The sequence below is a fragment of the Deltaproteobacteria bacterium genome (genome assembly GCA_016208165.1).
In the GTDB taxonomy this organism is placed as follows: Bacteria; Desulfobacterota; Desulfarculia; order JACQYL01; family JACQYL01; genus JACQYL01.
Window position 1 is genome coordinate 1 of sequence record JACQYL010000007.1, and the last position, 56,372, is coordinate 56,372.

The window sequence follows — 56,372 nt, forward strand, 5'->3', positions numbered from 1 at the left end:
TCGCGCAACGGATACGGGATAACATCAACGCCCTGGAAGGCACAAACGTCCCGGCCGGGAATGTCGATATCACCCTTTACAGGGACGACTGGACCCGGAAAAGCACGCATCCCATTGTTCAGACCACAGAAATCCTGTTTGATCTGGACGACAAACAGATAATCCTGACCGATGACGTACTGTATACCGGCCGGACCACCCGGGCCGCCATGGATGCGATCATCGATTTCGGCCGGCCCAAGAGGATCCGCGTGGCGGCTCTCGTGGACAGGGGCGGGCGAGAACTTCCCATTTTGGCCAATTTCGTGGGAATCCAACGCAAAGCGCGTCCGGGAGAAACGATCAACGTCTACTTGAAAGAGAGGGAAGGCGTGGACCGAGCCGTTGTAGAGAAAACGGACCCTCGATCGAACCCTCGGGTGAAATCTCAAACAACATAAGCACACCATGTACGCCGCGACGGGTCGCTTCTCGATGCTCGGGAATGCGTGATGATACCGGGAAGCCGGTTTGTTGAAAGAGGGCGGCGATTCCGTGGAACGGAGTCCATGCTCTCCAGCGCGTCAACGACTTTGTCCGTCCCGAAACCCGTTCTATTTTGCTGCCCAGGGTAAGCCCAAGCCATTTCTTGGCCAAGTTGGATGAGCCGATCACAAGATCCTTGATTTCGCCGGACGAATCGGCTAAGAGTAGACGTGAAAAAAAGCACGAACGCGTCCGATCGGCGTACGCAACCAAGAAACCGGCCCGTTTTCAGATTCGGCCCACGCAGTATCCGCGAGTAAGCGCCTTGATTTAAGGGCTTCCTCCTCGAGCGCCGTCGTCCGGGGATCGCTCGTGTGGTTCGGGCGTTGACGGCGGCCCTTACCGGACAAACGCCTTTGACGATCAGGCTGATGATTGCAGGACCGATGCCTCTGTCAGGAAAAGGCCGGGGTCCCCTTGCGGCGCGTTGTTCAGATCCCGAGCCGTTGCGTCTCGGGCCTCCGATACCGATCGGGCGAGGGACGAGTGGGAGATCTAATATAGAGGAGAATGTTAGATGACCGAAAGCGATTGGCAACCCAAAATCGTTGCATTTCTCTGCAACTGGTGCAGTTACGGCGCGGCCGATTTGGCCGGAATAGGGCGCCTGCAGTACCCTTCCGATATCAGGGTCATTCGGGTTCCCTGTTCCGGAAGGATGAGTCCCAAGTTTATCTTGACGGCTTTCCGGAAAGGCGCGGACGGGGTTTGGGTCTCCGGGTGACACCCGGGAGATTGCCACTATATTGAAGGCAACTACTACGCACGCAGAAAGTTCGCGCTGCTGAAGAATTTGCTGGAATATATCGGCATCGAGCCCGGGAGGCTTCATTTTTCTTGGATTTCCTCTGCAGAATCCACCAAGTTTCAGAGAGTGGCCAAAGAGGTCAGTGACGCGGTTCAAGCGGTCGGACCGGCGAATAAACTCATCAAGGAACTTGCTGAGGTAGCCTAAATGATTAGATATACAGAGAAAATTCGCCAGGCGGCCAGGCAGTTACTCGAATCCGGAAAAGTCGACGTGTTTATCGGATTTCGGAAAGGCACGGTTCCCATGATGAGCGAGCCCACCTTGATTCGAAACGCGCAAGCCGCGGAGACGCTCCATTGGGACAGCAACTGCGGAATCAACCTGGCTAACTATCTTCCAAAACGAAGCGAGCGCATAGGTATCGTCGCAAAAGGCTGCGATTCCAGAAATATCGTTACCCACATCGTCGAGAATCAGATCAGGCGGGAGCAGCTGATCATTGTGGGGGTTCCGTGTGAGGGGATGGTGGATCGCCGCAAAGTGACCCGAATGGCCGGCGGAGACATCCTCGATGTGGTCGAGGAAGAGAGCCGCATCATTGTGACGGGAAAAGCGGGCCAACAAACCTTCGACAAGAAGGACGTACTTCAGGAGAACTGCGCCATCTGCATTCACCGTAACCCCGTCGTCTACGACGAGTTGGTCGCCGATCTCGTGGAAGAACAAAAGGACGTGGATCGTTACGAGGATATTAGGGCGATCGAGGATAAGACTCCGGAAGAACGTTGGGAGTATTTTCAGAAACTCATCGAACCCTGTATCCGGTGCTACGCGTGTCGCAATGCCTGTCCGCTCTGCTATTGTCCTACGTGTTTTGTGGATGAGTCGAAACCCCAGTGGCTGGGGAAAAGTATCGATCGCACCGATACGATGACCTTTCATTTTCTTCGAGCATACCATTGCGCCGGCAGGTGCACGGACTGTGGCGCGTGCGAGCGTGCGTGCCCTGTGGGCATACGCGTCCGGAAATTCACGAAGAAACTAGAAAAAGATATCAAAGAATTGTACGACTGGGAGGCTGGTCTTGCTTTAGACGAGCGACCGCCGTTAGACCGTTATAGACCGGACGATCCGAACGGATTCATTTTGTAGAATAAGGACTTCCTGATGATATCCAAAGTGCTTTCCAAAGAACGTTTACCGTCGGTCCTCGAAAAGCTGAAGGCATCCTACCGATTGTACGTTCCTGTTGAGAAGGGTGACATCGTCGAATTCAAAATGTTGGAGGGGGACGAAAAGCCTGCTTTCGAATTTCAAAACAGCCGTCTTTCTCCTAAATTTCTTATGGAGCCCCAGTCGGAGAAGATGTTCGAGTTCTCCACGGACCCAAGTGAAGAGAACGCCGGAATCCTGAAAGAAGTCCCCCGGGAGTATCCGCCATGGTTGGTCGTGGGCATAAGGCCGTGTGACGCTAAGGCCATACAACTGGTAAGGAAGAATTTCGACAATCCGGAATACCGGGACCTCTATTGGGTGAAGCGCTTCGAAGCGGCGACCCTGGTCGGTTACGGATGCAACGATCCCTGTGCGGCCTGTTTCTGCACCAGCGTGGAATGCGGTCCGTTTCATGAAGAAGGTCTGGACGCATTGATGGCGGATCTGGGAGAAGCTTATCTTCTGAGAGCGCTGACGGAAAAGGGGGAATCGCTACTTTCAGGTGTGGAGGGAGAACCCGCCGACAAGGCACAGCTTAAGCAGGCGGAAACTCTACGCGAAACGGCCGAGCATAAAATAAAGAGTCGTGTCCCGACGGACAAGTTGGCGAAGCAGGATCTCATGAATCTGTTCGAGGCAAAGTTCTGGGACGACATAGCGTTCTCCTGCATCAACTGCGGGACGTGCACGTTTCTCTGCCCCACGTGTTGGTGCTTCGACATCCAGGACGAAGCGCGCGGCGGCCACGGCATCCGTCTCCGGAATTGGGACGCCTGCATGTTCCCGTTGTTCACGTTGCATGGTTCTGGGCACAACCCGCGTGACGCCAAAACGCAACGCGTGCGCCAGCGTTTCATGCACAAGCTGAAATACTACGTGGACAAGTATGGCAACGGCGTAGCCTGTGTGGGCTGTGGGCGATGTGTTCAGCATTGTCCGGTTAACATCGACATCCGCCGAGTATTCGAAATAATGAACAACTACGTTCCTGCAGCATGCGAAACGGCCTGAGAGGGGGGGACTGTCTTGAAGAATCCGTATCTCCCGTACCCGGTTCGAATCATCGATGTGATCACCGAAACCGAGGATAAAAACCTGAAGACATTCAAGCTGGAATTCATCAATCCTTCGGACGAAGATGAGTTTAAATACCATCCCGGTCAGTTCGCCGAGCTTTCCGTTGCGGGGAAGGGTGAAATTCCTATTGGAATAGCGTCTTCTCCCACGGAAAAAGGGTTTCTGATGTTTACGATTAACAAGGTGGGCCTGGTCACCAGCCACCTCCACAATATGAAACCCGGCGAAATCATGGGGGTCCGTGGTCCTTTGGGGAACTGGTACCCCTGGGAACGGATGGAAGGGAAAAACATCGTCATCGTGGGCGGGGGTTTTGCTTTCACCACGCTTCGTTCCAGCATCGTCTATATGCTGCATCCGGACAACCGCAAAAAGTTCGGTGACATTACGGTCGTATATGGAGCCCGAAGTCCGGGAATGCTGCTTTATCGGGAAGAGCTCGCGGAATGGGAACGACGAGACGACATCAAGATGCATATCACGGTGGACGCTACCAAGGATCCGGATTGGAAATACAATGTCGGTTTCGTGCCCGCCATTACGAAGGAGAAGGCTCCCGGAGCGGAAAACGCCCTGGCGCTGGTGTGTGGACCGCCCATCATGATCCGTTTCACGCAGCCGGTTCTCAGCGAACTCGGATTCACCCCGGAACAGATCATCATGAGTCTCGAAATGCGCATGAAATGCGGAATCGGAATCTGCGGAAGATGCAATATCGGCAAGGAACTCGTATGCAAGGACGGTCCCGTGTTTACCCTAGAACAGCTCAACCGAATGCCTAAAGAATATTAAGGATCGAGAGTTCTTGCGGTACACGGCGCATGGTCTACGCTTAGTTGAGCGCGGGTATGGGTGAAATCAAAAGCACGCTGGATCTCGTCCTCGAAAAAACGCGTCATCTGCGCCTCGGCGACGAGGAGAAACGCGAAATCCTCAGAGAAGACGCCAAGAAAAGGGCCCGCGGATATGCGCTGAAGTACGTCGAGGGGGTCTGGAGGCTCAGCCAATTGCTCAAAACGCTCGGAGAAGAGGACCCGGATCCGGATGTGCTGGAGGAGACAGTCCGAACCGTTGTGGAACAGCTACGGCCCGGCGACATGAATATCCGCCTTTTGGATGACCTGGGCGAATGGCGAGGGGACCGCGCCCAGGACGAGATCGATGGCATTCGCCGGGAACTGGAAGCCTTCGAGCGTCGGGAACGCTCCCTGAGCGACGAGATCCGGGAACGTGTTATAAAAGAGTTGGAGGGGAAAGGTATCTACGGTTCCGCCGTAGTGCCGAAAATCCAACACCATGCCGAATGGATCGAAAAGAACGAGCAAATGATACTCGAATCCAACCGGGTTCTTGAACCCCTCAGGAACGAACTCGTACGTCGCCTGCTGTCCGGCGTTTGAGTTTTTCGCGTTCGGCTGCTGAAATTCCTCCAGGAGCTGAAACGGGCCATCCTTCGTAACGGGCCGCTTATCTCTCCTCCAGATCGAGCAGCGCCTTTCGGAGGCATTCCGTACTGGCTTTCTCGAGCCGCGCGAGTTCCCTTATCTGTGCCGCTGCGGCAGCTTTGCCCGCCTCTTCGAGTTGTTCCGCAAAAAGCTCGTATTCCTCTATGTGATGCTCATTGTGAGAAATCCAATGGGAGATTCGAATCCTGGCCTTTTCCAACGTGTCCATTCGTGTTTTCCTCTATCGAGCGTTATTTGGGTCTTAGTGCATGGCCCCGCGCTGCGGTCGGTTTATATTACCGGAAAATAGATACTCTGAATGAATTCAAAATTATCGCGAACTTCCTTTTCCCCCTGAATGATCTCTCCATGCCCGGGCAGAACGGTTTCCAGGTCGAGCTCCGCCACCTTGACGATGCTTTCTTTCAGCCGGTCGGTTCTCCCGCCTGGAAAGTCCATGCGCCCCACCCCTTGTAGAAAAACCAGATCCCCGGTTATGAGGGTTTTGTATCGGGGCCAGTAAAGGCAAATCGAACCCGGCGAATGACCGGGGGCATGAATCACTTCAAGGTGATGATCGCCTAATTGCAGGGAGCCTTCCCGGAGGAGGAATTTCATCTCGAGCTTGGGCATTCGACCGCCCATGGCCTCGAAAAAAGCTTTCCCGTCACCCATCATGTAAGTTTCCTCCGCCTCATGCATGGTAACCAGGGTGGCGGCCGGAAAGAACCCGGCAGCGGCTTCCAAATGGTCCGGGTGACAATGCGTCAGAACGATCAGGTCGATACTCTCGGGTGAAAATCCGTCTTCTTTCATCTGCAGGGAAAGCGTATTGAAAAGATGGGCGTGGCCGGGGTCCACCAGCGTTCGTGGACGTCCGTCTAGGAGATAGCTGTTGCAGTTGTTTTCCGTCAAACGCCTCCAAGGGTAGGAAAACAATTGTCCAAAAAGCCTCATTTCTTCGTCCCCGTTACAGAATTCGCTTCCATGTCACATGCGGCTTGATGGCTTCCACGAGATCGAGGGAACACAAGGCGGTGGCGGGCGTAATAGAGGTGGCGGTGCCGGCCGCACACGCCAGGACGGTGCATTCCTCGAGGGTACTGCCACGGCTGTGGGCGAGAATGAAAGCTCCCAGCGCCGAATCACCGGCTCCTACGGTGGAGTCCACCTGCACGACCGGAGGTATTGCCTCAATCGCGGTTTCGGCCGTCACGACAATCAGTCCTTTGGGTCCCATGGAAACGATGACGTGGGATATGCCGGAGTCCACCAATCGTCTGGCTTCGATGACCACCTCTTCGGTCGATTTCAGCTCTTTGTTACTGAGCCGCTTCAACTCATGCAGGTTAGGCTTTATGAAATCCGGCTTCATCTCGATTCCGCGACGCAACGCCTTGCCGTCCGCATCCAGCGCAATTTTGGCGCCGCGTTTTCGAAAGGTGACGATAAACTGGCTGTAGATCCCCGGGTCGATCCCCTTGGGGACGCTGCCGGAAATGACGACGTACGTGGGGTCGGGCACGTTCTTAAGCTCTTCATACAACTGTCCCAACTCCAGCATCCGGATCTCGGGTCCCGGACTGCCAATGGAAAATTGGCGTCCGGTATCTTTTTCCTTGATGATCAAATTCACCCGGGTCGAACCGCCGATCCGTGTGAAATTCGTCAAAACGCCTTCATTGACCAACCGACCCTCGAGTTCCAGGCCTTCATACCCTCCGGCAAAGCCCGTCGCAACGCTGTTTCCCCCAAGAGCGCGGATCACGCGGGATACGTTGATGCCCTTGCCCGCAGCGTACCTTTCTTCAGCGATGGGGCGCAACGTATCGTCGGCCTCCAGGTGATCGAGCACGATGGTCCAGTCCAACGCAGGGTTCAGCGTAAGCGTGTAAATCATCTCAAAGCCTTTCAATAGGTCGAGTTTTCCGAACTTCTGCTAATAGTATCGATGGTTCATATTCGATGCATCGGCCACTGTCAATCCTAAAGCACGGACGACCGGCAATCGGACACGGGGCGCCGGAACACCGATGGGCCGCGCCGCTCATGGTCAATTGCTTCGTAAGTACGCCTCTGTAGCTGCGTTCGATTCCACGATCACTTCCGAGCCTTGCCGGATAACAAACTCGGAAAGCCCTACTTCCGTATCCACGGCGCCCCAATCGTAGGTGTAACCCAATCTCGTCCAGGGATACTGCATGGGAAAATAGGAATCGATAATGTTAGTATGAAACCACTCGATGTACCATTCCTCTGCGGATTCGGGTAATTCGAGCTGAACCGTCCGGTCTGTAATCTCGTTGTCCGGCGCGGGGCGGAAAAGGTCTCCGGGTCGAACCCAGAGTTCGACAAAATGCGTATACCCCGCGTCCTTCGGCAGCCCCAAAAGCTGCGCCGCCCGAAGGGTCATGTCCGTATTGCCCCGGTAATTCTCGCTGAACCAGTCCGTTATTTCGGGCGCCATGGTGACCCATGTGTCGCCCCACCAGGTCTGGACCGTTTCACCCACGGGATAGCTGTCCGGATACGGGGTCCATGTCACCGCTAAGACTCTTATTTCGCCGTTTATATCCGACCAATGAAGATAATGGTTTGCCTCCACCACGTCGGTCAAGCCGTCGTACAACTCCCCTTCTTCAGTGGTCATTGCGTCTTTGACGGCTTCCAAGTACTTTTCTTCGAGAACGGTATCATTGGAACTCACGGAGCCGTCGCCGCCCGATGAGCATGCCACAGGGAGAAGGATCAAGGCGAAAAGAAAAAGAACACGACACGTTTTGGTCATCATTGACTCTCTATTTCAAAAGGTGATGCGGAAAAAGTCCTTATCGGAAGGGCGACATGGCATGGGAATCGCGGTGAAGCGTCCAATTATGGGCAACGTCCCGGATCCGAGTAACGCCGGGATCCGTCCCGGCGCGACGGATAACACACGTGAAAACCTCTTCCGGTTGCGCTTCGGCTCGGCCCCAGGCGGCTTCGATGAGGAAAAGCTCGGAGGCTGTTACGCCCGACCAGCCGATCCCCACGGATACTCAGTCACGTATTCCAACGGGGCGTGCTGTTTGGCGGGCGCATAGTATAGAAACAGCCCTTCCATTTCAATCGGGAAGTGATCGTATTCATCGTCGCGTTCCGCCACGATCACGGGTTCTTCACCCAACCTTATGGCATGGCAGGGATTTTCGTTTTGAATGAGCACACTGACCTCCGTCACGATCTGCCATTTTTGCACCTGGCTGAAGTACTCTTCCATACAATTCATCCTTCTTGCAGTGGTTTCGGGTCTTTCATGAGCAAGATTTGTGCCTGCGAAATCCTTCGGATCTTTCTTAATCATGTTCATATGTTATCTCATGTATCGGCTCGTTCGGTCTCTGAATCTGTAACCGGAGTCCAAAAAGCGTCCAGACACTCATGTACACCGTATTTCTTGAAACTCTTGACGCTCCCTGGTATTCCATTTAGTGATCCTGTTTGCGCCCATCGAACGGACTTACCGACTGGAGCATGCTATGGAAACAGTGTTGATAACAGGCGGCTGTGGATTCATTGGCTCGCATCTTGCCGAGCGGATCGTTCAATCCGGATACAGGGTGAAAGTGTTCGATAATCTTTCCACGGGACACACTGAGAATATTGAACACCTTAAGCCGATGCCTGAACTGATCGAGGGCGATGTGAGGGATTTCGGGCAAGTGGAGCGGGTGACGCAGGGGGTGAATCGCGTCTTTCATCTGGCGGCGCTCGTTTCCGTTGCAGAGTCCGTTGAAAGACCCGTTCTCTGTCACGACGTGAATGTAACCGGAGCCCTCAATGTGCTGGAGGCTTGCCGCGTCCACCATGTTAAAAGGATGATACTGGCCAGCTCGGCCGCCGTGTATGGATCCGAGCCCACGCTTCCGAAGTCCGAGGAAATGCTTCCTGCACCCGAATCCCCATATGCGGCGAGCAAACTGACCGGAGAGATGTATGCCAGGCTGTACGCTCGGCTTTATGGGGTCGAGACCGTCAGTTTGCGATTTTTCAATGTTTACGGCCCTAGGCAGGATCCGTCTTCCATGTACTCCGGCGTGATCTCGCGCTTTACCCGTCAGATGCTCACAAATGAGACCTTGACTATTTTCGGCGACGGAAGGCAGACACGGGATTTCGTTTTTGTCAAAGATGTGGTTCAAGCGGCCGTGCTGGCGATGATTTCAACGGAGTTGGGCCGGGGAGAGGTAATGAATATTGCATCCGGCGCCTCCATATCGCTTCTGTCTCTGTTGGAAGCGCTGGAGTCCCTGACCGGCAGAAAGGTCGTTCCCTCGTTTGCCGAAGAACGGATTGGAGATGTGCGATATTCCGAAGCCAGTGTGGCCCGCATGCTCAATTTGTTAGGTTTCCGGGCCGTTCATTCGATCCGTTCAGGCCTCGAATCGTTGCTCTCATACGAAAGCTCGAGAATCAGCGGCGCATGAACTGTGACATTTTCGATTGCAACCTCTGAGCCTCTCGCCCTATACTCGCGATAAATCCAACTGTGCCGGCCGCGCTACGGTGCGACGGATTGGATTATATGGCCTTGGCGTAACTGATTTACCACTAGGAGGAACAAATCATGCGGCATAATTTACTGGCAGCGTCGGCGTTGGCCGTGGCTCTCATGATGGTGCTATCCTGCGCTTCGACTCCCGGCGTTCCGGATTACGAAAAACAATTCAACGCCCGGGTTTTTACGAACGTGGCCCGAGATAAGGTCACAGTGATTTCGGCCAAGCGATTCGGAGAAAACTGCCGAATCGTGATGGATCCGTCCTTTGACTCCAGACCCTTCGAAGTGGTCCTGTCCGGTGAATCGGAGAAGACCGTGGACCTGCTGGCAGATAGAGGGCTTGGGATGATGGTGCCCGTTATGATGCCCGCTTACTTCCAGGACGCTTCTGTCGTTGCCGAAGCGCCCGCCGACGGCGCTTCCTACGCCTTCAAGCTCGAAATCCAAAGTTTGAAGGCCGATGTGGTGGAAGCGGACAAAAGGGTCGTCCAGGTGGAAGTGGTGCTTTCAGCCGAGGTTTCCGACCCCGGGGGAACGCAAGTGGTCAAGACGGAAGGTGTTGGAACGGGGGAGAGGACATACGCCTATCGTCTGTATCCAACAGTTGAACTGGCCTGTGCCCATGCCCTTGGGAATGCGCTCAACGATCTTGGAAGAAAGCTGACCACGGACGCGCCCCAACTGGCGAGTTTACTTCAATAGGGAAGACGGCGCGGGCGGTCCGATTCAGGCCGAGAATTGGGCGATCATCTGGACGAGTTCAGCGAGAGCCTTCGGTGTCTGATGGAAGGATACGCCCGCGAGGAACCGGTCATCCTTGGAAGTCACGTTTCGAATGGCGCCTGTCAGATTGTGGATGTTATCCTGCGATGGACAGTGAATCATGATCACGATGACGCGACCGACTTCGAGACCTCCCGGTTCCTCCGCAGTCAGAAGGCATCCTTGGAGGGATAGATCCAGGATGGTCCCTTTGCCTTCGAATCCTTCACACTTGAAAGTGGCTTCCAGATTGGTTTTGTAGCGCGGCATCGCCCTGAGAGAGCGGTGCTCGGCGTCGGTTGGATACCGGATGATCGTGAAAGGGAAGGGCTTGAAAACGTTCTCGATCACCCAGGATCGGAACCCCCAATAGACCCCGTCTTCAATGTAGCGGAAGATGTACTCCTTTTTCTGGTGGAGGTATATCGGCTTTCCACCGGCCATCGGCAGATCCAGAATCACATATTTATCTTCCCTCCATCCCCGAATTCGAGAAAAACACGTCGCTTTTTCCGCTCCTGCTCCAAGATCAATGGTAACGAGGGTGTCTACTGAGAACATGCGGCCGCCTTAGCTCAGATTGCTTTTTTCCGATTTTCTTAGAACATACCAAAAAAACAGCCGTACATCCAGCCTATTGATAGGCATTCAATTCCGGACGAGCGGTTATACGGTTTCGTTTCCCCTGAGAGGTTCTACTCGATCCCCCGGCGATGCTCCGGAAATCAACTCTTCGAACAGATCCCCCAGCTCGACGGACTGCGACACGGCTTGATTCCAGCGACGAATACGCTCTTGAGGTTCATCCTTAAAGCGTATCCAATCGTCGCGATCCGGAAAGCGGCCATCCGGAAGCGTTTCAACATAACGGGGGCCTGGAGAAACGGTCACAACCTGGTTCAGTCCGGGAAGTCGCCCGTACAACGTCGGTGCTTTTTTGTCCAGCCACGAAGGATAGAGGGGGCCGCCGTGATGGACGATAAGCACGATTTCGTCCGGATTAAGATCCGGTTCGTGTTTCCAGACGTATTCGGCCAGACCGCCGTCACAATAGGCGCCCGCAGGCGCTCCGGAGATTCCACGCACTGGACCTACCCTGAACGGCACCGCCCCTGTGGCCGCCAGGATCAGGCGGAGATGATTCCGGACGAGTGGAAAACGTCGCCATACCCTCGAAGCACGCCCATTTTCTCGGGGTTCGGAGGTGGTCGTAAAAGAAACGTTCTCCCAGAACAAGCGCTCGAACCGCGGGGTCATGAAATGGAAACCCATGGCCAAAGCGAAACCCACGAACGAAAGGGGAGCAAGGTTCGAAGCCAGAAGATGCCGGAGGCGGGCGGTCTGGATGCTCAGATCATATGAAGGGTGGGAGGTTACGTACCCTGCGTCTTCTTCCGAAATGAACGCCCTAACTGCTTTCCTTACGGTCTCGAGCCGGTCCATAGTCGATTCGGCGCTTCCGAAGTGCATGTGGATATAGGCTTGCCTGAAGCGGGCCAATGCCTCAAGAGGGTCTTTGCACGCCAGCGCCGCCATTCTCCACGCCCCGGCCGAGGCGCCGCTCAAAAGCACGCGCGCCGGTCCCTGTTGCAGCGCGGCGGTTCGCGCAATTACCTCGTCGATGGCGGCAAACGAGCACCATCGCGGCCCTGTCGCCGGGCCGGCGAAGACGCGTATGCGTTCGGGTGCGATGCCCTCGTCGCGAATTTGAGTGATTAGGCCGCTGCCGGCACGGATTCGCAATTTAGAGGGAAATTGGTTATTCAAACTCATCATACTTCAAGCTCTCCTCCTCGGCTCGGACGCCTATGAACTCATCCCCATCCATGATGCCTTTCGTGAGATTGATACGCAAGGCAGTTTTCCTTTGACATTTTATAAAGGTAGTCTATATTCATGCCTCAGTCATGAAAAATGAACCTGAAATTATCTTCGGACAATTTGTATCTCGCGTATGGATCTGATCGTTCCTCCTCAACCAGAGCGCATGCATCAGCGAACGCAATTGCGCGTGTCGAGGAAACGGGGCTGCATCATGATCCTGTGTTTTGTCTTGTCCCTTATGTTCGCGTTCACCACATGGTTCGTCTTTGGTACCTTAGCCATCCCCCCCGATCCCGTTCAACAAGGTAACGAAGATCCTCCCGATTCGCCCCATCGATTTACACGAGCACAGGTAACGCAACTGGTCTCCCGCATAGAGAAGCGGCTGGATGAGGAAACCGTTTTCGTGATTGCCGGGCAAAACGCACGACCTCTGTATTTGCAGACGACCATTGACCTGGAAGTTCAGAAAAAAATCAAAAACTTGTTGGAGCAGAGCGGCGCCGAAGCCGGCGCCGTGGTGGTGGTAAACCCACAGAACGGACGCGTTACGGCATTGGCCGATTTCGGGAGAGCCGACGGCATGCCGGTGTGGTCCGCGAGGTTCCCCGCCGCCAGCATCTTTAAAATCATAACTGCGGCGGCGGCCCTGGAAGAAGGAGCTGTGACTCCCGAAAGCAAGATTCCTTTCAGTGGTGGGAAATACACCCTGTATAAGAAGAACCTGAAATTAGAAGCAAACCGTTACAGCCAGTACGTACGTTTTGATGGTGCGTTCGCTCAATCCATCAATTCGATCTTCGGAAAGGTCGGCCTGCATTTGACCGGACCGAAAATCCTGGCCAAATACGCTAGGCTCTTCGGTTTTGAAGAAAAAATCCAGTGCGACGTGCCCATCGAGACCAGTTGCCTTCTGGTCCCTGAATCGGATTTTCAAGTAGCGGAACTGGCATCCGGGTACAACCGAGTCACGCAGATTTCTCCCATCCACGCCGCATCTCTGCCCGTGGCTGTTCTGAACGATGGGATTCAACCCGTGGTCTCCGTTGTGGACAAGATCAGAGACGCCGACGACCACAACTACTACTTGGGTCCGGTCATAGGTTCGGAGCGGATCATTTCCGCGGATTCGGCCAGGCAGTTACGCACACTCATGCAGGCTACGATCGAAAAGGGCACGTGTTCGAGGGCGTTTCGCAACATACGGCGATACACCCAACATGATCTTGCAGAAGTAGGGGGCAAGACCGGCAACATCGGTAACGAAGAACATACATTGAGATACGAATGGTTTGTTGGATACGTGCTGGATAAGAAGGAGAACCGGTCGATGGCTTTGGCCGTCTTGATGATCCACGGCGACAGACTTGGATTTCGGGCGCATAGGATAGGGGCTACCCTGGTGAAAGATTTCCTGTGCTCTGAAGTCCCTTGGGGATCGGCCGGAGGAACACGCGAGCAGGCTTCCGCGCGTCCGTTATAGACCGCCTCAACTCGAATCGGGATTCTCGCAGCAAGGAAGGCGAAAGCCCGGAGCGGGCTAGACCCTGAGATACAACGGCTTCGAGAAATCCGGGGGCAATTTTAGTGCACACTCGGAGACGATCCCCGCCACCTCCAACTCGTCTCTGTGGCTAGTGTCTATTTGTAGTACTCCCGAACCGAACCGTTTCCGCACGATGGAAAGAGCCTCTTCGATCTTCTGTGAGATATGGTGCAACACCGGCGGATTTTCATGGAGGTGCAGCCAGTAGTCCCTCGTTACCAGCGTCGGCGAATATATCCGAAGGTACTTACGAATCCGCCCGTTGCTCGCGATGATGTTTGGTCTGCCCGGTTTTGCCACCAGGAGGCTCCGGCTAACCTGCTGGATGGCCCTCAGGGTAGTGGTGCTTTTTCCGGAACCGTCGATTCCGACCACCGCTAACCGCAACATAACCGGTTACTTCTTCACCAGACTGATGACCTTTCCGCTTTTGGCTCCGTTCTTTTCCGGTTTCGGCTTGGAGGGAACACGGGAAGCATAAGGCTCGACCCTTTGGATGCGCATGGGGACCGACTGCATCGTGAACTCTTCACCTCGTATTTGCTGGTCATCGAGAATCCAGACGATGCTCTGAAATTCCGAATTGTCGAGACTGAGCGGAAGGATTCGCACTTGCCACCATCCGGGTTTTCGATCCGCGACGATCTCCTCGACGCGGGCGAAAAAACCGGGATTGTGTTGCACATGTATCAGAATAAGATCGTTTTCTACAATCGCCCGAGGGTTTTCCATGATGAGGTCTCTCCGGTTTCTTGGACTTCGTCGTTTTTCTGCTCTTGAGTCTAAAACATGAAAACGGTTAATATCAAAATAATTTGCAGAAGACAAAATGCTCTTTGCGAGATACGCTTAATAATTTAAACGAAAAGGACACCATCCAGATCGGGACTTGGAAACCGGATGGAGTCATTCAGCAACCAAGGAGGAATGGACATGAAGAATAAGGTTACCGTTGTCGGAGCCGGCAACGTGGGAGCGACCACGGCCCAGCGTTTGGCGGAGAAGGGGCTGGCTGATGTAGTATTGATCGACATCCTCGAAGGAGTTCCGAATGGGAAGGCATTGGACCTCGAGGAAGCGTCGCCTGTGGAAAAACATGATTGCCGGCTTGTCGGAAGCAACGACTACAAAGACAGCGAGGGATCCGACATTGCCGTGATAACTGCCGGAATTCCGAGAAAACCGGGCATGAGCCGCGACGATTTGATACAGACCAACGCGGGAATTGTAAAGAAGGTGGTCGAGCAGCTCGCCAAGTATTCTCCGAATGCCGTCTTGATCGTTGTGAGCAATCCCCTAGATGCCATGTGCCATGTGGCTTATAATGTGAGTGGATTTCCAAAGGAACACGTTATCGGGATGGCGGGAGTGCTGGACTCGGCCCGATTCCGTCTGTTTATCGCCCGAGAGCTGGATGTGAGCGTGGAGAATACGCATGCGTTCGTGCTGGGTGGTCATGGTGACACGATGGTGCCTCTGCCACGCTACTCGACCGTGGCCGGCATTCCGATTACCGAACTTTTATCCCAAGAACGAATCGATGCCATGGTTCAGCGTACTCGTCAGGGTGGCGCCGAAATCGTCCAGTTACTCAAAACAGGAAGCGCTTATTACGCACCTGCGTCTTCCGCTGTGGAGATGGTGGAGTCCATACTGAAGGACCGGAAGAAGATCCTTCCGTGTGCAGCGTATCTCGAGGGCGAGTATGGAATCGACGGTTTGTTTATCGGAGTGCCGGTGAAGCTCGGTACGGGAGGAATCGAACAGATCATCGAGATTCGGTTGACGGAAAAAGAAGCAGCCGAGTTGAAGCATTCGGCCGACGCTGTCCAGGGTCTCAAGGATCTGCTGAAACAGATGGGGTATTGATTCGTTGGAGCCGTTTTTCAGCCTTGTTGCGCGGTCCGCTCCGAAAGACTCGGGCGGACCGCCGGGTTGATAACTTTAGTTTACATAATACTTCTTATCAGACGTAACGCGGAACCCATAAGAACACCCCAATGCTCTACCAGGAGGTCCTCCTTTCACGTGTCTCTCGAACACATCACCATCGTCCTGCATAAACCGCACTATCCGGAAAACATCGGCGCAGCGGCGCGAGCCGCCATGAACATGGGCATTCATTGTCTGCGCGTCGTGGCGCCCGAAAATTGGGACCTCGGACGGGCCCTCAAACTCTCCACTCACGTCGCCGCCGATCTGATCAAGAATCTGGAGACCTACGATACGCTGTCCGAAGCGCTCCGGCCTTTCACCTACATCGTGGGCACCACCTCCCGCATCGGACGAAAACGTCCCGTTACCTCGACTCCCCGCGCCACGGCCGCCAGATTGGTCGAAATCGCACCCGAAAACCGGATCGCTTTACTTTTCGGACCCGAAGATCGCGGTCTCAGTAACGATGATTTGAAGTTCTGCCATGAAGTGGTCCTCGTGCCCACGGCCGACTTCCACTCGTTGAACGTGGCGCAGGCCGTGCTGATTCTGGCTTACGAATGCTTTCTTGCATTTAACGAGAAATCGCCGAAACCCGAGCCCAAACGAAAGCCCCTGGCCACCGCCGCAGACCTGGAACGCATGTACGCGCGTCTCGAGCATACGCTCGCCCGAATCGACTTCATCGACCCCCGGAATCCGGAATACTGGATGCAAAAACTAAGGCGGAGCCTTGGCCGTTTTCCATTGACGCGTCAGGATGCGGATCTGATACTGGGGCTCTGCAGGCAAATCGATTGGGCCCAGGAAGCTAAACAAAATATAAGCAATAATAATGAACTGTTATGATAATAAATTAGAGTCATTAATCATATAATACGCGAAAGCTGCAATGCCTACGAAATGAACCGATCGCCTCGAATAACATTCTTAGGTACCGGAGGAGCCTGGGGAGTTCCCGAGTTCGGATGCACGTGCAGGATCTGCATGGGTATGCTTGAGAAAAGCGAGCGTAGAATGAGAACTGCCCTCTTTTGGGAAGGCAACGAACGGATCCTGATCGACTGCGGCCCCGATATCCATCAGCAGATGAGGGAATACCGCCTTAGAAGGCCCGACGCCGTTCTGATCACCCACGAGCACAGCGACCACTATATCGGTCTGGACGAGTTGGTATCGTTCCGGCGTTGTCTCCCAAAAGACGACTATCAACCAATCCCGCTATACGCCACGGAGAAAGCGTTCGAAACGATTGAACTCCGCTTCGGATACCTCATGCCGAGCGTGTTCGAAAAGCGCGTCGCGATTCCCGGAGAGCCCTTGAACGGTCTGAACACACTGGTGATCCCGTTCAAAACGTACCACGGTGACGTGGCCGGAGGTTCCGTGGGATACGCCTTGGAAGATTTCGGGTCCAGGCTATGTTATACATCGGATTTCAGCGCCTTGCCGGAGGAGCCGTCCGTATTGTTCCGACCGGACGTGTTGGTCATACAGGCCTACTGGCTGAACGAGCCCGCGTTCAATCGCCCGAACCATATGAGTTTCCAGAACGCCTTGGCCTATATCAGGCGATGGGCGCCGAAAAGCGCCTACCTGACGCACATTGGAGATCAGGACCAGGTACCTGGCGACCCGGCAAACCGATTCCTCAAGAAGACCCCTCCAAAGGAGCCGCTTCGCCACCCGACGTCGGGCCGGATCTATCCGATACCGCTGTGCCAGGAAGAATGGGAGAGGATTGTTTCTGAAATCTGCAGGGACCGCCAAATTCAAACCGAGATTCACGTTGCCTACGATGGACTCACCGTAGAAGTGGCGAAGCCATCGTAAAGCAAAACAGGAGTCAGCCATGCGCATGGATATTCCCGGCGCCGGAAATCTCGTCCTGGACTATCTGGTCCTCGATTTCACGGGTACCTTATCCATCAGTGGGTATCTTATCCCGGGCGTTGCGGAACGGCTCAAAGACCTGTCGAACCAGTTGAAGATCAACGTACTGACCGCGGATACCTTCGGAAAAGTCCGACAGGCCCTGGACGGCTTGCCGGTGAAACTCACCATCATGGACCGGGCGCCTGAAGACAGGTTCAAAGAAGCCTTTGTCGAGAGTTTGGGCGCGGACAGAGTGGCGGCCATGGGAAACGGCAACAACGACCGGCTCATGTTGAAAAAAGCGGCTCTCGGCGTGGCGGTGATCGAAGGTGAAGGGTGTTCCGTACAGACCCTTGTGAACGCGGATCTCGTGGTAAACAGCATTCTGGATGGCCTCGACTTGCTCCGCGAACCGCTGCGCATCAGAGCCGGGCTGCGGTTCTGAAGGCGGGTCGGGTATCCCGGGCTCACCCGGAAGACGACGCATAAACGACTTCAGCGCGTTTTCATCGTGCGCCTGTGGTCGGATGACCGGCCCGGTCTATTCGGAAATGGCTTTTTTCCGGGGAGTATCCCGAATGAAGGTAACGTCGTCGTCTTTCGATGCCCTGCCCTCCTGATCCAAACGGCGTTCGAGTCCCTCGACCTTTTGTTCCAGCCGGTTCAGTCGTTCCGTCAATTGGCTGCGGGACTCGGGCTTGTTTTTCTCTCCGGAGGATCCGGATGCGGCTTCTTCCAGGTTAAGACGGTCCGAGATCTCAGTCATTCTCTGTTCCAGTTGAGACACCGCGACTGAAAGGCGACTGTCCGCGACCATATCCGGAGCCGCCACTGCCCGAATCATGAAGGCAAGGCCAATGACAATGACCATCAACAGCAAGAGCTCGAGGGCGGAAAGCCTGAATTTACGGTCGGGAACATGGTTGCTCTCTTTAGGCACGCTCAGCTTCCTCTAACTTTAATGTTTGCAAACGGTTACAGATGGAAAAAAATGTGCGGCGCCCGTCACGAAATTTTTGGGGTTCGATACGCCTCAGGCATTCCTTCTTCCCATTACCGTCGAAGGAATCAGGTCTCGATATAGGATCGAGCGTATTTGCGCACGTGATGCCCGTCCAGTACGTGAAACGTCCGCATCCGTTTGAGTGTTTGGGGTGAAAACATACCGATGGGCAAGTAGACAATCTTCCGTCCCAATCGTTCCGCCATGGTGCGCAGGCGGGAAACCGGAGGAGCAGCGGCCACGTACACCACGTTTCGTTCCAGGCTGTAGTCCAATGCGGCCATCAGCAGACGTTCCGATTTCGTGCGGCACCATTCGAAGAAGGGGTCCTGCCAGATGTCATATACCCTCATGGGCGGGTACGTCAGCATGAACCCCCCGTGTACGCACTTGGAAATTCCGGGGCCCACCAGCTGTTCCCCGACATGGGTTGCGTAGAAAGCCATGTCGGATTCCTGATCGTGCTCCCCCAGCCAGGTTAGCTTCCACGGGAAGGCCTCCTGCTCGGCATCCGCGTCCTCGTCGAAAATGATGACGACCGAGCCGATTTTGCCCTTCATCGGCAGTTGCTCACTTACGTAAATGGAACCGTCCGAGACCCAATTTCGGATTGTTTCGCGGACGTCTATTCCATCCAGTAAAGAGGCGCAAAACGGCGCCACCCTCTTCTGTTCTTCAGAAAGTACGTATACGGCCCGCTTTTTGACGTAGTCCCCAAATCCCTCGACGGCAATATCTTCGGGAGGATATGAACAGATATGCTTTCCTGTCCATTCGTCCTTCCACTTCTTCGCGTTAAGTCCTCGATCCTGACGACGTCCCGGGACAGGAAGCAGCCGTCTTCTGAATGCACGTATCCGCCTGTGGAAGCGAACCAGCTTCCGATCGACGAAGAGATCCTCGCCGGAAACCCGAATCACCGGAATGGATGGGCTCTCCTCACGGTACGGGTAATCGGCTCCGATTTCCCATAATTCAAAGGCGAAGTTGTCGTTGACGGCGCCTCTTGCCCCTATGATCAACTGGTAAAAGTCCGGGACGAGGCGGCCCTGCACCCAGGCATAGTTGCGCGCGAATTGGAACAATACGCGTTTCTGGTACGCCGTGATCTCTTCCTTGTCGTTCTTGAAATACGCGTCCGACGCGGCATCGACCAGTTCGCGGTAGAGACGCAAGCGGTCGGGGCTCCCTGCAGTCACCAAGCCGCCTTTTTGACGTTCCTCCTCATATCGCCCCGCCAGAAACGGCATTTCGCTTAGGACCTCCCGGCTGGACTGTGGATCGAGGGCTCCCAGGGAAGCCTGCCGGGTTTGAATGCGCTCCAGCGGACGCGCCTGGGCGCGGTCGAGGCCCCGAAGCAAGGCGGCATAGTGGCTCAAACCAAACACACAGGCTACTCGTTTATGCCTCTCTGCGAGATGCTGCAAGTGGAAGCACATGCCTGCTTCCCTGCGCGCATCCGTCATCGAGGATTCGGCCTCCGGCCATCCCCGAAGAACCCTCTCGATGTAGGCGTCGTATCCGACGCGGGCGAGAGCGTAGCTGTCGGGCATGGGTTCGCGCATCCTCGGATATCCTTCAACGTCCACGTCTATGCAATAGATCGGCAGGGAGTGCTCTATACCGAAACGAACCGCTTCAAAAAGCGGATCTTGAGGCTCCGCCAACAGATACACGAACGCCCCGTTCTTCTCCTGGTAGTGAATTACGGAAAGAAGAGGCAAACGAGCCGCTGCGCGCAGGATCGGTTCCCTGATGGTGCCGGGAAATTCCACGGCGATGGCGTCTGGATTCATCGAACACAAACGACGATGGACTTCGGCTCCGAACTCAAGACGACCGTGGAGAACTGGAAGCAGGGTGAGAGCTTCCAATTGGGAGTTCGAGTTCTTCATAGGAGAATCGCCGCTCCATGAAGGTAATCCAGGGCGTCGTCGCCCAGAATCATCCGAACCGCCAGATCGAGAACCTTGAGGATTTCCTTATGCGACGGATTCTTGTGTTCCCCCAACAGCTTCAGCGCATAGCGACCCAGGTTGATCCCGTCCCTCACGGTATAGCGCTCGCCGGCTGCATGAGCCAACTTCAGAAATTCGACTATGTATTCGAGAATCGCCTCGTTGGAGAACGGCAGATTTCGCCGCAAAATGACACGCTCTTCGTCCGGTTCCGGAAAGTCAATAAAGATTTGCGGTTGTATCCGGGAATGGATATATTCGGGCAACTCGAACGTGCTGGCGTCGTCATTCATGGTGGCACAGAAACGAAAATCCGGATGAGCCTGGATTTTTATCGCAGCCACGACGGATTCCACATAGCGACGATTATCCAGGAGGGGCGCAAGCGAGGCCCAGCTCTTTTCACTCATTCGATTGCCTTCGTCCAAAATACAGATGCCTCCCCGAATCATGGCAGTGACCAGGGGGGACGCCATGTAGCGAATGTGACCGAGTTCTCCGATGACCGGAGTGATGATGAGGTCCTCGGGTCTGGTGTCCATGGTGGCCTGGAACATGTAAACGGGGCGTCCAAGCCGCTTCGCCGCGGCATATGCAAGGGTCGTCTTCCCTACTCCGGGTTTGCCTGTGAGGCGGGGATTCAGTGGAAGGTCTTCTTTGTCGAGCACCAGCCACGCCGCCAGTACCTGGTCCAGCAGTTCCGTCTGTCCCACCCAATCGTATTTCAATTCATCGGGGTGGGATAAGAAAAGGTTTACACCGTCAATGGTTATCGTTTCCATAGATCAATCAAACTCACCTGTTTTAGTGTGTGTTTTGGGCTGTTATTGTCTTTCCCTGTTTGACCCGTCCGTTCGAGATTCGGGCGCCCGTTTCCGGAAAGACTCTGAGTCATGATAGAGCAGGAAAAGCGCTTTTTCAACCGTCCGCGGAATGCGAATGCATCCTCTCGCCTTGACACCCGATTCTTTTTGCTGATATCTACACGAAATTTCGTAAAAGAGGTGCCTCATGAATGACAACCGTTCCCGAATCGTATTAACCGATACACTGAAGACCTATACGTTTGATCAGGATAAGATGCTGGATCCGTTGGAAACCGTGCAACGAGTTAGAGCGCGCTTCGACAGGGTAAACCTGGACGTGTTGAAAGAGACCGTGCGCATCGATCGCGGCCGGCTGGATATTCCAGTGTTTATCAGTGTTTGCGGTGGAGCAGCGTTACGCACCATCGGCACCAAAAAGCAAATGGGAAAAGGGGCCACTCCGGCCCAAGCCGAAGCCAGCGCGCTGATGGAGCTGGTGGAACGTTACAGCTTTTTCCATTTTCTAAAAGACCATCCCTTTATCGCAGCCGAATATCGGTCCGTTGCCCACGATGCCATGCCTTTCCATCACATTGCCGAGGCCGTACACCACGATCCGAACGACCTGGAGCGCGCCCTCAAAGCACTGGACGGACTGCCTTTGAAATGGGCCTGGGGACGTAACCTCACCCAGGGCCGGGATATGCTCATACCCATAGACTGGTTTTACGAAATTAACCAGTTTAACGGACCTTCCGCGGGAAACAGCCTTGAAGAAGCCATTCTTCAAGGAACTTGCGAAGTGGTGGAACGACACGTGTCCGCTCTGATATGCCGTGGCAGGCTGGAACTTCCAAGCATTGAACCCGGAAGCGTGAAAAGTGAAGCGGCCCTCGAGTTGATCCGAAAATACAGGGCAAATGGGATTGAGCTGTTTATGAAGGATTTCACCCTCGGAATGGGCATACCGTCCATAGGCGCCCTCGCCTGGGACCCATCTACTTTTCCCAAACGTAGCGAAATCGTTTTCACGGCCGGCACGGCAACCGATCCGGAAAAGGCATTGATTCGGGCGCTTACGGAGATCGCCCAGTTGGCCGGCGATTTTGACACCGACGGCGAATATGTTGCCAGCGGCCTTCCCAAGCCGCGGCGCCTGGACGAAGTACTCTACGTGACGCAAGACCATGGCCCGGCGGTGAGTATCGATCAGCTTCCGAACATTGCCGAGCAAAACATGCGTCACGAGGTGGAACGGTGCGTTCAAACCCTGTCCGGAAAGGGCTTCGAACTGTACGTAGTAAACACCACCCATCCGAATATAGACGTGCCGGCCGTCTATACGATCGTACCCGGCTGTCATTTCCGTGAGCGCTCCAAGGGAACTAGTGTGCCGTTCTTTGCAGCAAAGCTCATCCATCAAAATCTCGATGTGTGGGAAGCGCTGGAGCGTTTGCAGAACCTCAACCGTTTGTACCCGGACAAATACTACCTGCAGTATTACGAAGGCGTTTGCTACGCAGGTATGGGCGATCAGGATTCCGCCATCGCCAAATTCCTGCGAGCGTTGGATCTCGAGCCCGGCCCTGAAGACGCTCCCACGATCCAATGTTACCTGGGCATATGTCACAAAGACATGGGTGACTATTCTCGGGCGATACAAGAATTGGAGAAAGCGACCGTTCTGGATCCGGAATGCAAGGAGGCCCACAATGCCATGGGCTTTTGTTTCTTCAAGCTGAAGGAACATGAAAAAGCCATTGAATGTTTTGAAAACGTACTGCGCATCGACCCGGGTTCCGCCATCGATTATGCCAATATAGCCTCCAACTTGAGAGAACTAGGCCGCATTGACGAGGCCATACGGCTGTATGGAATGGCCTTGGAATTGGATGCCGGCATTGACTTCGCTCGTCACAATCTCGAGCTGCTGACGCAACGGAAAGAGCAAATGGAACCGGGCGCGAATTCCTGAACCCGTCAGGTCGCGCCATCCTCACATTTCGGATCGACTGGGCGCTTGACCGGGTGTTGGGATTTATCTATGGTTGAATGCGTCCAAAATTCTATCTATCCGGGGGTGTCATGAATCGCTCAATCTGGTTCGCCATAGGTACCGTATGCCTGTTCGCTTCGTCCCTGTTCACCGCCTGCGACAGCCGTTCGGTGGACAGTCCGACCGTCGCTTCCGTGGAGCCCTCGGCGGCGCAGGTCAAGTCCGTGATCACCATTAACGGTTCCCACTTTGTCGACTCCTACAGCCAGACGGTCGTTCAGTTCACGGGAGGAAACGCCGTAGTCAAAGACTTCATATCCGTCACCAACTCCGAGATCGTAATTCGCGTTCCCAATGTAGGCCAAACGGGCCCCCTCTCGGTGAAGGTGCAGGATGAAATCAGTAACGGAGTGTCTTTTTCGGTGTTCGGCCCGTGGGCGTATGTTGGCCATGGGAATGCCAATCCGCTACTGACCGTTATCGACAGTCATGTCAATGAGAGCGCCGAGAGCGTGGAAATCCGGGCCGAAATAGGGCTGGAAGGCGCTCCGGAGGCCTTGGCGCCCACGCCGGAAGGCGACAAGACGTATGTCTCCCTGCCGTCCATAAATACCATTGTTGTGCTTGATGCCCCCAACAACACGATTGCCGGCGTACTGCAGGATGGAGTTGGTCCGGCTCCGTCCGCCATGGCGGCCACCAAACAGGACAAACACAAGCTGTTTGTAGCCAACCGCGGCGACCGTTCCGTTACGGTCGTCGATACGCTTACCAACACGGTCATCGCCACGCTGACCGTCTCCGGAGATCCGGATGACGGGCGAACGGATTGGGGTACGGCCTCCGTAGCGCTGGATCCTTCTTTCCAGACTTGCTACGTGATTTTTAAGGATGAAGGCATCTTGAGGGCCTACTGGGTGGATTCTCTCCAGGTGCGATCTGAAAACGAGTTCGGTCCTCAGCCGATAAGGCTGCTCGTGCTTCCGAACAACAGCAAGGTCTACAGTCTGAATCAGGCCAGTATCGAGGAAGGAAACGAGACCAGCGGATCACTCACTACATTGCTGATCAGCGAGCAACGCAGATTTACGGACGTCACCGTGGGATCGAATCCAACAGACATGGTTGCCGCGGCCAGTGTTCAGGTGATTGTTGCCAACCGGAGCAGCAACTCCGTCTCCGTCGTGAACGCAGACGGGGACGTGGTCGTAAGAACGTTTGCCGATGGGGAAGTGGGCGTCGAGCCGGCCGGCGTCACGTTGTCGGGCGATAACCAGTTCATTTACGTAGCCAGCGCAGGCAACGGGTCCGTGTACGTCATCAATCGCGAACAGCTGACCGTCAACAAAGAGATACCGGTCTCTTCCGGCATAACGGATATCCAATATCGCGACACTGGCGAAGGGGAAAGGCTGTTCGTGCTGAACCCGGTTGAAAACACGGTGACCGCCATTACTGTCGAAGATGACAAGGACGAAGTCATCTCCTCCGCCACGATCGCGGAAGGAGCCCTCTTCATGTTGGTGGAGGAACTCACCACTTACCCGCCGTCTGAATAGACCTGTCCGGACGGCGAAAGTCCCTGCCTATCCCGCACGGACTCTTTTCGGACTCACCTACCCGCTTTCGAGTTCGTTGAGAGCGCCGTGCGCTTGATCTTTCTCCGGGTTCGGCCCGATCATCACGAAATAGAAGCCGTGTTTGATCGGCTCAGCCTCGTGGATACGAATGGACACCCTGCGATAGTTCCGTCAGAGCATCCTTTTCAGCTCGCTCAACGAATCGATATGTGCTTCCGCTTCGAGTTCCGGATTTCGGAAAGCGATGAGAGAAACGGACGCCTGCACCGAGGCTTGTTCGTCAATCACGCTGTCGCCGATGTATACCGCCTGACGGTTCGTCAGACGGAACGCTTCCAGGGCCTTGTTCAAAGCTTCAGGATCAGGTTTGGGGCGTGAAACATCCAGGGCGCTAACCACCACATCGAACAGCTCATTCAAACCATGGAGCTTCAGCAGTCCTGCCAAGGTCGTGCTCCGGTTGGAAACCACTGCGGTCTTGTAGCGTTCCCTAAGGTACCCGAGCACTTCTTTCAGGTCCGGCTCCATGGTCATATACTGTATGAAAGGGGCATAATCCACCGTCTTGAGGTATTTCATCGCGGCGGGCAACGACTCGGGATGGTGGCGCATAATGTATTTCACCGAATCCCACGCCGTCAGCATATGGACCGGACCTACGTCCTCGTCCGGCATGTCGGGAAACCCCAAGTGATTTAAAATACTGTTGTAATAATGCCGGTTGGCTTCACGCGAGTCGAACATTACCCCGTCGCAGTCGAACAGAATCGCTTGAACGTCATTCCACATGGTTGCTTTCCGTAGTTCTCTCGTGCCGCCGCCACCGGAATGTGGCAGGGCGTACCTGAAACGTTGATTCTTCTGTGAGTATCATCTTTAACGAATTTTGTGAGGGATGAATATAGGGCAAAACGGAGTCAAATACAAGGATGAAACTCGAAGATGACAAAACTAACTTATTGATATTTTTGTAGCTTTCCAGAAAAAAAAGTTTGCATAGGGACGAAATCTCTGATATAGGAGAGCCATTCAAACGCGGGATCATGGTGAGTGTAGCTCAGTTGGCAGAGCACCGGGTTGTGGCCCCGGTTGTCGTGGGTTCAAGTCCCATCACTCACCCCAAATAAATCAAGGACTTAGGCCGGTGGTCCAAGTCCTTTTTTGTTTACCACATGTAGCTACGCGGCTACGTGCTCATGAGCGGGCCTCAGGCATCGCCCCGGGCCGAATCACGGCGAAACCGGTTCGCTATCCTGCACCAGCGGCCGGAGCGCCCGTCTTTTCAGCGCCGTTACAGCAGCAGAAGTTCCTATGCGGGAAAAACGTTAATCAACTTCGATCCGATCTATCTGCGCTTCAGCTACTTTTCGGCTTTCGATCTGGATTTCATCCACCAATTCGCTGATCTGGCGAGAGGCGTCACTGGACCTTTTCGCGAGAACGCGGATTTCTTCCGAGACCACGGCAAACCCTGCCCCGAGTTCGCCCGCTCGCGCCGCCTCCACCGCGGCGTTGATCGCCAGCAGATTGGTCTGGCGAGCGATAAGCTCGATGCTCTTTACGATATCGTCTATTTTCTCTAGTTTCTTGGCAAGGTTCTTGGCGGTCTCGATCTGTTCATGAATGGCCTTGTCTTTCTTCACTTCATCCGTCACGTCGCGACCGATTTCAAGAAAACCGTCAATCTTGCCCTCTTCGTTTTTCAAGGCCGTGACCGTGCAATGCAGTGGAAACATTTCCCCGTTTTTCCGCAGCCGCCTCATGGTAAACAGGGCCTTGCCGGTTTTCATGACCTGTTTGGAGCGCTGTCGCTGAATGTCGGCCGCTTTGCCGCTATCGTCCTTTATGAAACTGAATGATACCGGGCGTCCCATCGCTTCGTCACGGGTCCAGCCAAACAGATTCTCTGCGCCGGTGTTCCAACTCCCAACCTTGCCTTGCATGGTAACCGTAATAAAAGAGTATAGTGAAGCACTGTCCAGGATTCTCTGAAAAAGCTGTTTTTCAGCTTCGTATTGTTTTTGTAGTTGTTCACTGTCCGCCTTGTCACGCACGTCGGGAAGCAGTTTCTGCTCCTCTCGTGCAGCCGATTTGTACTGGTCCAGAAGTCCCTGGACTGCCAGGAATCTCTCCGCCAATTGGTGCTGAAGGCTTCCCTCCCGAATGTCTTCAGGCTCGACGCTCGGGTCCGGCTCCGGACTCAACGCGAAGTCGGCGAGGCTTTCCCAACCCCGGACCTCTCTTCGAAAGAAGATATACACAGTGAACTCGCACAGCAGGAACGTTCCTGCAAGAACCGAAAGGGACCTCATGAGATCTTCCGGTGGAAAGAAATACCACATGCTCGCTGCCGAGATAATAAAGATAGCCGCGATGAGTCCCATCGTCATCCAGAGGTAACGGCGATTGTTCATTATCGATCTCCTCGATTCTTGCATCTTTACCAAGTAATACTCACATGAACATGAATTATAGCGAGCCGTCCGGAGACGACCTTCCGGCAAATTGAACATCGGTACTAGAAGGACCTCGGCCGCGAGCGTTCCAGCCGGCCTTCTCGTGCGTCATTCCGACCTCTCCGAAAGAACCATACAAGCATAGGAGTCTGCCGAAACAGCTCCGTAGCACCTATGAGACAACCTCGTAAAAGACATCGGATGAACTGCGCAATACTTTAGGCTTATAAGTGAGCAGCCCGCTGAAAAAGCCAGGCCGAGTCGGGGTTCAATTTGTTTCATGGCATCGAAGCGATTCAGTTTCCCCAACTTATATAATGTTTAAGAGCACTCTCCCACTCAGTCCCGTCTCAGCTCAACAACGAATTCCGATGCCCGTCCTTTTTCCCAACGGGCCGTTCTTCAACGGCTTACTACTCGAACTTCCTGAATAAGAAAGCACGACACCGCGAAAAGGGATTTATTTCCATTGGCGATAATGTGTCAAAACGGCATCACTTTCAAGCCCTGATTGGCTGCAGTTTGAGTTCGGGCAGTCGGAAATAGGTTTACAAACCCATCGAAGTTCAGGAAGTGACTGTTCCATGCCTTCGATTTGCCTAGGATCAAGGCCTACAGGCACGATTTTTTGGTGGAATTTGGGTGCGAAATCGATAGAATGGGAAAAGTATTTACGTTCATCGCGGATTTCCACGCCAGCGGGAGGTTGCTCAATGAAACGGGAACACAAGGAACGGCTCGGTCGAGCCGAACCACAAAAAAGAACCGGCTATGTAAAACCGAAACTCACTCCTCTGAAGAAGCTCAAAAATGTTACAGCGGGGTTGGGCTCCCCACAATCGTAATTTGAGGGTTACACGATCAGATTCACATTGCCTCCCACCACGATTGGGTTAAAAAAAGACGCGTTGCCGAACACGCTTGATAGGAGGAACTCCACCGCCGCACTCGAGTTGGTCGCGGGCGAGTCTTCGGAGGCCTCGATCAACGTTACGGGCAGCGGAATCGCCTGTCCGCCTTCCTGCGGGGGCTCCGATGGGAGGTTCACCAGGACCTGGGATACTGGGGATGCACTGGCAAACTGCGCGGTGACCTGCAGGTTTTCGAGTCGTTCCACAATACCCTGCAGGCGCCTCATCTTGTCCACCAGGGCGAAGGCCAAGGCATCATCAATGAGTTTTTCCTGTTCCTCATTTTCGCCCGAAAGAATGACGATATCCTGGGAAAGAAGCGTTTCCTGATGAGGTTGTACCTTTAAACGCGCGATGGGTACACTCTGACCCTCGTTCAGCAACCCGATAATGCGTGTTACGTCCATTGTAAATCGCCTCCACCACGCCCCTGCCGGACCTTTAACTCCGGAACCGTATGACCTTTGGCCTTTTCATTTGGCCAACCCAGCGATATTTCTCGTGTCCCTGTATATTTTAATCTAGTTCCTCACCCCGTTCCTGTCAATCAGCGGAAACATCCGGTATCCTGCGGAGTCGCGCCATACTCCCAGCCTCCCTGCGAACGATAAAAGTCGGTGCTTGACCGCCGGATGTCTCGGAGATAGGCTGCAAGGGTCTCTTGGTCCACGCCGAATGGACGTGGCTTATGCGAAGAAGGAGGCCTATAGAGGGGCCCGCCGGAGGAAAACGGACTTCGCACTCAACGGAGAGAGGAGATCTTGAGGATGACGAAAAGGACCATCATACTATTGATGCTTTTGTTTCTGCCGGCCTGTGTTTCAGACCAGCAGCAGACACGTTCACAGTCGCCTTCGTATCCTGACGCTCCGGCGGAGGAAGCGGTTCTAACCTATGCCGTCACTTCGGACTACGGAAAGGAAGTGACATGGTCGGCGAAGTACTCTGTTTATGCGGCTGAAGGCCCCAGCAAGCTGTATCGCTTTCCCAGAGGAGAGGGGCCGCCCGTCCGGCTCGAATTCGCCGACAACAAAGCGAGAATAAACGTCCTGGACCTGAATCCTATCCTCGAGCTGTTGGGATTGCCTGCCGTTCGAGAGAGCGTAATGGAAACACCGGATCAGGAAAGAACCAGCCATGCCCGATATGTATTCGACTGGGCTATACCCCGAGAAGGTCGGTTGACCGTTGAAGTGGTTCTTTGTGTTTGCATGGAGTCATCCATCACGGAATGCCCGAAAGGAACCACGAAAAGAATGGGCAGCAAGTATTATTACTGTGTGGGGAAGATAGAACACGTGAAAGGGAGCTAGCGTCGCATCTTCATAACGAAAACCGGGTTGACCGGGTAAGCCTGTCGCCAACTCGTCCTCAGGGGGCTCACTCAGGACGGTCTGCGGGCAATGAGCACACAGTCCACCTGACGCTGAAGATCATCGGACCATCGGGCGAAGTCGGCGTGGAACCTCGAGAGCTCCCCGCCGTCAGGTTCGTATTCATGCAGGACGTCGAAAAGGAGTAGGTCAAAACCGGCTTCGAGGAAAAACTCTTTCCATTGCCAGGGAGCTACGCGGTTCTGGTAGAATTTATTGGCGTTGATGCGGTCCCACTCAGCTTCCGAGCACGATCGGTATGATAAGGGAGTATATCCTTCTACCCGTCCGAAAGAACGGTGATCTCGGGTAATGACGTTATGATATGCAATTCCCCCTTTTCTGAGGATGCGAAACGACTCGGCCGCGGCGCGCCTGGGATTCCTGACATGCTCCAAGACGCCGAAGGACGTCACCATATCCACTTGCTCGGACTCCAAAGGTAGTTGAGAAAACCGGTGCGGATACAGAAAAGACATCCTGGCCGCATTCAAATACGTTCTTCCTCCCCTCTCCTGGAAGCAGGCCGACCAACGGCGTGTGCATCGATTCGCGTCGAGATCGTGCTCGCGCGCGAAACGCCCGAGGTCTTCCAGACACTTGGCGTACGCTGTCTTGTGCTCGCTGACATCGGGGAAAGATGCATTGAACAGGTATGCATCGATGGAAAATACGAATTCGCTCCACAGAGACAAAAGGCTCAACTCAAATCCGAAGAATCCCCCTGACCCTATGTGCGCGACCGTCTCCAGCCCCTTCATGAACCCTAGCTTCGAGTCATATCTCACAAGCTCCGTCAGTTTTCCAAGTACATCGTGGGGATATCTTCCCACTTTAAAGAAATCGATTCCTTCGATGAGGCCCATCTCTCTCAACTGATGCGCGATGGCGTCTCTTCCGGAAATCGAAGTGATAATGATCATCGAATAGGCGATTCGGGTCAAGGACCCGGGTTCGAAAATGGGAAACCCAAGCAGCCTTTTCCCCCACATGCAAGGGTCGTTATCGATCAAGCCGACGATTTCCTTTTCCAACCCACGTTTCCGAAAATAAGCAATCATTTCCTCGGAACCGTGGCCGGCGCCGAAGAGCAGCACTTTCTCACCTTCTTTTAACTCAGGTACTTCGTGTTTGTTGATCCATTGAGCGTCATCCATACTACCTATCTCCGAAAAGAAATTGTTCTTTTCATTCCGCGGGATCGCCCGACAGCTGTAAACATCCTCTCATAAGCCTCATAAGCCCTCGGAACTTCAAGGATCCGTGGCCGGAAAGCTGACAGCCATACGGCGCTCCCTGTATAATCCTACCATACACCCACCTTTCGGAGTACAGGAGTTCAGAATGAAGGCGCTTAGTTTTAAGGAACACGGCGGCCCAGAGGTATTGACATACACCGACGTTCCCGATCCCCAGCCCCCGGGTCCGGGTGAAGTCCTCGTTCAAGTGAAAGCGACGAGCCTCAACCATCTGGATATCTGGGTGCAGAAGGGTTGGCCCCACCTGGAACTGGCCATGCCGCATTGGGGAGGGGCTGATGTATCGGGCGTCATCGCGGACCTGGGTGAGGGGGTCCGGGATTGGGAAATCGGCCGTAGGGTCGTGGTGGATCCGGGCATCAGTACGCGTGAGGACGAATTCACACGTAGCGGAGAAGACAGTGTGAGTCCAGGCTATCGAGTATTGGGAGAAAACGTACGTGGCGCCCATGCCGAATATGTAACCATTCCCGCGAAGAACCTGGTGGCTATGCCGGCTCACCTCGATTTTCCGTCCGCTGCGGCACCTCTGTTGGTGACCCTCGCTGCCTGGCGTATGCTCATCACCAGGGCCCGACTCCGTGCAGGAGAGACCATACTGATCGTGGGAGCGGGTGGCGGCGTGAACAGCATGGCCATTCAAATCGCAAAACTGGCCGGCGCCAAGGTGTACGTGGTGGCCGGCGGAGCCCATAAAGCCGCATTGGCCGAGGAGTTGGGGGCCGATCTTATTCTGGATCGAAACAAGGTCGACTGGGGTCGCGAAATCTTCCGGATCACCGAACATCGCGGAGTGGACGTGGTGGTGGACAATGTGGGAGCGGCCACCCTCGAGACCAGCATTCATGCGGTGGTTCGGGGCGGCCGCATCGTGATCATCGGAAATACCAGAGGACCTCAAACCCAGATCGACATCCGATATATTTTTGGGAAGCAGATTTCCCTGGTGGGAAGCACGATGGGCTCTCATCAGGATTTCTTTAAGGTAACGGAACTCCTGTGGTCCGGAAAACTCCGGCCGGTAATCGATCGTGTGATGCCTCTGAGAGAAGGCGTCGAGGCTTGCACATTAATGGAACGAGGGAAATTATTTGGAAAAGTCGTGCTCGAGCCCTGAGCCGACCACGGTTTGCCGTCATGGGGGGGAAACGTTTGAACCCGTCCCTGGCGGGTCTTCCATATCTCCTTTTCGTACCCTCCCATGCCCGCGACCAGGTGCGGGATGCCCGATCCGGATGCCCGCTCCCGGTCTTTATGCCTTGGGCCGCCGGATCATTCCTCGTTTTGAACCATGCCGCTCGCCCGGTTCAAGACTTCCCGTGCGATGATCAGTTTCTGGATGTCCTGGGTGCCTTCTCCCAGGGAAGAAGCCCAGGCATCCATTGGAAACTTGTGGATGGGATGCTCGAACACAACGGAGGCCGCTCCGAAGAGATCCGCAGCCCAGGAGCTTACTTCCCGGGCTATCTGAACCGCCAGGTATTTGGCCATCGAAGAATGGATTCGGATCGGCCGGCCGGCGTCTTTGGTCCGACAAGCGTTCCAGACCATGAGACGGGCCGCTTCCAGACGCGAGTACAGGTCGGCCATCTCGAAGGTCTTTGCCTGAAACTCGCTGATCGGCTTTCCGAACAGCTTGCGTTTCCGCATATGTTCCAGCCCCAGTTCGAAAGCGCCAACCGCCGTTCCCGTGGTGAGGGCGCTGATGGGCAATCGGCTTTGGGTGAAAACCGACAACACCTGCTGCAGCCCTTTCCCCTGCGTTCCCATCAGGTTTTCTTCCGGAACAACCACATCGTTGAGCTGAACACGAGTCAGATCGGAAGGGATCCAGACGCGCTTGTTCAGCTTCTTTCGGATAACTCCTTCTGACGTCAGATCCACCAGGTACATGGAGATGCGCCGACTTCTTTCGGCCGTGGGATCCGATACCGCCGTCAATATCGTAAGATCGCTTATCGAACCGTTCGTGACGTAAGCTTTGCCGCCGAAAAGCCGCCATCCCTGCCCTGCCCGTCTTTCCGCACGGGTCCTTATGGAAGCCACGTCACTCCCCGCGTCCAGTTCGGTGTTTCCGAGGCACAGAAGCGTCTCGCCGCGCGCTGCCTTCTCCCAATAGCGCTGTTTGTGGTCTTCCGATCCGAACATCCACAAGGCCTGCATTCCCAGAGACGTTTGAGCGAGCATCGCCACTGCGACGCCGGGTGCAGTCCTGGCGAGAGTCTCGATAAGCACAGCCAGTTCCAACGTGGGTTTCTGAATCCATCGCCCCGTCAACCGATCAAAACCCAGCCAGCCTTCCCTACCCAATGTTTCGAAAAACGTCCTCGGGATGGCCCCGTCCTGGTACCACCCCGGCAGGTTCGAAATCAGGTGCGTGTCAAGGAACGAGTTGAAACGTGTGTTTCGTTCGATCACTTCTTCGGGGATCGGAAACAGGATGGATTGGTTCGACATACAGCCTCCCTTGTCGATTTCTGCACCAATTGGTATGCCAGTGGAAACACCGGCATGCGCATTTCGCCGGACCGCTTCGAGACCCCGTTCCCAGACTTAGCACGTTCTCCGGATGGGACAGGGTGTTCGAGAGAACCCGGAACCGCAGATACGGAGGATCCTAATCGATCTTCAAACGATCTTACAAAACATTTTGCATTCTGGAAACACTTTCGCTCCGTGACTACCATCATTGTGCCCTATTCTCGCAAGGAGATCGCAGCCCCGGAAGAATCCTTGTCGGCCGATCCCTTCCACCTCTGTCCCGTAGCTCAACACAGGAGGTCCGTTCAAAGGAGAAGCACTTTCGGCGTGCCGCAAGTGGAAAAGGTATTCCTGCGCGGCTTTGGATTTGTCTTTATGCACAATAACAGATATACTAACGATCAAATTCTTCCGTATGCTATCTCCGAAAAACGTTTAGTAAGGAAATACAGATGGGTTCCCCCGGTCATGAGCAGTCGGTGATTTGCTGAAGATCGGGTGGAGAATGTCTCGATCCTTGACAACGTTCTCTGCATCCTTATCCTGAATACTGAAATACACGGCTCTTTTCACCTATCCCTATACGGGACGCTTCTATCCGTTCAGGTTTCTATAGAAAGAAGGACTACGACGATTTTCAAGGCCGCGCTTCGGCCAACCCCGAGAAAGGAGTAAGTATATGCCAAGGAAAGAGATCAAGTTGCCCTACAAGCTGGAACGTCTTTCCATATTGGATGAAAAGGGCAAACTGGATAAATCCCTCGAACCCGATATTCCTGACGAATTGCTGTTGAAACTCCACAGGGCCATGTTGGCTGCCAGGCGCTTCGATGAACGGTTGCTGAACCTTCAACGCCAGGGGCGCATCGGCACGTTCGCTCCCATAACCGGCCAGGAAGGGGCTCAACTGGGCGCCGTGGCGAATTTGAGGCCCGACGATTGGATGGTGCCGTGCTTTCGTGAAACAGCGGCGGAGATTTGGCGCGGCAAAACCATGGACAACGCGATCATATACTTTGGAGGCTTCGACGAAGGCGCGCGGCCGGAAGACGAACGCAACGACCTGCCCATAGCCGTTCCCGTGGGTTCTCAAACGCTGCACGCGGTGGGTCTGGCTTGCGCCATGAAATATCGACGGAAAGACACGGTAGTGATGACGTTTTTTGGAGATGGCGCTACATCCGAAGGCGATTTTCACGAGGCCATGAACTTTGCGGGCGTATTTCAGGCTCCGGTGATCTTTGTATGCCAGAACAACCAGTGGGCCATTTCCGTTCCCCGTTCCAAACAAACCCGTTCGGAAACCTTGGCGCAGAAAGCATTCGCTTACGGAATGCCTGGAATACAGGTGGATGGAAACGACGTGCTGGCGGTGTACGCCGCCGTGAAAGAGGCCGTGGAACGCGCTCGAGCCGGGGAAGGTCCTAGCTTCGTCGAATGCGACACGTACCGGATGATGATGCACACCACGGCGGATGATCCGAAACGGTACCGTTCCGAAGAGGAAGTCGATGAATGGAGAGGGCGGGACCCCATCACGCGATTCCAGAAATACCTCAAAGCAAAAAAACTGCTGAAAGATACCGACATTGAAAAACTGGAACAAGAAATCAAGGGCGAAATTCAGAGCGCGGTGGATCGTGCTGAAGCCCTCATGAAGAAATTGGGAGATCCTCTAGATATGTTTTCACACACATACGCCGAGATCCCGCCCCATTTGGCCGAACAGAAAGAAGAGCTGTCACAGGTACTGACTTCGGACAAGCAGGAGGCGAACCATGGCTAAAATGACAATGGTCCAGGCCATCAATCTTGCTTTGCACCAGGAAATGGAAAAGGACGATCGGGTAATTGTGCTGGGTGAAGATGTTGGTAAGGACGGAGGCGTCTTCAGACTGACTGAAGGCCTGGTCCAGAAGTTTGGGGAAGAACGGGTCATGGATACGCCTTTGGCGGAATCCGGTATTGTGGGAGTATCTATCGGCATGGCCTTGTACGGGCTGCGGCCCGTGTGTGAAATTCAGTTTTCAGGTTTTTCCTACCAAAACCTCCACCAGATCGAAAACCATGCTTCCCGCCTCAGAAGACGCTCGCAAGGTCGCCTCACCGTGCCCATGGTGCTGCGAGCCCCCTACGGAGGTGGGATTCGGGCGCTGGAACACCACTCGGAAAGCCGTGAAGCATTCTGGGCTCACATTCCAGGACTTAAGATGGTCATCCCTTCGGGCCCCAGGAATGCACGCGCACTGCTTATCAGCGCCATAAGGGATCCTGATCCCGTGATCTTCTACGAGCCCAAAGCCGTGTATCGAGCCTTTCGAGAAGAAGTCCCCGAGGAAGAAGAAACCATGCCTCTGGGAAAGTCCCAGACAGTGCAGGAAGGCAAGGACATCACCCTGATTTCGTATGGAGCCATGATGCGTCCCACCCTCGAGGCGGCGCAGGAACTCAAAGAGAAAGACCAGGTCGAGGCTGAGGTGATCGATTTGTTGACCATTATGCCGCTGGACGACGAGCTGTTCACCGCTTCAGTGAAGAAGACAGGCAGGGCGCTTATCGTGCACGAAGCTCCGAAAAGCTTCGGTCCGGGCGCCGAGATCGCCTCACGCATCATGGAGAAGTCCTTTTTCCATCTGGAAGCGCCCATCGCACGAGTTGCAGGGTATGACATAGTAATTCCTTTGTTCGCGCGTGAAGACGCATACCTCCCGAACGTTCAGAGGATTGTTCGGGCCGCCCGACAAGTCCTAAGCTCATAGCAAGAGAGGGGAAGACGATGGTTCGAGATTTCAAGCTCCCGGATTTGGGTGAAGGAATCCACGAAGGCGACATACTTTCCGTGCTTGTTAAAGTCGGAGACAAAATAGAGGAAGGCCAGCCGATTCTGGAGATAGAAACGGACAAAGCTACGGTGGAAATACCGTCTCCGTACACTGGGACGGTTGAGAACATCGCCGTCAATCCCGGTGATGTAGTTCAGGTAGGCGGCGTGCTGATGAGTTTTTCCGTTGAAGGTGAAGGCGCCGCTCCGCGTGAGGAGGCCGAAAAGCCTGCAGCGGTTAAAGAGGAAGCTGAACGGAAACCTCCCAAAAAGGAAGAGGAAAAGAAGGCTGAGGCCGCTCCAGGGAAGGAAGGTCCTGTTCCCGCTTCCCCGTCCACCAGACGTTTGGCTCGGGAACTCGGTGTCGATCTTCATCAGGTTTCACCCTCGGGACCCGGAGGGCGAGTCACCGCGGAGGACGTGAAAGCCTTTGCCGAGAAGCCCGAAACGGCGGCTCGCGCCGGTGAGGAGGCTCCAACGCCGACCTCGCCGCCTTCGGAAAAAGCGGCGCCCCCGCGTCCCGCTGATTGGAATAAGTGGGGGCCCATCGAACGCATACAGCTGCGCTCGGTCCGGCGCGCAACCGCAAGACAGATGGCGTTGGCCTGGTCGAAGATACCTCACGTAGGCAGCCAGGAGATTGTGGACATCACTAAACTCGAAGCGTTCCGAAAGAGGCACAAAGTCGAAATCGAAGCTCAGGGGGGGCGGTTGACCCTGACCGTTTTGGCATTGAAGGCCACGGTTGCGGCTCTGAAGAAGTTTCCCCGTTTCAACGCGAGTCTGGACGAGGAAACCCAGGAAATCGTGCTGAAAAAGTACTATCATATCGGGGTGGCGGTGGACACGAAGGACGGCCTGCTGGTGCCCGTGGTGCGGGACGTGGATCGGAAGAGCATCGCCGAACTCTCCATCGAGCTGCATGAAATTGGCCAACGTACACGGGATCGGAAAGTTAGCTTGGAAGAACTCCAAGGCGGATCCTTCACCATCACCAACATCGGACCGCTGGGAGGAACGGCGTTTGCCCCCATCATCAACTACCCGGAGGTAGCCATTTTGGGTCTGGCCAGAGCCCGATGGCAGCCCGAGATCATTGGTGATGTGGAAAGCGGGCAGTATACGGTGGAACCTCGCCTGATGTTGCCCGTCATGATGTCTTTCGATCATCGGGTGCTGGATGGCGCTGATGCGGAACGATTTCTGCTCGAAGTCGTCGGAGCTCTCGAAGATCCGGATCGATTTCTGATGGTCATCTAGAGCCGCGGGTGGTTTTTGCATCTATCCCGTAAATTATAGTGTCAACCCGGGCCCTCGGAAATATCCTGTTCGTTCGATGGGACCCTCGGGAGGGAATACCATATGGTTATGGGCGAATTCACACAAGAGACGGAGTTGCTGGTGGTCGGAGGTGGGCCGGGGGGCTACGCCGCCGCTTTCAGAGCAGCCGATCTGGGGTTGGAAGTCACTTTGGTGGAGCAGGACCCCAAACCCGGAGGCGTGTGTCTGCACAGGGGATGCATCCCATCCAAATCGCTGTTGCACCTGTCCGAGATCATGGACGATGCCGGGCATGCCGCCTCCATGGGTGTGACCTTCAGCAGACCGAGCATCGACCTGGAACGAATACGGGAATGGAAAAACTCGGTCAACGACCGGTTGGCCGACGGTCTGCTCGACTTGTGTGAGAAACGGGGCGTTCAATACTTACAGGGACGAGCCGTTTTCGAGAGTCCAGATCACTGCCGTCTCTCCGAATCCCAAATCAGTCATATTAAATTCAAACACGCCATCCTATGCACCGGATCCAGACCGAGTTCGCTGCCGCACCTCGAATTCGGAAAAGAGGGCCGGGTGATGGACTCCACACTTGCTTTGGACTTGAGAGATATCCCCGAGTCGCTCTTGGTCGTGGGCGCAGGTTACGTAGCCCTGGAAATGGGATCCGTTTATGCGGCTCTTGGATCCAAAGTCACCCTCATCGTGCATCGCGAGCGTATGGTGCGCGCCGCGGACCCCGATCTTACAGCTCCCCTGAAACGTAGGCTGGGCGAGATCTTCCACTCCATCCATTTCAATACAAAGGTGACATCGGTAAGAGAAGAAAAAGATCATGTGGAAGTCACCATGGAGGGCGAGATCGAACCTTCGAAACAGCGATTCGAGCGGATACTGGTGGCTGTGGGACGCGATCCGAACTCGAATGATTTAGGGCTCGAAAATACGCAAGTGAGGATCAACAAGCGAGGGTATGTGCAAGTGGATGAACAGCAACGAACCTCGGACCCGAGGATCTTTGCCGTTGGCGACGTGGTGGGAGGCTACATGCTCGCCCACAAAGCGATGCATGAAGGCAAGGTGGCCGCGGAAGTGATTGCCGGGCGACCATCGGCCTTCGATGCTCGAGCCATTCCAGCCATCGTATACACCAACCCTCAAATCGCCTGGTGCGGATTGACCGAGGAACAGGCCCGAGCGGAAGGCCGGCCGATCAAGGTGACTCGATTCCCGTGGAAGTTCTCCGGTCGCGCCCTGAGTATGGACGCTCCCCTAGGACTTACCAAAATGATCTTCGATCCCGACACGCAACGAATCCTGGGCGTGGGCGCGGTAGGTAGACAAGCGGAAGGCCTGATCGCCGAAGCCGTTCTTGCCGTGGAAATGGGTGCTCTCGCGGAAGACGTGGCCTTGAGCGTTCACGCGCATCCAACCCTTTCGGAAACGGAAGGCGAAGTGGCCGACATCTTTCTAGGCCGCGCCACTCATGTTTTACCCAAGAAAACCCAGGAAATGTCTTCAGGAGACTAACTCCGGGCGAACTAGGCGGCTTATTGATTCAAATTACGAGAACCGAGGGTGACCGAGACTGTGGCGCAAGAAGAACAGGCAGCGACTCCGGTTGAACAAGATCCGGCAAAAACAACTCCTCCGCCGGGGAAAAAGAAACGATTTCTCGTCCAGCCCATGATGGTGCACGTGATGGTCGGGCTTGTTCCCTGCCTTGCCGGCGCTGTCTACCTGTTCGGGCTTAGGGCCTTGGTGCTGGCATTATTCGTGTCGGCTTTGGGAATCGTTACTGAGGGGTGCTTCACTTTACGCCAGGGCAAACCCATTACTTCCGCCGTTCTGGTGACCAGCCTGATTTTTGTGTTGAGTCTGCCTCCGAACATACCGTTCTGGATGGCGGCCGTTGGAATCGTGTTTGCCGTGGTTTTCGGCAAAATGGTTTTCGGCGGTTTTGGGTTCAACGCATTCAACCCTGCCATGGTGGGACGGTGTTTCATCTACATAGCTTTTCCCATGGCGATGACCAATCAGTGGTTCGATCCATTTCCGGGTACTCCGGGGGGCTTCGCTGAATGGTCTCCGGCAGTCGATGCAGTGACGGGCGCCACTCCGCTGCAAGTACTACGTGAGGGCGGTTCCATTCCACTGGAGCGTTTGTTGGCGGGAACTTACACCGCGAATCCGTTGTACTGGATCTGCGCCGGCTCTTTCCTGTTTGGCGCTTTTTTCGTGGCCACGGAACCGATTACTGCTCCCAAGAACAAAAGCGTCCAGTGGGTGTATGGATTCATCATCGGCTCGCTGATCATGGTATTTCGCCAATATTCCAGCTTCTCCGAGGGGGTGATGTTTTCAGTGCTGTTCATGAACATATTCGCTGCGGTGATGGACGTGGGTGCAAGAGAGTGGAAGGGTCGGGACAACAAAGCGTCATGAAGAAAATACGAAGCTTTTCAATCTACTATATGTTTCTTCTGACCCTGTTTTTCACGGCTGTGGTGAGCCTGATTCATGGACTGAATGAGGAACGCATAACGGTTAACGAGAAAATCAAACTCCAGAGAATCATTCTCCAGGTTCTCGATATCTCCTTACCGGCAGAGGCGGACGATAGACAGGCACTCGAGATATTCAATAAACGCGTGGCATCGAAGGAGGTGGATGGGAACGCTATCTACATCGCTACCTCCGAAGACGGCCATGGTATTGAGGGATACGCCATCGACTTGCACGGTCCCGGATTCTGGGGTCCGGTCTACGGAATGATGGGTATCGGTCCGAAGTTGGACCGGGTGCTCGGTATCGCCTTCTACAAGCATACGGAGACACCAGGCTTGGGCGGACGCATCACGGAATCCTGGTTCATGGACCAGTTCAAAGGGAAGAAGATCGGAGACATGCAAGGGGAAACGGCGCCGTATTTCCGGCTGAAACCACCGGGGACGGCCAAGGTCCCCCATGAAGTGGACGCCATTGCCGGCGCCACCGGCACCAGCAGGGCCGTCGAGCGGCTCATTAACGAGGGCCTGCATCGATATCTTCCCTTACTGGCGCAACTGCCTCCGGAACCAAAATGAGGTCTGTACGTAGAGGAGGTTTCATCCAATGGCCAAATTGACGGGTCAAGCCATCATCATCAAGGGCCTCTGGACGGACAATCCGGTATTTCGCCAGATTCTGGGCATCTGTTCCGCACTGGCCGTAACCAACCTGATGCTGAACACCCTGATCATGGGCTTGAGCCTTATTTTCGTAACGGCGCTTTCGAACGTCACGGTTTCCGTATTGCGCAACGTCACTCCCACGCGCATTCGAATGATGGTCCAGACGCTGATCATCGCCTCCTACGTTATCATAGTGGATATTCTGTTGAAGGCCTATCTACCGGACATCAGTGAGGCATTGGGCGCGTACGTGGGTCTCATCATCACCAACTGTATTATCATGGGCCGGTGTGAAGCTTTTGCGCGCCATAACCCGGTGTGGCCCTCCTTTGTAGACGGTATTGCCAGCGGCGTTGGATACGCCCTGGTTTTGCTCGCGGTGGCGTTTTTTCGAGAGGCGGCGGGCTTCGGCAGTATTTTCGGGGTGCCGCTTATCCCGTCCGAATGGACCAGATGGACCATCATGGTCATGCCGCCGGGTGCATTCTTTATGCTTGGTATCATAATTTGGGTGGTCCGGTCCATCGGAGGCAAAGAGTTGCAGAAAGACGAAACCACCAGTTGACGGAGTCATCATGGAAGTAGGTTTGACCGCTTTCGTCATTTTTTTCGCGGCCATCTTCACAAACAATATTCTATTGACCAATTTTCTGGGCATGTGCTCGTTTCTGGCCATTTCCAGGGAGGTAAAATCCTCGCTGGGATTGGGCCTGGCCGTGATTTTTGTGATGACCTGGACCTCGGCCCTCAATTATCTGGTGTATTATTATCTACTTGTGCCCTCCAATTTGACGCAATTCAGGTACATCGCGTTCATCATCGTCATCGCGGCATTTGTCCAACTGGTGGAAATGATCATCGAGCGCTATTCTCCCGTATTGTATATAGTTCTGGGAGTATTCCTGCCTTTGATCACGGTGAATTGCGCTATTCTGGGGGTCTGCCTCTTCATGATCATAAGGGAGTACAGCTTCCTCTCTTCCATAGCCTATGGCGCCGGGGGCGGGATCGGTTGGACCCTGGCCATCGTGGCCATGGGCGGAATTCGACAGAAGCTGGCCCACGCCACGATTCCAAAACCGCTCGAAGGTCCGGGCATTACGCTTATCATCGCCGGCTTGATGGCCCTAGCGTTCATGGGATTCAGCGGCATGATCCAAATCCAGTGAGGTAGTTGATGCTCCAGATCGCCCTCGGACTTCTCGCCTTGAGCGCCTTCGCTGGATTCCTCGCCTTGTGCCTCGAAGCTGCGGATGCGTATTTCGCCGACTACGGGGAATGCCGGGTGAACATCAATCGGGGAGAAAAAGAGTTGGTCGCTGAAGGCGGCGGTAACTTGCTGTCGGTTCTGACCGACCAGCGTATTTTCATACCGTCGGCCTGCGGTGGACGGGGCAGCTGCGGACTGTGTAAAATAAAGGTCTTAGAAGGGGCCGGGCCTCTTCTTCCAACGGAAACACCTTATCTCGATCCGGAAGAAATCGCGAATAACGTCCGGTTGTCGTGTCAGGTCAAGCTTCGAAACGACGTCAAGATCGAGATTCCCCCGGAGCTGTTTTTAATAAAGGAATACAAGGTCCGGGTGGCCGGGATTCGGGACCTGACGCCCGATACCAAGGAATTCCGCTTCCAACTGCTCGATCCGGGCGCCATCTCCTTCAAGGCCGGCCAGTACCTTCAGGTGAACATACCCGAATACGAAGGATGCGATGAACCGGTATACAGAGCCTATTCCATTGCCTCACCGGAAAGTAAACCGGAAGAAGTGACGCTGGTTGTCACAAAAGTGCCTGAGGGGATTGCCACCACGTACCTCCACGATTTGCTGGAGGAAGGCAGCGAAATCACGCTCAATGGTCCATACGGGGATTTCTATTTGGGAGAGTCGGATCGAGACGTTTTTATGATCGCCACGGGTTCCGGACTGGCCCCGATCATGTCTCTGCTCTACAAAATAGCGGACGAAGGAATTCAAAGGAAGACCACTGTGATTTTCGGCGATCGGACCCGAAATGACCTTTTTTATATCGAGGAACTGGAAGAGCTGGGTCAACGTATCCCGTCCCTCGAAATTATAACAACGCTTTCCAGACCTGTGGAAGAAGACCGATGGAACGGCAGAAAAGGTCGGGTGACGGATGTGTTGAAGGATAGATTAGAGAGCGGGGAGAACACTGAAGTTTACGTATGCGGTAACCCTGCCATGGTGGAAGCCGTTGAGAAACTTGCTCTGGAATCGGGCGTCCCCCGTGACAGAATATTCTATGACAAGTACGCCTAACGGTTCCCGGTCAGGAGGGGATCATGACACGGTATCCCATAATACAGAGCCCGATGCTGGATGACATCGAACATAGGCTGCGACCCTGTCCCACCTATTGCCACGGTTTTCTGGGCGAAGACGACCGCAAACTGGTCCAGATTCTGACGGAAGACCAAGGGACGGTTCACGCACTGGGACTTACTCACATAGGGATCGCGGAACGGTTGAGATCTCTCACCGAAGCCGCCCGCGGCGGCTGGGGCGACCCCGAGCTTGTGGACGATAAATTCTTTGTGGAAGTGCATGAAATACGAGGAAAGCTACCGTGTCCGTGGCCTCACCCGGGCCTTTACCAAAAGGGATTCGCTCGGTTGGAAAACATCAAGACAGGTGAAAAACTGGTCTGGACCGAACTCTCCATACATCTCATCGGCGAACACGGATTCTATGAGGGAAAGGGAAGCCCCTACCGGCTGGACCCGAAAGATTTGAAGCGCATACTGGAACTGTAACTCTCGATAGTGCTGGGAAAAGAAACCATATATGCGAAAAAACGGGACAAGGGGCCGTTCCCGACACGGTTCCAGGGGTCCCGTCTTGGCGGATATCCTAATGAGACCTTCTGTCGATCATGCGCGTGCGGCGTGGCGGGTCCTTCAGACCGTCATATCGCCTTCTCCGTTGATCCATTCCCAGGTCCTGAGCCGGGACGTGGGCGCACAGATCTTTCTCAAGCTGGAAAGCCTTCAGGAAACAGGGTCCTTTAAGGTTCGTGGAGCCTATTATCGCTTGGCCTGCTTAAACGAGCACGAGCGAAGAGTGGGGGTGGTCGCGGCCTCGGCGGGCAATCATGCCCAGGGGGTAGCCTGGGCCGCGTCTAAGCTGGGCATCGACGCGACCATCGTCATGCCGGAGGACGTATCCCTGCGCAAGCTGATGGCCGTTAAGGAATATGGGCCTGAAATCGTTCTTCACGGCACTTTTTACGATGATGCTTTCGCTCGAGCGACCAAGATCTCCGAGGAAACCGGCAAAATTCTGGTCTCCGCGTTTAACGACCCTTATGTCATTGCGGGTCAGGGAACCATTGGGCTTGAATTGGAACACGAGTTGGAAGATGACACCGTTGTTGTCGTGCCCGTTGGCGGAGGCGGACTCATTTCCGGCATCTCCCTTGCCGCAAAAGCGCTCAACCCGAACATCCGCATCGTTGGTGTTCAAGCGGAAAACTGCCCTTCAGCCATACGCTCCCTCGAGGAAAGCCGACCCACGTTCACGGAAGCTTCGCCTACTCTGGCTGACGGCATCGCGGTGAAGAAGCCAGGCGAACTCACGTTTCCCATTATCCGGGAACTGGTGGATGAGATGGTTTCGGTCGGTGAGGAAGCGATAGCCGGAGCCATTCTCACTTTGATCGATCGCGCGAGCCTGGTGGCTGAGGGAGCCGGCGCCGTGCCTCTGGCCGCTCTGATGGAGAACAAACTCCATACTCGGGCAAGGCGCTATATCCTCATTTTGAGCGGTGGGAATATCGAAACGAACACCATCGACCGGATTTTGCAGCGGGGCGCCATCCGGATGGGACGCCTTATTCGCATTGAGGTAAATCTGCCGGACGTACCGGGTGCTCTCTGGAATCTCCTCGGAATCGTGGCCGACGAAAAGGCCAATATCCTTCACATCGTCCATGATCGACTGGCGCTTCAAAATCCTATTCAGGTGTCCCGCGTCGAATTGAACCTCGAGACGCGCGGCCCCGAGCACGCCCAGGAGGTCGTTGATCGAATGCTGCGGAGCGGTTACCGGGTGCAACGAATATTGTAAGCGAATCGTCGAGATCAGACTTCAAAGAACGCCTGTAACCTGGTTTTGACCTGTTCTTCCGAGTAAGAACGGGAATCCGCCATGTCGGCTTCGATGACTACCGTCTTAATGCCGCAACGCTCCTCCAATATTCGTTGGAGATCGTATTGGCCGACCGAGTACGGTTTGCAGCTTCGATCCGAGTGGATCACCAGCCCGTCGACCTGGTATTCCCGAATCATCCGCTCCATCAAATTCAGCCTGTGACCCAACCCCCGATTCAGAATCACAAGTCCGTACGTCTTTGCCATCGAGTCGAAGACGGGTTCCTCAAAGTTGATCAAGGGCGTGGTTTCAACCCAGGCGTTGGTGTAAGTCGCACACACGAAATTGTACCCTTGCTCGGCGAAGAGCGCAGAGAAGTCCTTGAGTTTGAACCAGATCGCAATATTGTCCCACATGAGGCGGCGCTCTTCCCTCGCTATGCCCCCAATCCCAAGATCCACCCGCTCCATTAATTCGGCTAACAAGGTCCGGTAATAACGCAACGTCACCGGCAATCCACGCAAAGAAACAATGGGCGCCATATGCACGAACGCGTCGAATATGGTCATGGGTGCAGGTCGCGCTTTCATCGTCTCGAGAATGCGACCCCACGTGAGCGATGCTTCCTTGGAAAGCCGGAGTACTTCTTTAAACCGCTCCATGTCGAAACTCTTCCGTGCTACACGTTCCAAATCCGGAATCATATCGCGAAGCTGGTCGGCCATGTACCTGACGTCAACGTCACTGATCTCATCACCCGTGATAAAAGGGGTGTCAAACAGGATCAGGGGAATTCTCCAGACATAGGCCAACTGTTTGTACCAGTACTGCACGGTCTGGCAAATGTTGTTCGAACAGAACAGCACGTCCGGTTTGGGCAACTTCCCGGCAGGGGTCAGGCCGGAAAACACGTGCCCCAGATCGGTCCTAGCATACGAGCACAAATCGCGGGAGAATCCCTTTTCTTCGGCCAGACCGCACATCTCGGGAGCCATCCTCGTTGCGCCGCAGAGGGCCCCATGATTTTCAGGATACAACGTGTAGAAATCCAACGCGCGGAGCATTTCCACCGGAGCCCCGCTCGTCACCCACGCAATGGGTCGGGCTCCCTTGGCGCTCCGCGCAAGGAAATAGTGACGCATCATGATCTGTTTGAGCCGTCCGGAGCAGCGAAGCGGCGGGCCTAGAAACGGATTGGGCTTGCTCGCCTTCTGACGTTTGCGGCGCAAGGACATGGCAATAGGAGCAGCGACGTCCTTTACGAATCGGTATTTTAACGACGGGAAAAGAGTCATGGATCCAATCAACTTTCTTTGACCGGCGGAAGCGCTATTGGGAGGAGTTTTTTCGTCACCGTATCTAGGGCTAGGCCAGGAGCTCACTGAATGCTTCCAGGCGAGTCACTAGCTGCCCGAAAGTACTCTGGTGGAGTTCGGTCTCAACGGAAAGACCCTCGATGCCCCTGTCTTTCAGTTCTTTCATCAGGAACGGTACATCGAAAAGCTCGGTCTCGCAGAACTTGGTGATCCAAAAGATGACGGCCTTCGCCCCTGTCACTTCTACAAGCTCGACCTGATGGGCCAAACGATCCTCGACGCTGGAGCCTTTGGTGCTGCAAGGGGGCATGGAGAAGTAGGATTTTGCCAGGCTTTCGAAAGGATCTTCCAGAGAAGTGTCCAGGAAAGGACTCCATCGACGGCCAATGGACAAGAAGTCATCAGCGGCTATGTGAAGACCTATTCCATCCAAAATCTCAAGTAGTCCTTCAGGGTTCGGTAGTACTCCGGATACCACCACTTTCTTCAAGCCTTTGGCGCTGTCGGAAGCTTGTAGCTTCAGCACTTCCAATTCGCGAAGGTAGTCCTCGGGAAGCAGGAATTCTCCCAGACGAAGCACGCGGTAATACTCGACATTGGAAACCGGCAGCCGACTTTTAGCCCGAAGCTCCCGTAACTCCAGTTGAGCTTTCCTCACCCGGTTGCTCGACACGAGGGCCGAATGTAGATTGTCCCGGTCCAAAGGACCGTAGAACCGCCCCAGTTCAAGGACCAGTTTCCGGAGCTGTTCCATATAATAGGTATTGGAATGGGGCCCGTAGGGGGCTTTAGGATGATAGAAGAAGTGACACGGAACCTCCGGTCTCACGAAATCATGTATCATGGAACCTAGGTTCTGTATGGAATCGCAGGTATGCGGAAACAGAAACCCGCTCACGAAATCGCATTTGCCCTGCAGAACCAGCTCGAGCCCCAGCCGCGCGACGGAGCAGGTGTAGGGTTGAAGATGTTGGCCGGCCTCCGTAGTGCGGAGCTTCGGGTCCCAGATTTCCGCCGGAACGAGGCCGAAGGCCCACAGGATTTCTTTAGGATATTGAGCCGGGAAAACGCCGATCACGGGACGCCCGTGTTGCTTCTGTGAAAGCAGGTACGCTGTTCGATCCATAATGAACTCATCTTTATCAGATTTACCGCTTTAACACAAAGCGCTTCCTTTTGAGGGAGATCGCCGGCGACAGAGAACCGGCAACTCCGGAAGAAAGAAAACGCGGATTTGCCCCCATTGGTCCTAAGGAGCATTCCTCCCCTTTTCTTTCTTTTTGGCCCGTGTTATGATACGCAGACACCTATTCAAGCGAGCGCGATCAACGGAGTACTTCATGTGCAACATCCCTGCAACGCCCGTGCAACGTCGACGCCTTAAGCCGTTTTACCCGGCCCATGTCGTGCTTCTGCTCTTCATCCTGTCGTTGGCGTATTTCTCGAATGCCCACGCCACGCGCCTCTATCTGACTCCCGACGGATATCTGGAGGAAATCCCAAAGGCGCGCAGCGTGGTCAAAATGCCTTTACGCCTCAATAGTCCCAGGGAATGGCGAAAGATCTTGACCGGCGGCATGGGCTCCGGCTCTTTTGGCTTCAATATTTACGCACAGAATTTTTCCCGAGCCGATGCAGCCGCGTCCGTTGAGATTGTATTGGAAGCGGGCGGAGAAGAAGTGACATTGGCTTCGTGGCCGAAAGGGCTCGGTGTCTCTCGTGGAACGGATCTGTTCACAGGATCCCAAGGAGGGTCCGGAGTTCAAGCTAAGGCCGGCGATGTAATTGTTCTGCGCGTGACCGCTCAGAAAACAGGGACTTACCACGGGTACGGCTCACTCTACATGGGCGGGCAGTTTTCTTCCTCGATTGACGTACCTGATTTAACCGCCCTGAACGAGCCGGACATCGCCATGCTCGATACCCAGTTCTCTTCCGTCTATGACGATCTCGCGGAGATCCGGCGTCAGCAGGAAGTGGTCCAAGCCCAGCTCAGCCTTATTTCAGAGTCCTTGGCCAACATAGAAGGACTTCTGGCGGCGTACCTGCCGCCTTCTGCGTCAATCTCCGAGGAGGAACCAGCCCCTGCGATACCTAAGACGCCCGAACGGACTAAAATATATTCGATGCGTTTCGAGCCTCAGGTTCTCACCCTGCCCCTGGAATCCGGCCTTGCGCTGGTATGCACCGTGGAACTTGATTCTCCCGAAGAAGTGGCGGCGACCGATAGGAATTCGTTGGAGCTGGCTTTTTCCCACTCTTCGATTAAACCGAATCCGGAATATTGCTTGGACCAGACCCCGGAACCGGCGTCTTCTTCCATGCTGAAGGTGTGCTTCTCCGCTGAAGAGGTGGCCGCTTCTTTTGATGGCGGGGAACCGGAAACATTGATATTTACGGCGTGGTTAAAGGGCTCTCGAATGGACCAATCGCCTTTGGTCGCCAGAGGGATTCTTCGTGTTGTTCGTAAGGCGCAGGATTCCGCACCAGAGTGAAACAGACGGTTGGGCCGGTTGGTTTATCGGACGGGCGCCGTCAGGCCTCATGCTTCACTCGGAGGACCTGGCAACGGGTGAATCTCCTCCCTGATCTTCCTGTCGCTCTTCATACACCAGTTTTTGCACAACCGGCGCATCAACCATGCGGTTGATGCTATCGATGAGCTGCTGGACTTTGAGTCTCGGGGTGCGCTCAGCCCAGGCCGTTTTCAGGCTTTCGAAGATCATGTTCCGCACTTCGGGCAGGCGGGCTTCCAATCGGTCCTTCAGGGAAGGGTTAACGGACAAGAACACATGGATCAGCACGAATTTCCGCTTTTGGGAGACGCGAGTGGGGATCACGAAAGGCTCGAGCTCGAGGGGACCTTCTTCCCAAAGGCGGATACTCGCGGTATAGGTATGCGCGGTGGGAGCCTCCACGGTTTGCTTCGGAAATAATTTATGGTAAGCCACGTATCCGCCCCCGACGGATGCAAGCAACGCAACGCCCGCAACCGCCATGAAAAGGATGGTTCTCTTCGGCCGTTCTGTTTTGGCTCCATCAGCATCAAACTCGGACGGTCCGGCGCCGTCGGCTGACGGCGCTCCGCTTCCGGACTCGTCAGGCCGGGTCCGTGCGGACTCGTCAAGGGACATCTTGTCCAGTTCGATCCGATCCAATTCGGCCGCTTTTTCATGTGAACGAGCGCTCGATTCGTCGTAAACCACATCCCAATTGAACTCGTCGTCGAACAGAACCTGCTCTTCGATGCCCTCGCCTCGCTTGAATGCTTTGAGAGTCTTCGGTTTCTTTGTCTCCTCCATCCAGTTACTCCCGGACTTCCGATCGGAGGCGATGCGTTGGAACTCGTCCTCCAATCGGAGATCGCATTTTCAGTCGCGCAAAAGCTGATGAATACACACCGGTCCATTCATAATGACACGTACTCCAAGGAGCTAATTGACCACCCAAATGGTGCAGTTCTTGGCGTAGTGAATGATTTTGTTGGATATACTGCCAAACAGAAACTCCTCCGACTTGCTGATGCCGCGGCGTCCCAGCACCAACGTACCATAGTCTTCTTGCGCGCGGTGGTCAAGTATGCATTGGGCCATGTTAGAACACTCTTTGACGTAGGTCTGAATGCGAATCGCAGACGGATCAAAGCCGTAGTCAAGAAGAGTGCGGCGGGCCTTTTCCAGGCACTCGTCCACCTTCTTCTGTTTCTTGTTGATAAAGTCTTCCCGATCCCTGTCGTCCTTGAAGAAATCTTCCGAAGGCTCGTCCACGATGCTGAGTATGGTAATGCGATAACCGGGAGCGCCGAGCAAAAAGCGGCCAAGGTAATGGACCGCGCGCTCGGCGTTCTCCGACTCGTCTATGCACAGCAGGATCTTTCTGGCAACGTCCATAATCCAAGGGGCTCCCTTTTACAGTTTGTACATTGTGTCTCGGAACGTTCTAATATCCTCAACCAACTCCGTCACAGAATCGTAGAATACCTCGGCTCCCACGGCGAAATGCATCAGGACGTTATTTAAAGAATCCGGAATGTAGGGAAACACTTTGGCCAGATTCATCACCCTGTTTGCCCAGACGATATTCATGTCACTCTCCGTCAGGCTATCCAACACGTCGGCACGTTTACTCCGAAGATCCTGAACGGTGACGTCTCCTTTACCGACCACGTAGGAGAGTACGTTTCCGAGTCCGTACAGATCGAACCCTATGGGATTCGTCTCGGTCTGATAGGCATAGTCGAAATCGATCCAAACGAATCGTCCCGTAAGCCGATCGACTAGAATATGGTCCCGTCGAATATCACCATGTAGCTCTCGGCAATCATGCAGGAATCCAATGGCTTCGTAGGCTTCAAAAAGCCGGTCGAGTATCTCGGGCAGGCGCGTGTAGAAATAGGTTTCGTGGTCTTCTTTCAATCGGGAGATCAGAGAGGACAGAGGGCCTCCCTCTACGAGGTCCAATACCCTCAATACGTTCCCTTTTTCATCGCTTACAGCGTACCCTTGCATGAAGTGCGGATGACCTTTTACGGCCCGGAGTATTCGTCCCTCTTTCTTTGGACTCCTAAAAAACCAGAATTTGACCTCCCCTATCCTTCCCTCGAATCGCTCAAAAAAAGCGAGTTTCAGTATCTTCTTTCGTCCCGTCTTTAGATCCACGGCCCGTTTGACCCAGAACTTCGGCTCGTCGTCCAATCCGAATCGGCCTTCCCGGGCGTGGCCTCGAATCAGAAGCAGATCTTCTCCCACTGAAACCACGTCGTTATAATCCACCTTGAAATAGTCGCTTGTATCCGTAACAACACGCAGTTTCCCCGGTGGAACGATTTCATCCGCGTACTTCCGGATCTGCTCCAGAATGTATTCGGAGGTTTGAATTTCCAAACACGCCGCTACCTGCTCCACCATCGATCTTATGCCTCCGTCCCTCCATGAACGGCCGATCCTTCGAATCGCGCCGGCATTCCAGGCCGACCACAGAATAAAGCCATAAAGGGGAACTTTCAAGGGCCAGACCGATGATCCCATGTTCGTCATTCGTTGACAAGGAAGATCCGCTTTGCTATGCGAAAATGGGGATGCCGTCACGGGAACGGTGAGGGGGTCCATCTTCTCGCGGCGAATCGTTTCAGAACAACCTTGCGACTGAGGTATTCACATGCCTATATACGAATATCAATGCCAGGAGTGCAAATGGGAGTTTTCGGTCCTGGTTCTGCGTATGGAAGAGGAAGGTAACCTAACCTGCACAAATTGCGGCGGAAAGCGCTTGAAAAAGCTCATTTCGAGAGTGACTTTTCACGTATCCGAGTCCGATCGGCTCGCGCAATATGATCCCCGGGCTTCCAAGTCCGACACGTTTTATAAGGATTCGCGAAACATCGGTCTCCATGCGAAAAAACGAGCGCAGGAGATGGGTGTGGATCTGGGACCCTCGTTCGAGAACAAGCTCGAGAAATTACGAACGGATCCGGGGAGCGTGCTCAAAGACAGCGAGTAGCTAGATCATCGATGGAGGGACGTTCCTATACGAACCACGAAGAAAAAAACCCCCGCTATGCCGCCTTCCAAAGCCATAAGCGGGGGAAAAGGAGATTGGGGAAGGCATAAGGCCATTACTCCCCTTTTTCTAGTATGGTAAGCAATCCTCAGCAGGAAATCAAGACCTTCTGAGGCCGCCGGAATTTCTGCTGTGGGGTGGAAGCTCCGGGAAATCCTCTGTCGGGTCCGCGTCGAATCGGCTCGATGTCCTCACCAGCCCAATGTCAGATAGTCATGGATCGAGTCGGAGGCAATGCGACCGGCCCCCATAGCCAGGATTACGGTAGCCTGCCCCGTAACGATATCGCCTCCGGCCCATACGCCTTTACGGCTTGTCTTTCCGGTCTTCGGATCGGCCAGGATGTATCCCCCTTTGTTTGTCTTCAACCCTTTCGTACTCTGGGTCAGAAGCGGATTGGCTCCCGCCCCGACGGAAATTACGGCCAGATCGCAATCCAACTGGAATTTGGAACCCTCGATCGGCACGGGTCTCCGGCGTCCCGATTCGTCCGGCTCTCCAAGCCCCATTTTGAGGCATTCCACTCCGATAACCCGACCACGCTCGTCACCGACGAAACGAGCCGGAGCGGTGAGCAGGTGAAACTCGATTCCCTCTTCCTCCGCATGATGGATTTCCGCAATTCTGGCGGGCATTTCTTCCCTCGAACGGCGGTAGACGATCCTCACCCGATCCGCACCCAATCGCATCGCGGTGCGCGCGGAGTCCATGGCCACGTTTCCCGCCCCAAACACCACCACGTCTTTCCCCAGAGCTATGGGCGTGTCGTAATCCGGAAACAGGTAGGCTTTCATCAGGTTGGAACGGGTGAGGTACTCGTTGGCGGAATAGATGCCGATAAGGTTCTCCCCCGGGACGTTCATGAATTTCGGCAAGCCCGCTCCAACGCCGACGTAAACAGCGTCATACCCGTCTTCAAAAAGCTCTTCCACGCTAATGGAACGTCCCACTACCTGGTTGCATTCCACTTTCCCGCCCAAGCGCTCCAGGAAATTGACTTCGGAATATACGATCTCTTTGGGAAGTCGAAACTCCGGAATACCATACACGAGCACGCCGCCGGGCTTGTGGAAGGCTTCGAACACCGTGACCGAATGCCCCTTTCGTATGAGGTCTCCCGCGACGGTAAGTCCCGAAGGACCGGATCCAACCACTGCGACTCGCTTTCCCGTGGGAGGGGCAATTGGAGGCAGCTCGCCCGTACCATAGGACCTCTCATAGTCGGCGGCGAATCGTTCCAGGTTTCCAATGGCGACGGGTTCCCCTTTCTTTCCTAAAATACATTCGCCCTCGCACTGGCTCTCTTGAGGGCACACTCGCCCACAAACCGCGGGAAGCGCATTTTGCTCCCAGATATGCCGAATCGCTCTGGTGAAGTTTCCCTCTTGAACGAGTTTAATAAATCCGGGTATGTCAATGTGCACTGGGCAGCCCATTATGCACTGTGGCTTTTTGCACTGGAGGCATCGTTTTGCCTCCTCCATAGCCATTTCGGGCCGGTAACCCATTGGTACTTCCTCAAAATTTCGTGCCCGTACCTTCGGCTCCTGTTCCGGCATGAGTACTCGGCTGGTCTTATCTTCGTCTTTTTTCGCCATCTATATTCCTCCTGAAGGCTGAGCAGGAGCATCACAACGGTCGCCTGTTCGAACCTCTTCGAATTGGTAAAAAGCGCAGCGGCATCCTATCCTACTTTGCACTCGCAGCGGTATTTTTCCATGGCCCGCTTCTCGTCTTCCCGATATGCAGCCAGTCGCTGCATCAGCTCGCTGAAATCCACTTTGTGTCCGTCAAATTCCGGGCCGTCCACACAGGCGAACTTCGTCTGGTGATCAACGGTAACTCGGCAGCAGCCGCACATTCCCGTGCCGTCTACCATGATGGGGTTTAAACTCACCAATGTCGGTACGCCGAATTGCGCCGTCATGTTGCAGATCACCTTCATCATGATTACCGGACCGATGGCTACCACCAGCTTAATATCATCTTTTTGCAGGATCTCGCGGAGCACGTCGGAAACAAAACCGGGATGTCCGTAACTGCCGTCATCCGTACATACTCTGAGATCGTTGGAAGCGATTCTCATTTTATCCTCGAGGATCAGCAGGTCTTTGTTACGGGCGCCGATAATGGCGGTCACGTGGTTTCCGACCTCCTTCAGACCTCGAGTAATAGGATGGAGCACGGCCACGCCGGTTCCGCCTCCCACACAAACCACGTTCCCGATCTTTTCGAGATGGGTAGCTTTTCCTAAAGGACCGATCACATCCTGAAACCGTTCCCCGATACCCATCTGCTTAAACATAGCCGTGGATTTGCCCACGACCTGATAGTAAATGGTAATGGTTCCGTGTTTCGGATCCGTGTCAGCCATGGTCAGCGGAATCCGTTCTCCGGTCTCGTTCGCTTTAATAATCACGAACTGGCCCGGCTTTGCTTTTGCGGCAATTCGAGGGGCCGCAATTTCGTTCATCACTACGGTCCCCTCGGCCAATTCCTGTCGTCGTAAAATCTCAAACATCTTTGACCTCCAAGTCTCTGTCGACCTCCGGCTCATTTCCCGTTGCAGGATTGATTACGGGGGGAAAAACGGCTCCCGTTCGGATCCAACACAATCAACAATGTGGCCCCGGAGCCGTTCTTGCTCTTTTTTTCACGAACACGCTCGGACAAAACGACCTCTTCATCGAGTCATCGAGGCTGGGTTCGATTGAATAACGCGATAGTGAATCCTGCGCGAAAGGCCGTGACTGCAGATTTTTAAGATACGAAGCATAGATGTTCATGTCCATCATGTCAATACCCGCGCCGCTTCTTTTTACCCGGAACGTGTTTATACGCGCTTCTGGTAGATCCTCCCTTTCCTCTTTTTCATCTTCGTCATCGAAGCTCAACCAGGAACTCCTGTAATCGCGGTTTGGCCGACCGGATCACCCTATTCCGAAATTGCAGCCGTCCCAAAGCCCTGGCGCGCTCAGTAAAAGAGGTGACAAAAAGCCAATGCCCCCAATATGCCTGCCGCGTCCGCAAGAAGGGCCGCGGATAACGCATGCCGCGTCCGGGTGATGCTCACGGATCCGAAATAAACCGCCAGGACATAGAACGTAGTCTCCGTGCTTCCTTGCATCGTCGACACCAAGAATGCGCTGAAGCTGTCGGGAGCCTGACTTACCACCTCGCTCATGATGCCGAACGCTCCGCTCCCGGACAAGGGGCGCATGAGCGCCATGGGCAAAGCCTCCGCCGGCATGCCGATCAGAGAAATGCCGGGGGTGAGTATTCGCACCATGATGTCGAAAGCGCCGGAAGCACGAAACATGGCAATGGCCACGAGGATCATCACGAGAAAAGGAATGATGCGAACAGCCACCTGGAATCCTTCTTTGGCGCCTTCGGTGGCCGCTTCATAGACTCCCACCCCACGCAGATACCCGAACACCACCAAAGCGCCCATGATGGCAGGTAACAGCCAGAAGGAAATCACTTCCTTTCCAGCTTCCAACATGGAATCCGCTTGCACGAACCGGAGCAGAAGGCCCGCCAGGAACGCCGCCACGAATCCCCAACACATCCACCGTCCCACCGGCCCGGGTCGGGAATGCTCCGCGGCTTCCTCGTCCGAGGAGTGCGCCGACGAATTGGCCTCCGCGGGGGGTGACGACGATGGCCCAGCCGCATCTGAGACGCCGGACTCGACGTACAAGGAGTCCGGATCCGGATCCTTCGAGGTCTTAGCCAGAAACCGGGCCGCTAAAATGGCGACAGCCGTGGAACAAAGGGTGGCAAGCAGGGTCGGTACGAGGATGGACGCGGGTTCTGCGCTCCCCGCGGATGCGCGTACTGCTATCACCCCCAGAGGAAGTAGCGTCACGTTGGAGGTGTTGATGGCCAGGAACATGCACATGGCGTCGGTGGCGCGCCCTTTCACGGGATTCAGACGATCCAGTTCCATCATGGCTTTCAGCCCCATGGGCGTGGCTGCATTTCCCAACCCGAGCGCATTCGCGCTGATGTTCATCACCATGGCGCTCATGGCGGGATGCTCGGGAGGAATCCGGGGAAACAAATGGACCATAGCGGGACGAATGGCCCTTGCCACCAGCAGCATGAGGCCTCCCTTTTCGGCGATCTTCATCAGGCCCAGCCACAGGGCCATGGCTCCCACGAGCCCGATAGCCAAGGTTACGGCGCCTTTGGCCGATTCAAAGGAGGCGTCCACAACTTCCCGCATCTTGCCCGTGTAGGCGGCCACCATGATGGATACCAGAACGAGGAAGAACCAGACGCCGTTCATCACCGCGGGTCGTTTTTTCATTGTCCCTGCTCTATCTCCCTGGCGGAAAATCCGGCGGAGCCATGGGCGGCCGATGGCCTCGAGAGATGTCCGAAAAGCCCACTCGAACCAAACGTTAGCCCGACGACTTCTCCCCGAAGCGGCTCGAATGTCCCGAAGGTTCTCACCTGTATCCCCCTCATGAATTTAACCCAAAAATGGATTAATAATGCATTTGCAAGGAACGGGTCACGCCAAAAGTGCAACCCCGGCGCAGGCCGTCCGATCGAAATGCATCGAACTCACCCGAACGTTTTTCGAAACCGGATGAATTGTGTCTTGACCCTTGTCGCCGCGAGCAAGTAGAATTTGAGCGAGATTACCGCAACCTATCAGCCTTTTCACGGGAGAATGCGATGGCCGTTAAAGTTATTATTGACCGGGAATTGAAACAGGAAGGAAAAGAAGTTGCTCTGGAACTTATTCGCAAATTGCGGGCAAAGGCCATGGAACATCGGGGGTA

The 56,372-nt window shown here is 54.6% G+C and carries 58 protein-coding genes and 1 tRNA gene (1 of these 59 running past the window's edge); 33 read left to right on the forward strand and 26 right to left on the reverse strand.

Annotated elements, in window-relative coordinates:
- The 7 genes from pyrR to HY788_01350 all read left to right on the forward strand — a co-directional run.
- A partial coding sequence (pyrR, locus tag HY788_01320) for a bifunctional pyr operon transcriptional regulator/uracil phosphoribosyltransferase PyrR (GenBank protein MBI4772815.1) occupies positions 1-440 on the forward strand: 440 nt, incomplete at its 5' end.
- Positions 441-1,042: 602 nt separating this feature from the next.
- Entirely contained in the window at positions 1,043-1,249 is a 207-nt protein-coding gene (locus tag HY788_01325) for a hydrogenase iron-sulfur subunit (protein MBI4772816.1), read from the forward strand.
- Positions 1,250-1,270: 21 nt separating this feature from the next.
- Positions 1,271-1,480: a hydrogenase iron-sulfur subunit gene (locus HY788_01330; protein ID MBI4772817.1), complete on the forward strand. Its 210-nt coding sequence runs from the start codon at positions 1,271-1,273 to the stop codon at positions 1,478-1,480.
- Positions 1,481-2,428, forward strand: a complete 948-nt coding sequence (locus tag HY788_01335; protein ID MBI4772818.1) for a 4Fe-4S dicluster domain-containing protein — start codon at positions 1,481-1,483, stop codon at positions 2,426-2,428.
- 15 nt (positions 2,429-2,443) lie between these two features.
- Positions 2,444-3,502 carry a 4Fe-4S dicluster domain-containing protein gene (locus tag HY788_01340; protein ID MBI4772819.1) on the forward strand — a complete coding sequence of 353 codons (1,059 nt, stop codon included), beginning with the start codon at positions 2,444-2,446 and terminating at the stop codon, positions 3,500-3,502.
- A gap of 15 nt (positions 3,503-3,517) precedes the next feature.
- On the forward strand, positions 3,518-4,360 hold the full coding sequence (locus HY788_01345) for an FAD/NAD(P)-binding protein (protein MBI4772820.1): 843 nt from the start codon (positions 3,518-3,520) through the stop codon (positions 4,358-4,360).
- Positions 4,361-4,416: 56 nt separating this feature from the next.
- Positions 4,417-4,968 carry a hypothetical protein gene (locus HY788_01350; protein ID MBI4772821.1) on the forward strand — a complete coding sequence of 184 codons (552 nt, stop codon included), beginning with the start codon at positions 4,417-4,419 and terminating at the stop codon, positions 4,966-4,968.
- A gap of 67 nt (positions 4,969-5,035) precedes the next feature.
- On the opposite strand, the gene HY788_01355 is transcribed toward HY788_01350, so the two are convergent.
- From HY788_01355 to HY788_01375, 5 genes are all read right to left on the reverse strand, one after another.
- Complete coding sequence (locus HY788_01355) at positions 5,036-5,242, reverse strand: hypothetical protein (protein ID MBI4772822.1); 207 nt, start codon at positions 5,240-5,242, stop codon at positions 5,036-5,038.
- 62 nt (positions 5,243-5,304) lie between these two features.
- Positions 5,305-5,970, reverse strand: a complete 666-nt coding sequence (locus HY788_01360) for an MBL fold metallo-hydrolase (protein MBI4772823.1) — start codon at positions 5,968-5,970, stop codon at positions 5,305-5,307.
- Positions 5,971-5,983: 13 nt separating this feature from the next.
- Positions 5,984-6,913, reverse strand: a complete 930-nt coding sequence (pfkB, locus tag HY788_01365) for a 1-phosphofructokinase (GenBank protein ID MBI4772824.1) — start codon at positions 6,911-6,913, stop codon at positions 5,984-5,986.
- A 153-nt stretch (positions 6,914-7,066) separates the two neighbouring features.
- Positions 7,067-7,720, reverse strand: coding sequence for a hypothetical protein (locus HY788_01370; GenBank protein MBI4772825.1), 654 nt, complete (start codon positions 7,718-7,720; stop codon positions 7,067-7,069).
- Between the two features lie 300 nt (positions 7,721-8,020).
- A complete protein-coding gene (locus HY788_01375; GenBank protein MBI4772826.1) occupies positions 8,021-8,362 on the reverse strand; it encodes a hypothetical protein in 342 nt (113 codons plus the stop codon).
- 169 nt (positions 8,363-8,531) lie between these two features.
- Here HY788_01375 and HY788_01380 point away from each other — a divergent pair, with 169 nt between their 5' ends.
- The gene (locus HY788_01380; GenBank protein ID MBI4772827.1) at positions 8,532-9,479 is read left to right on the forward strand and encodes an SDR family NAD(P)-dependent oxidoreductase; all 948 of its coding nucleotides are present in this window, start codon (positions 8,532-8,534) and stop codon (positions 9,477-9,479) included.
- A gap of 140 nt (positions 9,480-9,619) precedes the next feature.
- Positions 9,620-10,255, forward strand: a complete 636-nt coding sequence (locus tag HY788_01385; protein ID MBI4772828.1) for a hypothetical protein — start codon at positions 9,620-9,622, stop codon at positions 10,253-10,255.
- 24 nt (positions 10,256-10,279) lie between these two features.
- Here the strand turns inward: HY788_01385 and HY788_01390 are convergent, their stop codons facing one another.
- Together HY788_01390 and HY788_01395 are read right to left on the reverse strand one after the other, a co-directional pair.
- A complete protein-coding gene (locus HY788_01390; GenBank protein MBI4772829.1) occupies positions 10,280-10,876 on the reverse strand; it encodes a flagellar brake protein in 597 nt (198 codons plus the stop codon).
- Positions 10,877-10,981: 105 nt separating this feature from the next.
- Positions 10,982-12,091, reverse strand: coding sequence for a hypothetical protein (locus HY788_01395; protein MBI4772830.1), 1,110 nt, complete (start codon positions 12,089-12,091; stop codon positions 10,982-10,984).
- 259 nt (positions 12,092-12,350) lie between these two features.
- Between HY788_01395 and HY788_01400 the strand changes: the two genes are divergently transcribed.
- Positions 12,351-13,622: a hypothetical protein gene (locus HY788_01400; GenBank protein ID MBI4772831.1), complete on the forward strand. Its 1,272-nt coding sequence runs from the start codon at positions 12,351-12,353 to the stop codon at positions 13,620-13,622.
- A 57-nt stretch (positions 13,623-13,679) separates the two neighbouring features.
- Here the strand turns inward: HY788_01400 and HY788_01405 are convergent, their stop codons facing one another.
- Together HY788_01405 and HY788_01410 are read right to left on the reverse strand one after the other, a co-directional pair.
- A complete protein-coding gene (locus tag HY788_01405; GenBank protein ID MBI4772832.1) occupies positions 13,680-14,075 on the reverse strand; it encodes a hypothetical protein in 396 nt (131 codons plus the stop codon).
- A gap of 6 nt (positions 14,076-14,081) precedes the next feature.
- Positions 14,082-14,417 carry a hypothetical protein gene (locus tag HY788_01410; GenBank protein MBI4772833.1) on the reverse strand — a complete coding sequence of 112 codons (336 nt, stop codon included), beginning with the start codon at positions 14,415-14,417 and terminating at the stop codon, positions 14,082-14,084.
- 201 nt (positions 14,418-14,618) lie between these two features.
- Between HY788_01410 and mdh the strand changes: the two genes are divergently transcribed.
- From mdh to HY788_01430, 4 genes are all read left to right on the forward strand, one after another.
- A complete protein-coding gene (mdh, locus tag HY788_01415) occupies positions 14,619-15,554 on the forward strand; it encodes a malate dehydrogenase (protein ID MBI4772834.1) in 936 nt (311 codons plus the stop codon).
- A gap of 159 nt (positions 15,555-15,713) precedes the next feature.
- On the forward strand, positions 15,714-16,469 hold the full coding sequence (locus tag HY788_01420; GenBank protein MBI4772835.1) for an RNA methyltransferase: 756 nt from the start codon (positions 15,714-15,716) through the stop codon (positions 16,467-16,469).
- A 168-nt stretch (positions 16,470-16,637) separates the two neighbouring features.
- Entirely contained in the window at positions 16,638-17,453 is an 816-nt protein-coding gene (locus HY788_01425) for an MBL fold metallo-hydrolase (protein ID MBI4772836.1), read from the forward strand.
- Positions 17,454-17,472: 19 nt separating this feature from the next.
- The gene (locus HY788_01430) at positions 17,473-17,940 is read left to right on the forward strand and encodes an ATPase P (protein ID MBI4772837.1); all 468 of its coding nucleotides are present in this window, start codon (positions 17,473-17,475) and stop codon (positions 17,938-17,940) included.
- Between the two features lie 96 nt (positions 17,941-18,036).
- Here the strand turns inward: HY788_01430 and HY788_01435 are convergent, their stop codons facing one another.
- The 3 genes from HY788_01435 to HY788_01445 all read right to left on the reverse strand — a co-directional run bounded on the left by HY788_01435 (position 18,037) and on the right by HY788_01445 (position 21,238).
- Positions 18,037-18,435 carry a hypothetical protein gene (locus HY788_01435; GenBank protein ID MBI4772838.1) on the reverse strand — a complete coding sequence of 133 codons (399 nt, stop codon included), beginning with the start codon at positions 18,433-18,435 and terminating at the stop codon, positions 18,037-18,039.
- A 128-nt stretch (positions 18,436-18,563) separates the two neighbouring features.
- The gene (locus tag HY788_01440; GenBank protein MBI4772839.1) at positions 18,564-20,393 is read right to left on the reverse strand and encodes a hypothetical protein; all 1,830 of its coding nucleotides are present in this window, start codon (positions 20,391-20,393) and stop codon (positions 18,564-18,566) included.
- On the reverse strand, positions 20,390-21,238 hold the full coding sequence (locus tag HY788_01445; GenBank protein ID MBI4772840.1) for a MoxR family ATPase: 849 nt from the start codon (positions 21,236-21,238) through the stop codon (positions 20,390-20,392). The genes HY788_01440 and HY788_01445 overlap by 4 nt, the downstream gene beginning before the upstream one ends.
- 229 nt (positions 21,239-21,467) lie before the next feature.
- Between HY788_01445 and HY788_01450 the strand changes: the two genes are divergently transcribed.
- Both HY788_01450 and HY788_01455 read left to right on the forward strand, forming a co-directional pair.
- Positions 21,468-23,237 carry a YcaO-like family protein gene (locus HY788_01450; GenBank protein ID MBI4772841.1) on the forward strand — a complete coding sequence of 590 codons (1,770 nt, stop codon included), beginning with the start codon at positions 21,468-21,470 and terminating at the stop codon, positions 23,235-23,237.
- Between the two features lie 110 nt (positions 23,238-23,347).
- Positions 23,348-24,817 carry an IPT/TIG domain-containing protein gene (locus HY788_01455; GenBank protein MBI4772842.1) on the forward strand — a complete coding sequence of 490 codons (1,470 nt, stop codon included), beginning with the start codon at positions 23,348-23,350 and terminating at the stop codon, positions 24,815-24,817.
- A gap of 192 nt (positions 24,818-25,009) precedes the next feature.
- Here HY788_01455 and HY788_01460 read toward each other — a convergent pair whose 3' ends face one another.
- Positions 25,010-25,627, reverse strand: coding sequence for an HAD-IA family hydrolase (locus tag HY788_01460; protein MBI4772843.1), 618 nt, complete (start codon positions 25,625-25,627; stop codon positions 25,010-25,012).
- A gap of 257 nt (positions 25,628-25,884) precedes the next feature.
- Between HY788_01460 and HY788_01465 the strand changes: the two genes are divergently transcribed.
- Positions 25,885-25,960: transfer RNA gene (locus HY788_01465), tRNA-His, on the forward strand.
- A gap of 203 nt (positions 25,961-26,163) precedes the next feature.
- Here the strand turns inward: HY788_01465 and HY788_01470 are convergent.
- A complete protein-coding gene (locus HY788_01470) occupies positions 26,164-27,351 on the reverse strand; it encodes a PAS domain-containing methyl-accepting chemotaxis protein (GenBank protein MBI4772844.1) in 1,188 nt (395 codons plus the stop codon).
- Between the two features lie 796 nt (positions 27,352-28,147).
- Positions 28,148-28,612, reverse strand: a complete 465-nt coding sequence (locus tag HY788_01475) for a hypothetical protein (GenBank protein ID MBI4772845.1) — start codon at positions 28,610-28,612, stop codon at positions 28,148-28,150.
- A gap of 360 nt (positions 28,613-28,972) precedes the next feature.
- Here HY788_01475 and HY788_01480 point away from each other — a divergent pair, with 360 nt between their 5' ends.
- Entirely contained in the window at positions 28,973-29,518 is a 546-nt protein-coding gene (locus HY788_01480) for a hypothetical protein (GenBank protein ID MBI4772846.1), read from the forward strand.
- A gap of 71 nt (positions 29,519-29,589) precedes the next feature.
- Here HY788_01480 and HY788_01485 read toward each other — a convergent pair whose 3' ends face one another.
- On the reverse strand, positions 29,590-30,735 hold the full coding sequence (locus HY788_01485; protein MBI4772847.1) for a methyltransferase domain-containing protein: 1,146 nt from the start codon (positions 30,733-30,735) through the stop codon (positions 29,590-29,592).
- 187 nt (positions 30,736-30,922) lie between these two features.
- Between HY788_01485 and HY788_01490 the strand changes: the two genes are divergently transcribed.
- Complete coding sequence (locus HY788_01490) at positions 30,923-31,954, forward strand: zinc-binding dehydrogenase (protein MBI4772848.1); 1,032 nt, start codon at positions 30,923-30,925, stop codon at positions 31,952-31,954.
- A 155-nt stretch (positions 31,955-32,109) separates the two neighbouring features.
- Here the strand turns inward: HY788_01490 and HY788_01495 are convergent, their stop codons facing one another.
- On the reverse strand, positions 32,110-33,294 hold the full coding sequence (locus HY788_01495) for an acyl-CoA dehydrogenase family protein (protein MBI4772849.1): 1,185 nt from the start codon (positions 33,292-33,294) through the stop codon (positions 32,110-32,112).
- Between the two features lie 703 nt (positions 33,295-33,997).
- Between HY788_01495 and pdhA the strand changes: the two genes are divergently transcribed.
- The 11 genes from pdhA (at position 33,998) to HY788_01550 (ending at position 44,677) form a co-directional block, all read left to right on the forward strand.
- Positions 33,998-35,104: a pyruvate dehydrogenase (acetyl-transferring) E1 component subunit alpha gene (gene pdhA, locus HY788_01500; protein ID MBI4772850.1), complete on the forward strand. Its 1,107-nt coding sequence runs from the start codon at positions 33,998-34,000 to the stop codon at positions 35,102-35,104.
- 7 nt (positions 35,105-35,111) lie between these two features.
- The gene (locus tag HY788_01505) at positions 35,112-36,077 is read left to right on the forward strand and encodes an alpha-ketoacid dehydrogenase subunit beta (GenBank protein ID MBI4772851.1); all 966 of its coding nucleotides are present in this window, start codon (positions 35,112-35,114) and stop codon (positions 36,075-36,077) included.
- A 17-nt stretch (positions 36,078-36,094) separates the two neighbouring features.
- On the forward strand, positions 36,095-37,399 hold the full coding sequence (locus HY788_01510) for a 2-oxo acid dehydrogenase subunit E2 (GenBank protein ID MBI4772852.1): 1,305 nt from the start codon (positions 36,095-36,097) through the stop codon (positions 37,397-37,399).
- A gap of 102 nt (positions 37,400-37,501) precedes the next feature.
- Positions 37,502-38,947, forward strand: coding sequence for a dihydrolipoyl dehydrogenase (gene lpdA / locus HY788_01515; GenBank protein ID MBI4772853.1), 1,446 nt, complete (start codon positions 37,502-37,504; stop codon positions 38,945-38,947).
- A 156-nt stretch (positions 38,948-39,103) separates the two neighbouring features.
- Positions 39,104-39,862, forward strand: a complete 759-nt coding sequence (locus HY788_01520) for an RnfABCDGE type electron transport complex subunit D (GenBank protein ID MBI4772854.1) — start codon at positions 39,104-39,106, stop codon at positions 39,860-39,862.
- Positions 39,859-40,503 carry an FMN-binding protein gene (locus HY788_01525; protein MBI4772855.1) on the forward strand — a complete coding sequence of 215 codons (645 nt, stop codon included), beginning with the start codon at positions 39,859-39,861 and terminating at the stop codon, positions 40,501-40,503. The genes HY788_01520 and HY788_01525 overlap by 4 nt, the downstream gene beginning before the upstream one ends.
- 28 nt (positions 40,504-40,531) lie before the next feature.
- Positions 40,532-41,155: an NADH:ubiquinone reductase (Na(+)-transporting) subunit D gene (locus HY788_01530; GenBank protein MBI4772856.1), complete on the forward strand. Its 624-nt coding sequence runs from the start codon at positions 40,532-40,534 to the stop codon at positions 41,153-41,155.
- A 10-nt stretch (positions 41,156-41,165) separates the two neighbouring features.
- The gene (locus HY788_01535; GenBank protein ID MBI4772857.1) at positions 41,166-41,759 is read left to right on the forward strand and encodes an NADH:ubiquinone reductase (Na(+)-transporting) subunit E; all 594 of its coding nucleotides are present in this window, start codon (positions 41,166-41,168) and stop codon (positions 41,757-41,759) included.
- Between the two features lie 8 nt (positions 41,760-41,767).
- Positions 41,768-42,871 carry a 2Fe-2S iron-sulfur cluster binding domain-containing protein gene (locus HY788_01540; protein ID MBI4772858.1) on the forward strand — a complete coding sequence of 368 codons (1,104 nt, stop codon included), beginning with the start codon at positions 41,768-41,770 and terminating at the stop codon, positions 42,869-42,871.
- A 23-nt stretch (positions 42,872-42,894) separates the two neighbouring features.
- Complete coding sequence (locus tag HY788_01545; GenBank protein MBI4772859.1) at positions 42,895-43,365, forward strand: hypothetical protein; 471 nt, start codon at positions 42,895-42,897, stop codon at positions 43,363-43,365.
- A 100-nt stretch (positions 43,366-43,465) separates the two neighbouring features.
- Entirely contained in the window at positions 43,466-44,677 is a 1,212-nt protein-coding gene (locus HY788_01550; protein MBI4772860.1) for a threonine ammonia-lyase, read from the forward strand.
- A 14-nt stretch (positions 44,678-44,691) separates the two neighbouring features.
- On the opposite strand, the gene HY788_01555 is transcribed toward HY788_01550, so the two are convergent.
- Both HY788_01555 and HY788_01560 read right to left on the reverse strand, forming a co-directional pair.
- Positions 44,692-45,996: a 2-hydroxyacyl-CoA dehydratase gene (locus tag HY788_01555; protein ID MBI4772861.1), complete on the reverse strand. Its 1,305-nt coding sequence runs from the start codon at positions 45,994-45,996 to the stop codon at positions 44,692-44,694.
- Between the two features lie 70 nt (positions 45,997-46,066).
- On the reverse strand, positions 46,067-47,143 hold the full coding sequence (locus HY788_01560) for a 2-hydroxyacyl-CoA dehydratase (protein MBI4772862.1): 1,077 nt from the start codon (positions 47,141-47,143) through the stop codon (positions 46,067-46,069).
- A 214-nt stretch (positions 47,144-47,357) separates the two neighbouring features.
- Between HY788_01560 and HY788_01565 the strand changes: the two genes are divergently transcribed.
- Positions 47,358-48,512: a hypothetical protein gene (locus HY788_01565; protein ID MBI4772863.1), complete on the forward strand. Its 1,155-nt coding sequence runs from the start codon at positions 47,358-47,360 to the stop codon at positions 48,510-48,512.
- Positions 48,513-48,566: 54 nt separating this feature from the next.
- Here HY788_01565 and HY788_01570 read toward each other — a convergent pair whose 3' ends face one another.
- From HY788_01570 to HY788_01580, 3 genes are all read right to left on the reverse strand, one after another.
- Complete coding sequence (locus HY788_01570) at positions 48,567-49,319, reverse strand: hypothetical protein (GenBank protein ID MBI4772864.1); 753 nt, start codon at positions 49,317-49,319, stop codon at positions 48,567-48,569.
- Between the two features lie 132 nt (positions 49,320-49,451).
- Positions 49,452-49,907 (reverse strand): universal stress protein, encoded by a 456-nt coding sequence (locus HY788_01575; GenBank protein ID MBI4772865.1) that lies wholly within the window; start codon positions 49,905-49,907, stop codon positions 49,452-49,454.
- Positions 49,908-49,925: 18 nt separating this feature from the next.
- Positions 49,926-50,924, reverse strand: a complete 999-nt coding sequence (locus HY788_01580) for a hypothetical protein (protein ID MBI4772866.1) — start codon at positions 50,922-50,924, stop codon at positions 49,926-49,928.
- Positions 50,925-51,174: 250 nt separating this feature from the next.
- Between HY788_01580 and HY788_01585 the strand changes: the two genes are divergently transcribed.
- Entirely contained in the window at positions 51,175-51,516 is a 342-nt protein-coding gene (locus tag HY788_01585; GenBank protein ID MBI4772867.1) for a zinc ribbon domain-containing protein, read from the forward strand.
- 251 nt (positions 51,517-51,767) lie between these two features.
- On the opposite strand, the gene gltA is transcribed toward HY788_01585, so the two are convergent.
- The 4 genes from gltA to HY788_01605 form a co-directional block, all read right to left on the reverse strand.
- Positions 51,768-53,174 carry an NADPH-dependent glutamate synthase gene (gltA, locus tag HY788_01590; protein ID MBI4772868.1) on the reverse strand — a complete coding sequence of 469 codons (1,407 nt, stop codon included), beginning with the start codon at positions 53,172-53,174 and terminating at the stop codon, positions 51,768-51,770.
- A gap of 86 nt (positions 53,175-53,260) precedes the next feature.
- Positions 53,261-54,097 carry a sulfide/dihydroorotate dehydrogenase-like FAD/NAD-binding protein gene (locus HY788_01595; protein ID MBI4772869.1) on the reverse strand — a complete coding sequence of 279 codons (837 nt, stop codon included), beginning with the start codon at positions 54,095-54,097 and terminating at the stop codon, positions 53,261-53,263.
- Positions 54,098-54,191: 94 nt separating this feature from the next.
- On the reverse strand, positions 54,192-54,470 hold the full coding sequence (locus HY788_01600) for a hypothetical protein (protein MBI4772870.1): 279 nt from the start codon (positions 54,468-54,470) through the stop codon (positions 54,192-54,194).
- 80 nt (positions 54,471-54,550) lie between these two features.
- Positions 54,551-55,891 carry a spore maturation protein gene (locus HY788_01605; protein MBI4772871.1) on the reverse strand — a complete coding sequence of 447 codons (1,341 nt, stop codon included), beginning with the start codon at positions 55,889-55,891 and terminating at the stop codon, positions 54,551-54,553.
- Between the two features lie 374 nt (positions 55,892-56,265).
- Between HY788_01605 and HY788_01610 the strand changes: the two genes are divergently transcribed.
- On the forward strand, positions 56,266-56,372 hold the start of the coding sequence (locus HY788_01610) for an antibiotic biosynthesis monooxygenase (protein ID MBI4772872.1). It continues 187 nt past the right edge of the window; only the first 107 of its 294 coding nucleotides appear in the window; its start codon is at positions 56,266-56,268; the stop codon falls past the right edge of the window.

Excerpts from the sequence above, each read along its gene's own strand:
- HY788_01405 (MBI4772832.1), bottom strand. The coding sequence starts at position 14,075 with ATGTTGCGGTTAGCGGTGGTCGGAATCGACGGTTCCGGAAAAAGCACC.
- HY788_01450 (MBI4772841.1), top strand. The coding sequence starts at position 21,468 with ATGAATGACAACCGTTCCCGAATCGTATTAACCGATACACTGAAGACC.
- HY788_01565 (MBI4772863.1), top strand. The coding sequence starts at position 47,358 with ATGTGCAACATCCCTGCAACGCCCGTGCAACGTCGACGCCTTAAGCCG.
- HY788_01490 (MBI4772848.1), top strand. The coding sequence starts at position 30,923 with ATGAAGGCGCTTAGTTTTAAGGAACACGGCGGCCCAGAGGTATTGACA.
- HY788_01385 (MBI4772828.1), top strand. The coding sequence starts at position 9,620 with ATGCGGCATAATTTACTGGCAGCGTCGGCGTTGGCCGTGGCTCTCATG.
- HY788_01605 (MBI4772871.1), bottom strand. The coding sequence starts at position 55,891 with ATGAAAAAACGACCCGCGGTGATGAACGGCGTCTGGTTCTTCCTCGTT.
- HY788_01535 (MBI4772857.1), top strand. The coding sequence starts at position 41,166 with ATGGAAGTAGGTTTGACCGCTTTCGTCATTTTTTTCGCGGCCATCTTC.
- HY788_01460 (MBI4772843.1), bottom strand. The coding sequence starts at position 25,627 with ATGTGGAATGACGTTCAAGCGATTCTGTTCGACTGCGACGGGGTAATG.
- pdhA (MBI4772850.1), top strand. The coding sequence starts at position 33,998 with ATGCCAAGGAAAGAGATCAAGTTGCCCTACAAGCTGGAACGTCTTTCC.
- HY788_01505 (MBI4772851.1), top strand. The coding sequence starts at position 35,112 with ATGGTCCAGGCCATCAATCTTGCTTTGCACCAGGAAATGGAAAAGGAC.
- HY788_01555 (MBI4772861.1), bottom strand. The coding sequence starts at position 45,996 with ATGACTCTTTTCCCGTCGTTAAAATACCGATTCGTAAAGGACGTCGCT.
- HY788_01510 (MBI4772852.1), top strand. The coding sequence starts at position 36,095 with ATGGTTCGAGATTTCAAGCTCCCGGATTTGGGTGAAGGAATCCACGAA.
- HY788_01425 (MBI4772836.1), top strand. The coding sequence starts at position 16,638 with ATGAGAACTGCCCTCTTTTGGGAAGGCAACGAACGGATCCTGATCGAC.
- HY788_01540 (MBI4772858.1), top strand. The coding sequence starts at position 41,768 with ATGCTCCAGATCGCCCTCGGACTTCTCGCCTTGAGCGCCTTCGCTGGA.
- HY788_01395 (MBI4772830.1), bottom strand. The coding sequence starts at position 12,091 with ATGATGAGTTTGAATAACCAATTTCCCTCTAAATTGCGAATCCGTGCC.
- HY788_01335 (MBI4772818.1), top strand. The coding sequence starts at position 1,481 with ATGATTAGATATACAGAGAAAATTCGCCAGGCGGCCAGGCAGTTACTC.
- HY788_01430 (MBI4772837.1), top strand. The coding sequence starts at position 17,473 with ATGCGCATGGATATTCCCGGCGCCGGAAATCTCGTCCTGGACTATCTG.
- HY788_01560 (MBI4772862.1), bottom strand. The coding sequence starts at position 47,143 with ATGGATCGAACAGCGTACCTGCTTTCACAGAAGCAACACGGGCGTCCC.
- pfkB (MBI4772824.1), bottom strand. The coding sequence starts at position 6,913 with ATGATTTACACGCTTACGCTGAACCCTGCGTTGGACTGGACCATCGTG.
- HY788_01550 (MBI4772860.1), top strand. The coding sequence starts at position 43,466 with ATGAGACCTTCTGTCGATCATGCGCGTGCGGCGTGGCGGGTCCTTCAG.
- HY788_01340 (MBI4772819.1), top strand. The coding sequence starts at position 2,444 with ATGATATCCAAAGTGCTTTCCAAAGAACGTTTACCGTCGGTCCTCGAA.
- HY788_01355 (MBI4772822.1), bottom strand. The coding sequence starts at position 5,242 with ATGGACACGTTGGAAAAGGCCAGGATTCGAATCTCCCATTGGATTTCT.
- HY788_01410 (MBI4772833.1), bottom strand. The coding sequence starts at position 14,417 with ATGGAAAACCCTCGGGCGATTGTAGAAAACGATCTTATTCTGATACAT.
- HY788_01475 (MBI4772845.1), bottom strand. The coding sequence starts at position 28,612 with ATGGACGTAACACGCATTATCGGGTTGCTGAACGAGGGTCAGAGTGTA.
- HY788_01375 (MBI4772826.1), bottom strand. The coding sequence starts at position 8,362 with ATGAACATGATTAAGAAAGATCCGAAGGATTTCGCAGGCACAAATCTT.
- HY788_01480 (MBI4772846.1), top strand. The coding sequence starts at position 28,973 with ATGACGAAAAGGACCATCATACTATTGATGCTTTTGTTTCTGCCGGCC.
- HY788_01570 (MBI4772864.1), bottom strand. The coding sequence starts at position 49,319 with ATGGAGGAGACAAAGAAACCGAAGACTCTCAAAGCATTCAAGCGAGGC.
- mdh (MBI4772834.1), top strand. The coding sequence starts at position 14,619 with ATGAAGAATAAGGTTACCGTTGTCGGAGCCGGCAACGTGGGAGCGACC.
- HY788_01580 (MBI4772866.1), bottom strand. The coding sequence starts at position 50,924 with ATGGTGGAGCAGGTAGCGGCGTGTTTGGAAATTCAAACCTCCGAATAC.
- HY788_01495 (MBI4772849.1), bottom strand. The coding sequence starts at position 33,294 with ATGTCGAACCAATCCATCCTGTTTCCGATCCCCGAAGAAGTGATCGAA.
- HY788_01530 (MBI4772856.1), top strand. The coding sequence starts at position 40,532 with ATGGCCAAATTGACGGGTCAAGCCATCATCATCAAGGGCCTCTGGACG.
- HY788_01455 (MBI4772842.1), top strand. The coding sequence starts at position 23,348 with ATGAATCGCTCAATCTGGTTCGCCATAGGTACCGTATGCCTGTTCGCT.
- HY788_01545 (MBI4772859.1), top strand. The coding sequence starts at position 42,895 with ATGACACGGTATCCCATAATACAGAGCCCGATGCTGGATGACATCGAA.
- HY788_01470 (MBI4772844.1), bottom strand. The coding sequence starts at position 27,351 with ATGTTCAATTTGCCGGAAGGTCGTCTCCGGACGGCTCGCTATAATTCA.
- HY788_01350 (MBI4772821.1), top strand. The coding sequence starts at position 4,417 with ATGGGTGAAATCAAAAGCACGCTGGATCTCGTCCTCGAAAAAACGCGT.
- HY788_01440 (MBI4772839.1), bottom strand. The coding sequence starts at position 20,393 with ATGAAGAACTCGAACTCCCAATTGGAAGCTCTCACCCTGCTTCCAGTT.
- HY788_01525 (MBI4772855.1), top strand. The coding sequence starts at position 39,859 with ATGAAGAAAATACGAAGCTTTTCAATCTACTATATGTTTCTTCTGACC.
- HY788_01325 (MBI4772816.1), top strand. The coding sequence starts at position 1,043 with ATGACCGAAAGCGATTGGCAACCCAAAATCGTTGCATTTCTCTGCAAC.
- HY788_01520 (MBI4772854.1), top strand. The coding sequence starts at position 39,104 with ATGATGGTGCACGTGATGGTCGGGCTTGTTCCCTGCCTTGCCGGCGCT.
- HY788_01485 (MBI4772847.1), bottom strand. The coding sequence starts at position 30,735 with ATGGATGACGCTCAATGGATCAACAAACACGAAGTACCTGAGTTAAAA.
- HY788_01390 (MBI4772829.1), bottom strand. The coding sequence starts at position 10,876 with ATGTTCTCAGTAGACACCCTCGTTACCATTGATCTTGGAGCAGGAGCG.
- gltA (MBI4772868.1), bottom strand. The coding sequence starts at position 53,174 with ATGGCGAAAAAAGACGAAGATAAGACCAGCCGAGTACTCATGCCGGAA.
- HY788_01445 (MBI4772840.1), bottom strand. The coding sequence starts at position 21,238 with ATGGAAACGATAACCATTGACGGTGTAAACCTTTTCTTATCCCACCCC.
- HY788_01575 (MBI4772865.1), bottom strand. The coding sequence starts at position 49,907 with ATGGACGTTGCCAGAAAGATCCTGCTGTGCATAGACGAGTCGGAGAAC.
- HY788_01380 (MBI4772827.1), top strand. The coding sequence starts at position 8,532 with ATGGAAACAGTGTTGATAACAGGCGGCTGTGGATTCATTGGCTCGCAT.
- HY788_01360 (MBI4772823.1), bottom strand. The coding sequence starts at position 5,970 with ATGAGGCTTTTTGGACAATTGTTTTCCTACCCTTGGAGGCGTTTGACG.
- lpdA (MBI4772853.1), top strand. The coding sequence starts at position 37,502 with ATGGTTATGGGCGAATTCACACAAGAGACGGAGTTGCTGGTGGTCGGA.
- HY788_01595 (MBI4772869.1), bottom strand. The coding sequence starts at position 54,097 with ATGTTTGAGATTTTACGACGACAGGAATTGGCCGAGGGGACCGTAGTG.
- HY788_01400 (MBI4772831.1), top strand. The coding sequence starts at position 12,351 with ATGATCCTGTGTTTTGTCTTGTCCCTTATGTTCGCGTTCACCACATGG.
- HY788_01585 (MBI4772867.1), top strand. The coding sequence starts at position 51,175 with ATGCCTATATACGAATATCAATGCCAGGAGTGCAAATGGGAGTTTTCG.